This is a genomic window from Desulfovibrio porci (assembly GCF_009696265.1).
Taxonomy (GTDB): domain Bacteria; phylum Desulfobacterota; class Desulfovibrionia; order Desulfovibrionales; family Desulfovibrionaceae; genus Desulfovibrio; species Desulfovibrio porci.
Genome location: NZ_VUMH01000017.1, coordinates 1 through 52399, shown reverse-complemented (window position 1 = coordinate 52399; position 52399 = coordinate 1). Strand labels below are relative to the sequence as shown.

The following is a 52399-nucleotide window of genomic DNA, read 5'->3' as shown; positions in this document are numbered from 1 at the left end:
TCGACCGCGTGCAGTCAATTTGGCATTCTTATGGCTGTTCACCCTGTCCTCGGCTCGGTTTACTGTTGTCTGTCAACTCCAGCTTTACCGGCTTGAGGCAGGGTGAACAACCTATTGGAACATTACACCTAGTGCTGACGTTTGATGACGGCGCGTCCATTCAATTGGAAAATTTTTATACCGTCTATTCCAGAGAAAGCATGCCCACCTTCCAGGTGGACGGCACGGAGATTCCCGGTTCGGAATTCTTTGCCGCCTTGAATGAGGACCTCATGCCTGCCGCGGGTCCCGCCGCAGGCGCGGCGGCCCGCGCGGCCCGCTATAACGAGTTCGGCAACTCCGATCTGATGGACGGCATAAACCACTTGGACGGGCTGGATGCCGGCAGTGACGGCGCTCCCCTGACGACCGCCGCCGTTGCGGCTGTCTCGCCGAACGCCCTCGGCGGTGATGACGCCGCCGTCGTCGGCGCGCCGCTTGAGCACGACACCGTCTCGGTGATCACGGACGATACGGACCTGCGCGACGCGGGCCATACGAGCGTGGCGATGGTGAATGCGGCCGAGCAGCTTGGCGCGGAGTGGAAATTCTCTGGCGAAGGTCTGCCCACAGTTCCCAACGGCGAGCTGAGCGTGGATGCGGACGGTAATCTGATCTATACACAGACGTCCTCTTTCACGGGGCACACCGACAACAGCCTCGCAACAGGTGCTGACGAAACCGCGTTGGCGGGCAGCGTGACAGTGACGGTGGTGAACAGCGTCACCGGCGCAACGGAAGAGATAACCCTGAACATCAATATCAAGGACGACGCGCCCGAACTGACGGTGACGGACGGCACGGCGGACATTGATTCCGGCCAAAAGACGGAAGTGGGCACGTACACACTGGTGCACAGCGCGGACGGCGACACGGTGACGATCAACGGCGTGACGGCGACCGAAGCCAACGGCGCGTACACGGCGACGATTGATGGCGTGGGCACGGTGACGCTGGAAGACGGCAAAGTCTACGTGACCCCGGCTGAGGGCTATATCTCCAAGGGTAACGTGTCGCTGACCATCAATGTGACGGACGCGGACGGCGACAGCCGAAGCGGCAGCGTGACGTTCGACATGAACACGGCGCTCAAAACCGACGCCTTCGAGGTGACCACGCACGACCATGACCTGCTCGGTGCGGCCCACGAGAGCGTGGCGACAGTGAACGCGGCCGATCTTGGCGCGGGCTGGGAGTTCTCGAAAGATCTGCCCGATGTCTCCAACGGCAAGCTGAGCCTGGATGCGAACGGCAACCTGGTCTACACGCAGACGTCCGCTTACACGGGGACGGGGCACAACGTGCACGCGGCCACCAACGAAACCGCGTTGGTGGACAGCGTGACGGTGAAGGTGGTGAACAGCGCCACCGGCCTAACGAAAGAAGTGACCCTGAACATCAATATTGAGGACGACGCGCCCGCACTGACAGTGACGGACGGCACGGCGGACATCAATTCCAGCCAAAAGACGGAAGTGGGCACGTATACACTGGTGCACAGCGCGGACGGCGACACGGTGACGATCAACGGCGTGAAAGCGGACGTAACTGAGAACGGCGCGTACACGGCGAAGATTGCCGACGTGGGCACGGTGACGCTGGAAAACGGCAAGGTCTATGTGGACCCGGTTGCGGGCTATGCCTCCAAGGGTAACGTGTCGCTGACCATCAATGTGACGGACGCGGACGGCGACAGCCGAAGCGGCAGCGTGACGTTCGACATGAACACGGCGCTCAAAACCGACGCCTTCGAGGTGACCACGCACGACCATGACCTGCTCGGTGCGGCCCACGAGAGCGTGGCTACAGTGAACGCGGCCGATCTTGGCGCGGGCTGGGAGTTCTCGAAAGATCTGCCCGATGTCTCCAACGGCAAGCTGAGCCTGGATGCGAACGGCAACCTGGTCTACACGCAGACGTCCGCTTACACGGGGACGGGGCACAACGTGCACGCGGACACTAACGAAACCGCGTTGGTGGACAGCGTGACGGTGACGGTGGTGAACAGCGCCACCGGCCTAACGAAAGAAGTGACCCTGAACATCAATATTGAGGACGACGCGCCCGCACTGACAGTGATAGACGGCACGGCGGACATCAATTCCAGCCAAAAGACGGAAGTGGGCACGTACGACCTGACGCACAGCGGGGACGGCGATCTCGTGACGATCGACCTGACGCACACTGTGAACGGCCGTCTCGTGACGGTCGAAGGTCTGGTCCCATCCGTAGAGCGAGACGGCAGCTACGAGCTGACCATTAAAGGCGTGGGTCTGCTGACGCTGGAAAACGGCAAGGTCTATGTGAAGCCGGAAGCGGGCTATGTCTCCAAGGATGACGTGACGCTGACCATCAATGTGACGGACAGGGACGGCGACAGCGCAAGCGGCACTGTGACGTTCGATATGAACACGGTGCTCAAGACCGACACCTTCGAGGTAACCACGCACGACGCGGACCTGCGCATCGAGGGCCATACGAGTGTGGCGACGGTGAAGGCGGCCGAGCTCGGCGCGGACTGGGAATTCTCGGAGAAGGGTCTGCCCGATGTCCACAATGGCGAGCTGAGCGTGGATGAGCACGGCAACTTGGTCTACACGCAGACGTCCGCGCTGACGGATTCCACCCTGCACAACAAGTACGCCCCCGAAGAGGGCGGTCGTGACGAAACGGCGACGGTGACGCCGCCCGAGGGCGTGAAGGTGACGGTGGTGAACAAAGTCACCCACGAAGAGAAAGAGGTGACCCTGAACATCAAAATCACGGATGACGCGCCCGAACTGACGGTGTCCGATCCCGTCAAGGGAGAAGATCCGGGTACAGCCGGAGACTTCATCGGCGGTGATCCCCTCGTCTTCACCGAGTATACGGAGGCTGGCCGGAAGCTTGGTCCTTCCCTCACGTTTAACGAGGGCGTGAAGGGGCAGGAGGTCACGATTTCCGCCGCGATGGTGCACTACGACGATACATGGAATATCGACTCGATCAGCACCAAGGGCATGACCCTCGGCAATAGCGGCCATACGGTGGAACAGGATCGAGGGCTGACCGTCAACGGTGGTGCGCATAGTCAGGAAATCGGAGCTGAGAAAGGCAGTCACTTCGGCGAAGCGGTAATCATAGATCTGGACGGCCAGGCTTACGGCCTGAACCTCAAGCTCGGCGCGTTCTATTCGGGGAGAGAGCTGGGCAAGCCCAGCCCTGACACCATTTCCGAAAAAGCGCTGATCAGCTTCTACAAGGAAGGCCATTTGGTCCACTCCGAGCTGGTGACCGGCAGAAGTACGGACGGCGAATTCACGTTGAATACGAAGGAGTTTCTGGCCGACGGTTTTGACCGTGTCGTCATCTCCGCCGTCGACAACGGCGAACACAGCGACTTCACCATCCAGTCCGTGGACTTCGTGACCTCCGAACCGGCCATTGCGGTCTATACGGGCACGGTGACGGGCATCAGCGGCGCCGACGGCTTTGCCGAAGGCTATGAGAACGCGACCTTCGACTATAAAGACGGCGAGACTATCAAGGTTTCCGTGAACGGAGGTGAGGCGGTCGAGGCGACGCTGCACATGGAGCAGGGCCGCTCCGGCGGCGGCAGCCTCACGGCCACGGCTCCTGATGGCACGCTGCTTTTCACCGCCATTCTGGACTCCAAGGGCGACTGGACCTTCAAGCAGCACGAAGTGTTCCAGATGGTAGACGCCGATGGCAAGCTTGGCGGCGATTTCCAACTGGAGTTCATCACAAAGGACGGCGACGGCGATATTGCAAACGGTCACGCCACTATTGACCTCGTCGATGAGGTGGTTCTGCCCGAGGTGACAGGCAGCGTGACCTCTTGGGATGGCGACGTGGCTCTGAATACGGATGGCCACTTGCATACGAATGTTCCGCATGACGTGAGTATCAACCTGCCCAACGGCGTGAAGCTGGAGCCCGGGAAGACCTATACAGGCGAATACGGCAAGATCATCGTGGACGCAGACGGCAAGGCCACTTACGAGCAGACCAAAGTTTACAGCCATGATCCGGATCAGAGCCATCAGGAATCTGTCCTGAAACACGGCGCTGAAACCATCACGCTGGAGGCAAAGCTGGGTAACGGGACGTCCGTGCCGGTGGAGGTCACCGTCGATATTAAGGACGACACGCCGCATTTTGACAGCGTGGTTCTGGATGCCGCCGCGGACACAGCCACCCAGATCACCGGCACGCTGCCGAACTTTAGCTTTGGGGCGGATGCGGACGGGTCCCAAGTGCAGGTCACGATCACTCAGAGCAGCACCAGCGGCATGGGTGAGAGCAAGTCCGGTCCGGTGGTAATTCACGGCACGGTTTCCGTTGACGCCCATGGCGACACGCATATTGTTTGGGACGATCCCAGCTTCAGCCTGAAGTCCGACGGCACCTTTGCCTACTTCCGCCCGGCAGAGGATAGGGTCGACGGCAACGCGGACACTTATAAGGTAAGCGTTGCGGTAACTGACGCGGACAACGACACCGTGGAACATTCCGGGACGGTTACCACCACCGTGATCACTGAAACGCAGGTTGGAACGTCCGGTCCCGATGTCCTGTCCGGCCATTCAAACAACGACGTGATCATCGGCGACGAGCCCGGCGGCCTCCAGGTCCATCCCGGGGAAAGCTATAACCTTGCCTTCATCGTGGATACGTCCGGCAGCATGGGGGGGCAGATAAGCGGCGCCCGAAATTCCCTGAACCAGATCGTCCAGCAACTCGCGGATGCCGTGGATCCGGTGAAGCACCCCGGAACTATTCCCGGAACGGTCAATGTCCTGCTGCTCGGTTTTGCAAGCGGAATCACGAAGGAGGTTGCCGTTGATCTGAGCCAGGACCACGCTCTGAACGACTTGCAGAATGCCATCTGGGGCCTGTGGGCATCTGGCGGCACCAACTATGAGCTGGGCCTGAAAACAGCGGGCAACTGGTTCGCTTCCCTGGACAACGACGGCACCAATCAGACGTTCTTCATCACGGACGGGCTGCCGACCTATTATCAGGAAGACTACACCGGCCTGATAGTTGACGATTCGGGGACGGATTCTGATGTCGTCGCAACTGAGATAAACTGGTCCGAGTATAAATGGGGCGAGTCTTTCTCTTTGAGCATCGGTGGGCAGTCCCGTGAGGTCATCGATACAGATGGCAACGTTTACAAATGGACATACAAAGAGGGCAAGCGAGGCGGCCAGTGGCAACATGAGAAGTGCGCCAAAATGACTCCGGATGGGAAGGGCGGCTATGAACCGACCATGCGTGCGGGGAGTGGTGGCTCTACAACCTCCACGACGACGGAAAATAGTCAGCAGGCTTTCGGGGAACTGGTGGAACAGTGCGGTACGGTTACGGCCATCGGCATCGGAGGGAATGTTGACAACCTGGGCGCCTACTCTACCGTGACGCCCATGCAAAATATCAACGGCGCCGATTTGGCCGCCGCCATCCTCGGCGGTAAGGCGGAAGACTACGTTCCCGCTTCGGACACCATTTCCGGCGGGGAAGGCGCGGACATTCTGTTCGGCGACGTGGTCAACTTCCACGGCATCGACGGCAACAACCTGGATGCGCTGCGGGCCTTTGTCACGGCGCAGGCGCTCAAAGACGGGCATCAGATTCCCGCTGAGCTGAGCAACGGCGAGCTTGCCGATCTGATCCGCGAGTATCATGCCGAGATAGCCGGCGCTCTCGACGCCGGGAATAACAAGGGCGGAGATGACGTCATCCACGGCGGCCAGGGCGATGATATCCTGTTCGGCCAGGGCGGCAACGACACGCTGTACGGCGGGGAGGGGAACGATATCCTCCACGGCGGCAGTGGTAACGATCTGCTCTTCGGCGACGGAGACAACGCGCCTGCTGACGCGCATCATCTGCTCAACGACCTGGCCTCGGCGCTGCACACTACTGCCGATCTTCAGAACGTCATGGACGCCATCCATTCTGCGGGTGACACGGAGTTGCAGAATCTCGCCACGACCATGGAAGGTCATGAATCATCTGCCGACGGCAACGACCATCTCTACGGCGGTTCCGGCGACGACGTGCTCTTCGGCATGGGCGGCGACGACCGTCTGTACGGCGGAGATGGTAACGACATACTCTTCGGCGGCTCCGGCGACGACTTCCTCGACGGCGGCGCGGGAGCCGACAAGATCTTCGGCGGTTCCGGCAACGACGTCATCGTCTATGACTCTAGCGACTACCTCGTGGATGGCGGCGAGGGCATTGACTTCCTGGTCGGGGAGGGCGTGAAGGAGATTTTCGACTCCACTGCGGATAAGCCACAGGTAACAGGCATTGAGGTTTACCTTGATACGCACATGGACCTGCGCGGCATGGACGAGTTGTCCGCCAAGCTCGGCATCTCCGTCAATGATGACAACAAGATCAGCGGTCTGGACGCGGCTAACGGCTGGGTACAGGGGGATGACATGGTGTCGCCCGAAGGTGCAGATTATGCGACCTATACGCACTCTTCGGGGGGCGATCATGATGCGACCATTATAGTCGCCAAGGCGGCTATAGAAAACGGAAACGGCTAATCGTCGTGAAACGGGCCGGAGCGGCTTTTGCGGCCGCTCCGGCATTTCCACCCGGAGCGAGCATGCGTATCCTCTTTCTTAACGATGCATTTCCCGGGAGGTTGGGAGCCTTGGCCGCCTGCCTCGCTGCGGATCCGCAACATGAGGTTTTGTTTGCCTCCAGCCACTGTCGGCAGGGATTTTCTTTGCCGGGGGTACGCCGGGTATTACTGAAAAAATCCAAGAACACGAGCACGGGCCAGAACAGGGATGCGTTTGAGCAGGAGTGGAGCTGGGCGTTGAAAGTGGGCAGACTGTCTCTTTCTTCACTGCTCAAACTGCGGGCGATGAACTTTACCCCGGATATGGTTCTGACGGCATCCGCCAAGGGACATGCGTTCTTTGTCAGACAGGTTTTTCCGGAAGCCTTTTACGTTTCCTACCTGGATGACATCTTTTCCCCAACCTGCATTACGGACCGCTATTCGGACAGAGTGTTGCTGCGTCACCTGCTGCAAAGCGGCTGCCTGACGCAAAGCCAGCTTTTTTTTGTCTTCTCACACTGGCAGAAACTTTTTTTCCCCGCATTTGTCAGAAAAGCCATAGAAGTCGTTCCCTTTTTCGCGGATACGGATTTCTTTTGCGCCGAACAGTCCGGACCGTTTTATTGCGGCGAGGTGAATCTTTCCGCCGTGCCGGAGCTGGTGTCCTTCAGCGTAACCGGCGTGAACGCCGAGCGCGGCAAGGTCTTGTGCTTTATGGTCATGGCTCTGCTGCGCCGACGGCCGCACTGCCATGTGTTGTTGAGCGGCGTCGGACCGGAGTTCAAGGCGCGGCTTGATGCGGTTGTTTCCCGTTTGAGCGGCGAAGAGGCCGCCCGCCTGCACTGTGCGGGTTTTTTGCCGTTGCGGGAGTATCGGGATCTGCTCTGCGCGTCCGCCGCGCATATCCGCCTGGATGTCACGGACGGCAGGCTCGGAGAACTGCTTGAAATCATGAGTTGCGAAACGCTGTTGATGACGTTGCCCCACGCCGCTCCCGAGTCCGCCGGGATTCTGCGGCCCGGCGAAAATATGCTCTTCTGCCCGGAAGCCCCGGCGGAAGAGATCTACCGCCGTCTTGAGGAAATGCTGTCAAGGCCGGAGGCGTTCAACACCCTGCGGGCCAATGCCCGCAAAACCGCGCTGGCTTTCCGCCAGCAGGATATTCTGTCACGCCACGCCGTGCGCCTGCTGAAAGCGTACCGGCAGTGGAAGGATGGGGAGCTCTGCAACGTCTCCTGACGCTCTCCGCGTGTGCACCGGGCATGGGGGCCGGCTGTCCCGGCGGCCGGATGATGAATCGGACTGCGTTTGTTGCGGCGACGGGAATATGTTTTTTCGGAAAACTATCTGTCATTTTTATTTTTTCAGTCATGCGCCTTGCTCACATGTTGATGAACGGCATGCTGTTGTGTGCGGAATTGACGGATCCCGCCGGTTCCGGGGCAATGTGGACCATGGTGGTCAGCGTGCTATTAGCATGGAAACCGTCGTAACAAGGCGGTTTCCCGATATTGGAGTGGACCGTGAAACGAGCATCTTTTTTCCTCTCTGTCCTGGCGTGGCTGCTTCCCGTGGTAGCTGTGGCGGCGGAAGCCGCCTACCCCCCCTCCGCCTCCTCCTGGTCAGCCCATTACCATTGAGGATACGGTATACGGCGTTTTACGCATGCACCGCAGCCTGCGGGGCATGCTGGAAAACCGACAGGTGCTGGAACATGAAGTGGATCGGAGCAAGGCCGGTTTCGGTCCGCGCGTCGATGTCACCGGCCGGGCCGGCGGCAGCATTCTGAGCGACTCCACTACCAGGGGGCAGGATCTGGATTCCCAGATGTGGGGCCTGGCCGGGGTCAGCGCCAAGCTGGTGCAACCCATCTGGGACGGCTTCGCCACCCGTTCGCGCGTGCGCAGCGCGCAATCCACCCTGGACTCCGTCAAGCACCGGGTCTTCGATACCGCCACGTCACTTTCCCTGGATGGCGTTATTGCCCATATTGATCTTTTGCGCCGCCGTCGTATCTACGACCTGTCCGAGAAAAATGTGGTCCAGCACAAGGCCATTCTGGGGCAGGCCCAGGACCGCGCCAATCTGGGCGCAGATACGGCGGCCGACGTGAGCCAGGCGCAGTCCCGCCTTGCCCGTGCGCTGTCGAGCCTTTCCGAAGCCAAGGCCGCCCTGCTGGTGGCCGAGGAAACCTATACCCGGCTGACCGGCCTGCCCGCCGTGACCAAGCTCGCGGAGGTGACCATGCCGCCCGAGATATTCAATGGCGCGGAACCGGTCTATGAGCTGGCTCAGAAGCACAATCCGAAGCTGGCCGCCTACATGCAGGACATCCGGGCCGCCAGGGCCGAGCGGGAGCTGGCGGATTCCGCCTTTTATCCCACGTTCAACCTGGAGGCCGGACCGGATTACACTGACCGGGGCGGCAGCAGCGACCGCTGGATTTACAGTTTCGACGTGCTGGGCACCGTGCGGTGGAATATCTTCAACAGCGGGGCCGACCTGGCCGAACGGAAGGCCGCTTCGGCGCGCATTCGGCAGGCGCGGCAGGTAATGTACAACTACAGTGACGACCTGAAGCTGGATATTGAAAGCACCTGGACCAATTATCAGGCCGCTCAGGAACAGTACAAGCACTATTCCAAGGCCATTGAGTACAACAAGTATACCCGCACAGCTTATCTGGAACAGTTTCAGATAGGCAAGCGCAGCCTGTTGGACGTGCTGGACACGGAAAACGAGCTGTACAATTCCTCCACGCAGGCGGAAACCGCACGCGGCAATATCCTGGTGGGCGCATACAGGCTGTGCGCGCTTACCGGCGATTTGCTGCCGCAGATGTCCATCAACACCGGGCCGCTGGGGCAAAACCCTCCGGAAGATAAAGAAGATCCGCGTGAGGCCTTCGCGCCCGGCTGGTTCAACTAAACCGGATGCGATCTTGAGAAAATGCCCAAGGCGCGGCTCCGGGCCGCGCCTTGGGGAGATTGGGGCAACCCTTGATTCCGGTATGGCGGCGCAAGGGGGCGTATAGAGGTGTGCCGACCGCGGACGACACGCCTCTGGCGTCGGTTATGAAATGTGGAATGCGGACTTCGTAATATTGATGCCATACGGTGCGAAGATCGCTAGGAAGTGCATAGACCCGGCGTCCTCAAAACAAGCAGGCGCTCATGACGTATGAAGAATATTCCGCTCTGGCGATGGATGTCAGTGACCGTATCTGCTATATTGCGGATTTCGTCACGCACGACCTTCTATATATCAACCGGAACGGACAGAAACTCTTTGGTCTGCCTGACGGCTCTCCTCAGGGTAAATGTTATCAAATTCTTCATGGCAGGGATTCCGTTTGTCCGTTCTGTACCAACGGGTTCTTATTCCCTGGCCGATTTTATACATGGGAATTCTACAATAGAAAGCTTTCCCGCCATTTCTCCATCCGCGATACCCTGATCGAGCACAATGGTAAAAAATTGCGATTGGAATTATGCGTCGACATAACAGACCACAAGCGTGAGGAGATGAAGCTCAACTCACGCCTGTCTCTGGAAAAAACCCTGACGCATTGCATTTACACCCTGGCTGGAGAAAAAAACGACCGGCACGCTCTGGAGGGCCTGCTCTCCATTGTGGGAGCATATTATAATGCTCAGCGAGTCTACCTCTTTGAATTCCATGAAGCCAAAGGAACCATGGACAATATCTGCGAGTGGTGCAGGGCGGGCGTTCCCCGCGAAATCGATAAGCTGCAAGGCGTTCCCCTGCATTACGCGGCCCGTTGGATCAAGCGTTTCGAAACGGACGGGATCATTGTCATCAACCCGCTTAAGGATGGACGGGCATGGAATTTCATGGCGTATCAGGATGCGGAGCAGCAGGGCATCCATACCCTGATGGCTGTTCCGCTGCTCGCGGGGAAAAAAATCATCGGCTTTCTGGGAGTGGATAATCCCGTTGCCAACGTGGAGGCCACTAGCCTGCTGCGCGCCCTTCCTTTTTTTGTGCAGGACCATCTGGAAAAACTCCGGCTGCTGAGCAACCTGGAGGACATGAGCTATGTGGACAAGCTGACCGGTCTCTATAACCGCAATAAGTACATGGTCGCTCTGGAGGCATTGAAAGACGAACCTTCTTCCCCTGTGGGAATCCTTTTTGCGGATATCAACGGGCTGAAAGCCGCCAACGATACGTACGGCCATGAATTCGGCGACGGGCTCATCAAGCGGGCCGCCGGGATCCTGCACGAACTGTTCCCTTCCGATGTCTTCCGTATCGGCGGCGATGAATTTGTAGTGCTGTCTCGGGGGGCGACCCGCCAGGTTTTTGAAGAAAAAGTCAAGGAATTATACAGACTGAAAAAAAACGAGCCAGATCTCAGCCTGGCCGTGGGCAGCGCGTGGAGTGAAGATAGCCGGGATATTGCCAGGTTGCGTGCGGAGGCTGAAGAGCTGATGTACCAGGAAAAAGAACGCCATCATCTGGCCCGGCGGAGCAATATGCAAGAATATTGCGCGGACAGGGCAATGGCGCTGCAAAAGGATATCACGTCCGGCTGTTTTGTCGTCTATCTGCAGCCGCAGATATCGCTGCGGGACGGGAAACTGATAGGCGCTGAAGCTCTTGTGAGGCGCAAAGACGCCGACGGGAACCTTATTTTTCCCTCGCGCCTTGTTCGTTCCTATGAAAGGCACGGCATTGTCAGGCATCTGGATTTGTTCGTGCTGGAAACCGCCTGTGCCTACCTGGCGCAATTCAAGCAGAAAGGTTGTTCTCTCCCGATCTCGGTGAATCTTTCACATGTGACGCTGAGAGAAGACCAGATTGTGGAAATCATCAAAAAACTCTGTGCAAAGTATGGGGTAAGCCCTTCGTCGCTATGCCTGGAAGTGACGGAAATTATTAAAAATATTGGTGAAAATCAACTTGAAGATCTCGTTTTGCGCTTGCGTGGCGAAGGTTTTTCCATTTCTCTAAGCAATTTTGGTTCCGAATTTTCTTCACTGGCTCTTGTGGGAATAGATTTCAGCGAGATAAAGCTCGCCAAAACCTTGCTCAGACAAATATCAAAATTTTCCGACCAGAGAACCATAGAACGTTTGTTTGATATCTGCCGTCTTGTGAATCATGCAAAAATTCTGGCGGAAGGAATAGAGTCCGAGGAACAAAAAAATCTTTTGATCGAACACCAATGTCTGTATGGTCAAGGCTATCTTTTCTCAAGAGCGATTCCAGTTGATGATTTTTTGCAGATGTATGATGAACATAATAAATCCAGCCGGATTATTTTAACTCCACAGAAGAATTAAAAACATTTCTGCATGCTATAGCTTGAAATGCATCTGACATCTATGAGGAAAGACTTTGTTTATGGGACAGGTAGAATCGTGTTTATATGATTAAATTGCACGCAAGATCCGTGAACGTAGTCGCCTGTGATTGCATTAAAGGAGAAAATAAGAATTTATCAGGTTGAATCGTTGTTTTCAGAAGCGGAACAGAATTGGTACAAAGCCTTCATGGTCAGCCTTGTTGCGGCTGGGCATAATATTTTATTTTTTTCATGACTCATTTCTGCTGCCAGATGGCCTTCACGCTGTAAAAGAAAAAGTGCCGTTCACAGGGTCGCCAAGCCTGAAAATCTTATCAAGCCAGCCATAAAAAAGGAATTGAGCTGGTTGGCTCAATTCCTAAATTTCTGGTGCCGAGGGCGGGACTCGAACCCGCACAGCAATTGCCACTACCCCCTCAAGATAGCGTGTCTACCAGTTCCACCACCTCGGCACGGGTTCCTGATTTATATCAAGGTGGTCTTCTTGGCAAGCATTTTTTACGAGCCGCCCGTTTCCGGCCGAGGGCTTGCGCTCATGCCCGCTTGCGAGTATCAAGGCTGGAGCGGGAGACAGGGCTATGGATGATACGGTACACCATTTTTTGCGCGATGTCGGGCCGGTGCTCTGTCTGGATATCGGCAGCGGCACGCAGGATGCCCTGCTGGCCCGTCCCGGCCTGGAGTATGAGAACTGGCCCCGTTTCGTCCTGCCGTCCCCTGCGCGCATGGTGGCCCAGCGTATCCGCGAGCTGACCCTGCTGCGGCGCGGCCTCTGGCTGCACGGCGGCAATATGGGCGGCGGCTTCAGTCAGGCGTTGCGGGAACATCTGGCCGCAGGTCTGCCGGCGGCGGCCACGCCGGACGCCGCCAGAGCCATTCACGACAATGAAGATGTGGTGCGCGGCATGGGCGTGGAGCTGCGCACGGACTGTCCCCCCAAAAGCGTCCCTGTTTTCCTGACCGACTATGCGCCGGAATTCTGGGCGGGTCTGCTGCATCTTTCCGGTTTGCCGCAGCCGCATCTGGTGTTGGCCGGAGCGCAGGACCACGGCTATCACGCCCACGGCAACCGTCAGGGACGGATGCAGGCCTGGCGCGATCTGCTGGCCGCTTCCGCCGACCCTTCCTCCTGGATGTATCCTGTGCCGCCGCCTTCCCTCACGCGCCTGTGGGCCCTGCATGAGAAAACGGGCGGCCCGGTGGCGGATACCGGAGCCTGCGCCCTGCTGGGCGCGCTCTGCGAGCCGGAGGTGCTGGAGCGCAGCTTCCGGGAGGGCATTACCGTCATCAACGTCGGCAACAGTCATACGGTAGCGGCTCTCGTCTATCAGGGCCAGGTGCGCGGTATTTACGAGCATCATACCGGCATGCGGGATCTGGCTCTTTTGCTGGAGGATTTGAAACAGTTCCGGCTGAGCTGGCTGCCTGCGGAAGAAGTGCGGGCCAGCGGCGGCCACGGCACGGCTTTCGGCCCGTACTGTGAAGAGGCGGGCGGCTACGCGCCCACTTACATCCTCGGACCCCGACGTGCCCTGCTTCAGGGGCAGGGGCGTTTTCTGGCTCCGCACGGCGATATGATGCTGGCCGGTTGTTTTGGTCTGCTCTGGGGCTGGGCGCACGCCAACGCCGCCGCCTGAGTGTGTATTTCCTGCGGCGCTCCACTGTGGGCGCGGCTATCAATTGAGGAGAAGGGTATGGAAGTTTTTGACGCTGCGGAATTGTGGAGCCGAGAACGTATCGCGGAAACCCAGTTGACGCGCCTGAAGGCCACGCTGGCCCAGTCGCGCAAATGCTCTTTTTATCGCGAGCGCCTGGACGAAGCGGGCATCGGCCCGGATTCCATCCGCAGCCTGGACGATTTGCGGCGCATACCCTTTACCACCAAACAGGATCTCCGCTCCCAATATCCCACGGGTCTGCTCTGCGTGCCGCCTTCTGAAATCGTCCGCATGCACTGTTCGAGCGGCACCACGGGCACGCCCGTGGCCATCTGCCATACCCAGAACGACATCAATGCCTGGGCCGATCTCATGGCCCGCTGCATGCATATGGTAGGGGTGCGCCGCGAGGACGTCTTCCAGAACATGTCGGGCTACGGTCTCTTCACGGGCGGGCTGGGCATCCACTTCGGCGCGGAACGCCTGGGCTGCATGACCATCCCCGCCGGACCGGGCAACTCGCGCCGCCAGATCAAGCTGGCCAAGGATTTTCGCACCACAGTGGCCCATATCCTGCCGTCCTACGCCCTGATTCTGGGTGAGCATCTGCGCAATATGGGCGAAGACCCGCGCGATTTCCCCCTGCGCATCGCCCTGGTGGGCGCGGAGCCCTATACCGAGGAGTTCCGCAAGCGCATTGAAGAGCTTTTCGACATGAAGGCCTACAATTCCTACGGCCTTTCGGAAATGAACGGGCCTGGCGTGGGCTTTGAATGCCTGGAGCAGAACGGCCTGCATATCTGGGAAGACGCCTATATTCCCGAAATCGTGGACCCGGACACCGGCGAACCCGTGCCGGACGGCGAGGTGGGGGAACTGGTCATGACCAGCCTCTGCCGCCAGGGCATGCCCATTCTGCGTTACCGCACGCGCGACCTGACCCGCTTTCTGCCGGGTCCATGCGTCTGCGGCCGCGCCCACCGGCGTATGGACCGTATTCTGGGCCGGGCCGACGACATGTTCATCATCAAGGGCGTCAACGTCTACCCCATGCAGATCGAGCAGGTCATTATGACCTTCAAGGAAGTGGGGCAGAGTTATCTGATCCTGCTGGAGAACGACGGCATCGGCGACGTGATGCGGGTGCAGGTGGAAATCCGCGACGAATACTTTGTGGAAGACATGCGCGCGCTACAGAGCCTGCAAAAGGTCATTGCCCAGCGCCTGCGCGATGAAATCCTGGTCACGCCCAGAGTGGAGCTGGTGGAAAGCAACAGCCTGCCCCGCACCGAGGGCAAGGCCGTGCGCGTGCAGGATCTGCGGGCCAAGAAATAGGAATTGACTGGCATGGATTTTCTGCCGTTTCCCATTGCCTATCTTTTGGCAGGCGCGTTCGTCACGCTGCTCTGTTTCGTGCTGCTGCTGAACGTGTTCGGCCTGCCCGCCAACTGGATCGTGCTGGGGCTGGTGGCCTTGTGGAAAATGGCCCATCCCGGCGCGTCCAATCTGGATGTCTGGTTCTGGGTGATGATGGTGGGGCTGGCTCTCATCGGTGAAGCTCTGGAACTGGGCATGCAGATACTCAAGGCCAAGCGGTACGGCTCCAGTTCGTCGGGCACGTTCGCAGGCATGATCGGGGCCATTGCCGGGGCCATTCTGTTGGCGCCGCTCTTTTTCGGCCTGGGCGCGCTGATCGGCGCGCTGGCCGGAGCATGGATCGGCTGCTTTTTTATGGAGCTTGTCAAGGGCAGGCCCATGAAGGAGGCGTTGGACGCGGCCTTCGGGGCCATGATGGGACGCTTTCTGGGTACAGTCTGCAAGTGCGGCGCGGGCGGCGCCATGCTGGCGCTTACCGCCCACCGGATCTGGCCGGAGCCGATGGCCGTGCCTGTCTCGCCGGACAGCCTGGACGGTCCGGCCAAACTGGTGCTGAGCGTGCTGCACCATTTCTGCTGAGGCCTTCATGTTGCTTGACGGCGTGCAAGTTGTTCTGGTCAAGACCCGTTTCCCGGAAAATATCGGTATGGCCGCGCGGGCCTGCGCCAATATGGGCTGCCCCGGCATCCGCCTGGTGGACCCTGAACGCTGGGACCGGGAAAAAGCCGCCCCCTTGGCCACGCCGAAAGGCCAGAACTTGCTGGACAACGTGCTGGTGAGCCCGGATTTGGCCAAAGCCGTGGCTGCAAGCAGCCTGGTGCTGGGCACCACGGCCCGCACCGGCGGCTGGCGGCAGGCGTTGCTCGCGCCCGGTCAGGCCGCGCGGGAAGTGGCGGCGGCCCTGGTGCGCGGCGAAAACGTCTCGCTGGTGTTCGGTCCGGAAGACCGGGGGCTGAATAATGAAGAAATCACCCACTGCCAGCGCCTTGTGACCATTCCCACAGATGCGGCGGCCAGTTCCCTTAATCTGGCTCAGGCTGTTCTGCTGATGCTCTATGAATGCGCCAACGCCGTGCGCGCGACCCGGCTTCCCGATGCGGAAAAAAAGGGCGCGTCAGGCAGCGGCCGCGCCGTCAACGCCGAAGAACAGGAACGGCTGATGGCCGCGCTTAAAGAGATGTTGCTCAGCCTGGATTATCTGCACGGCGACAATCCCGACTACTTTCTGATGCCCTGGCGGCGCATGTTCAGCCGTGCCGGACTCAGACGACACGAGTACGATGCCCTGATGGGTCTGTGCCGACAGGTGCGCCATAAGCTGGGTTAATTTCCCCTTCTTTTCCTCATCCTCCTTTTTCCTCTCTCTATATTACGGTATATCGCTATACGCTTGCGTTGCAGCGATTGAAAAACCGTCGATTCGCTGCATTGCCTTGCTATATTGCTTTATTTCGCATAGATTTGTCATTAAAATAGCATGGTAATGTCATTTTTATTGTGTTATCTAAAGTAATAAATATCACAAACTCTATAAATATCTTTTTAAACTTGCCGATAAAGACTCTGTTGGCGCCTGATTGCGGGCAAGGGCTTTCCTGATACATGAAACATGCGGGAAGCCGCGGGCGGCATTGTCGGCGTAATTCAGAAAAGTTCCAGAAAATTCAGGGAGATGCGATATGAAATCCGCGTTATTGCACTCTTGTCCGCCGAGCATGGAACCGCCGTGGCGTGAAGGTTGAACCGCGCCGTCCGCCGCGCGAAAAGCCGTGCTTGCGGATGGCGGAGAGGCATCGTTCTTTAGAAGTATTCCATTTGCAGAGGGGGACCTATGCGTTTGACCTTGACGCATAAATATGTGGGCTCCTTGTTCGGAGCGTTGATTACATGTTGTGCTGTTGTGCTCTTTGTTTCCATCCATTTTATGAAGGAACCCATAGAAGAAGAACTGGACGGCAACATCCGGCGGATGCAGAACGTCATCCATACCGCCAATGATCTTACGGCCACGCGTTTTGCGCAGAGCGCCATGCTCATGGCCCATGAACAAAATCTGGCGCGCGCCGTGCTTGCCCGTGATCATCAGCAGGTCATGCTTCTGTCGGAACAGGCCATGAAAGAGGCCGGTTCCGATTTTATGACCGTCACGGACGAGAAGGGCACGGTCGTCGGCCGGGGACATTCGAAAAAATGGCAGGACAGTGTCCTGAACCAGGAAACCGTGGTCAAGGCCCTGCAAGGCACGCCCTCGGTGGCCATTGTGGCCGGAACGGTGGTGCCGTTCACCATCCGCGCCAGCCAGCCCATTATTTATGAAGGCAAGCTGGTGGGTACGCTGTCTATCGGCACCTCCCTGGTGACGCCGCCGTATCTGGACTGGCTCAAAAAGCTGAGCGGCATGGATGTGACCATTTTCAAGGGCGATACCCGCGCCATGACCACCATCATGAAGGACGGCAAAAGGGCCGTGGGCACCAAGCTGCAATCCCCGGAGATTGTGGAGGCCGTCTTGCAGCGCGGTGAACTGGTTTTTGCGCAGAACAACATCCTCGGCGTTGCATACAAATCCGCGTACTGGCCGGTCAAGGCGGCGGATGGGACCATTGCGGGCATGTGGTTTGTGGGTATGCCGCTGAACAAGCTGATGGCGCTTGAAAACAAGGCCGTAACAACGGCCTCGTGGGTTGCCGTGGCCCTGCTGGCCGTGCAACTGCTTATTTCCGTGGCGATCGGCCTGCGGGTCAGCGCCCCGGTACGGAAAATCACCCGTTATGTGCGGGATGTGGCGGGCGGCAAGAAAGACGCTGTGCTTGATGTTCACAGCCGCGACGACATGGGCGAGCTGGCCGGATCCTTGCGGGGTATGGTGGAAAAACAGGATCAATTGATGCGGGAATCCGTTGAAAAGGCCGACGAGGCCCGCAAAAAGGCCGAAGAAGCCGCCAATGCCATGGAAGAGGCCCGCCGCGCCCAGCAGCAGGCGGAACAGGCCAAGCGTGACGGCATGATCAGTGCCGCGGGGCAGATTGAAGGCGTGGTGGACAAGCTGAACGTGGCCATCAATGATATCGGCGCGCAGGTGGAGCGGTCCGACGAGGCCCTGAGCCACGCCGCGTCCCGCCTGGCCGAGACGGCCACGGCCATGGAGGAAATGAATTCCAGCGTACTGGAAGTCGCCAAAAATGCCGGGCTTGCGGCGGACGTCTCCACTTCCACCCGGCAAAAGGCCACGGACGGCGCCGCCGTGGTCAGCCAGTCCGTGGCCGGCATTCAGGAAGTGCAAAGCCAATCCCTGGCGCTCAAGGATGATATGGTCCAACTGGATGAACATGCCAAAGCCATCAATCAGATTATGAGTGTTATTTCCGATATCGCGGATCAGACCAATCTGCTGGCGCTCAATGCGGCCATTGAGGCGGCGCGCGCGGGCGAGGGCCGGGCGCGGCTTTGCCGTGGTAGCCGACGAGGTGCGCAAGCTGGCGGAAAAAACCATGACCTCCACCATTGAGGTCAGTAACGCCATCAAGGCCATTCAGGCGAGCACGGACCAAAGCACGCAACAGGTGGAACAAGCCGTGCGGAATATTGCCCAGGCCACGGAATTCTCCAACAAATCCGGTGAATCGCTTCAGGAAATCCTGCAAATGGTGGAGCATACCGCCGATGAGGTGCGCGCCATCGCCACGGCCAGCGAGGAGCAGTCCGCCGCCAGTGAGGAGATCACCAGATCCATTGCCGAGGTCAACAGCATCACCTCATCCACATCCGAGGCCATGCGGGAGGCGGCCAAGGGGCTGGAATCCCTGCGTCGTCGCTCTCAGGATTTGATCCGGCTCATTGATGAGATGAAAAACGCCTGATTGCGTGTTTGTAACATGACCATGAAAAAACCGGCCTCAGAGCCGGTTTTTTCATGCGCGCATCACATGCTTCAGCGGATCTGGAGCGGCAGCAGATTGAACAGCCAGCCCGTCAAGGTGAAGATGACCAGCAATATGCCCAGAAACAGGGCCAGCAATTGCCAGCGCATGACCTGTTTGAGCATGAGCGCTTCCGGCAGGCTGGCCGCCACGGTGCTCATGCAGAAGGCCAGGGTGGTGCCCAGGGGCAGGCCCTTGAGCAGCAGGCTTTCCATCACCGGCACAATGCCCGTGACATTGGTGTACAAGGGGATGCCCAAAGTCACGGCCAAGGGCACGGACCACCACTGGCCCGCGCCCAGATGCGCGGCAAACCAGTCCTGCGGCACATAACCATGCAGCAACGCGCCCAGACCCACACCGATCAGCACCCACAACCAGACCTTGCGGAATATCTTTATGGTTTCAGCCCGGGCAAAGGCGTGGCGCTCCAAAAGGCCGGGCCGGGGCGCATGTCGTGCCCGCAGGCTTGTCAGGCTTCCGCCGGGTTGCCGGGCATCCAGCAGAAAAGGTTGCAGCCAACGCTCCGCGCGCAGGGTATCCATGATGATGCCGCCTAGTATGCCCGCGCCCAGACCCACCAGCACATACAGCAGCGTGAATTTCCAGCCCAGCAGTCCCCAGAGCAGAATCACGGCGATTTCATTGATCAGCGGCGAGGTAATCAGAAATGCCATGGTGATGCCCAGAGGGATATGGGCTGTCGCAAAGCCCAGAAACAGGGGAATACTGGAGCAGGAGCAGAACGGCGTCACCGCGCCGAAGCCCGCGCCCAGCACATAACCCACACCGCGCCCCTTGCCTGTCAGGTAATCCCGTACCTTGTCCGCATGCAGACCGGCCCGCAGCCAGCCGATGCCGTAGACCATCAAAACGAGCAGCAGCAGAATTTTCCCTGTGTCGTAGAAGAAGAATTCCAGCGCCGCGCCGAGTCGCGCGTTGCCTGCGGAGAGCAGCCCGGCCAATTCGCGCGCCAGCGGCAAAGCCGCCGCGTAGGCGGCGCACCAGATGAGCAGTGCCGCCAAGCCGGTGCCGAAATAGCGAAATTTGTTCACCACCTGCGGCGCAGCTTCCCGCACCTTGGAATTGGCGTTTCGGCAGGCGCAGGGGGGAGGCGTGAACAGATCGCGTTTTTTCTCCGAACCGTCAGCGTCAAGCGTCATACCCACTCCCTTATTTTCTTTATTGGCAAATTAGCCAAATAAAATCCCAAAAAATTTTGCTTCGCAACGTTTACTTTTTTTCCAACAGCGGCAATTGTTCGAGAATGCGCCGCCGCACCAGATCGCCGGTGCAGGCCAGAAAGGTTTCCAGACAGCGTAGAGCCAGGCTGTAGTAAATATTGGTTCCCCGCTTTTCCGACGTGACCACACCCGCTTCGCGCAGCACGGCAAGGTGCTTGGAAACAGTGGATACATCGTCGCCCACCAGAGTCTGCAAATCGCAGACGCATTTTTCACCGCCACGCAGGGCATCCACCATCAGCAGGCGGCTGGGATGGCCCAGAGCTTTAAATATTGTGGCCTGTGCCGCGATATAGCGTTTGTGGTGATCCATGTTTTTCTTTGGTTTTTTGGCAAAATATACATACTGTGCCGCGTCGTCAAGGTTCGGCATATAAACTGCGGCCAGTCACCAAAAAGAGGGCCGTGATAGAGTAGGGGAAAAAGAGAGAAGAAAAGCGTGCGGCTACGACGCCAAGCGCCACATAAGCCAGGCCAGATTTTCGCCGAGGTTGCGCATATTGCGCATGCCTTCGTCATCCCGGCGCACGTCGCCGGGGTCCTTGCCGTAGACCATATTCCAGTAGGTGGAACCGGCGAGCGCCACTTCCTTGTTCAGCAGAAAGTGATTCATGCCGTCCACGGCGGTCAGGCCGCCGGCGCGGCGCACAGCGGCCACGGCCGCGCCGGCCTTGTGCCGGAGCAGGCCGGGATTGGTGGCGCAGACCACCCCGGCCCGTTCCAGAAAAGCCTTCATCAGCGCGGAGACGTCCGCCGAATAAACCGGCGAGCCCAGCAGAATACCGTCGGCTTCAAGCATGTCGGTAAAGCACTCGTTGAAGCCGTCGTCAATGGCCACGCAGCGCGCTTTTCCCCTGCAGGCGAAACACCCCAGGCAGCCGCGCAACGGAGCGTCGGCCAGTGAGATGATTTTGCAGTCAATATCCGCCTTGCGCACTTCTTCGCAGACTGTTTCCAGCAGAATGCGCGTATTGCCCTGCTTGCGGGAGCTTCCGTTGAATGCCGCCAGACGCATTTTGTGCCTCGGCCGTTAGACGTTGAACAGGAAGTGCATTACGTCGCCGTCCCGCACCACATAGTCCTTGCCCTCTACCCGCAGCACGCCGTCGGCGCGGCAGGCGGCTTCGCTTTCATGGCTCATGTAGTCCTCGAAGGAAATGACTTCGGCGCGGATGAAGCCGCGTTCGAAATCCGTATGGATCACCCCGGCGGCCTGCGGGGCTTTCCAGCCCTGATGAATGGTCCAGGCGCGCACTTCGTCGGGCCCGGCCGTGAAATAGCTGCACAGACCCAGCGTGGCGTAGCCGGTGCGGATGATCCGTACCAGGCCGCTTTCCTCAATGCCATAGGAAGTCAGCATTTCGGCCTGTTCCTCTTCGGGCAATCCTTGAAGTTCTTCTTCAAGTTTGGCGCAGATGCAGGCAAAGCCCGCCTTGCGTCCGGCGGCCAGAGCACGCAGATCATCCACAAAAGCGTTGCCGTCGGCCACGGCGGCTTCGTCCACATTGGCGCAGTAAATCACGGGCTTGGCCGTGATCAGGCCCAGCTCGCGCCAGGAGGCCAGAAAGGTTTCATTGTCTGGCAGGGCGAAACCGGCGGCGGGCTTGCCGTCGTTCAAATGGGCCAGCAGGCCCTGCATCAACTCGGCGGCGGCTTTGGCGTCCTTGCTGCCCTTGGCCATTTTTTGCAGTTTTTCCAGGCGCTTTTCCACGCTCTGCAAGTCGGCCAGCAAAAGTTCCGTCTCAATGGTTTCCACATCGCGCAGAGGATTCACGCCGCCGTCCACATGGGTGATGTTCTCGTCCTCAAAACAGCGCACTACCTGCACAATGGCCGCGCATTCCCGGATGGTGGCCAGAAACTGGTTGCCCAGTCCCTCGCCCTTGCTGGCGCCGCGCACCAGACCGGCGATATCGATAAAGTCCACGCTGGCGTGGATGGTCTTCTGCGGTTTTGCCTTGGCCGTGAGCGCGTCCACGCGTTTGTCCGGCACGGCTACGGTGGCCTTGTTGGGCTCAATGGTGCAGAAGGGATAATTGGCGGCCTGAGCGTTCTGGGCCTTGGTCAGGGCGTTGAACAGGGTGGATTTGCCCACATTGGGCAGGCCCACGATGCCGATGCTGAGCGACATGGCGACTCCTTGCGTTGTGCTGGGGCGTGCGGCGTAGATGACGAAACCCCGCTTCCGGACGGGCCGGAGGCGGGGTTTATATAGTCGTAAAGCGCGCCGGAAGCAAGCCGACGCGCTTTCGTTTACTGCAAGCGGGTGTAAACGGTGGGCACTTTGCCGCTGCCCGCGGGCATATCCTCCAGCAAGGGCAGCAGGTCGTCGGTGATGGGCACGGTGGCCGTGCCCTTGGCAAGCACTTCGTTGCTGGTGGCGTGAATCAGGCTCATGCTGAAGCGCACCTGTTTGCCGCTGACCACATAGGTGCCCGCCAGAACGGCCTGACCGGTGGCCAGCGTGCTGGCCAGCTTGCGCACCTCGCGGGTCAGGATCAGCTCGCCCGTGCGCCTGTCGAAACGGATATAGCTGCCCTTGCGCAGTTCCTGATAGCGGTAGCCCGCATTGATCAGCCAGCGCGAAATTTCCTCGGTCATCTGGCGGGCCAGAGGCGAGGCCGCTTCCAGATTATTGATATCGGCCGGCGTGGTGCCCAGGATCATGATCCGGGCGCGGGCCAGAGCCTGACGCTGTTTTTTGGTCATGCCGGGGTCGTCGCCCGCATAGCGCATCATCAACTGCTCGTCCAACTGCTCGGCGATGCTGTCGGCGGCGTTGGGCACGGTGCCCGCCGCCGCCGTCAAGGGAAAGAGCAGGGCCGCGAGCACCAGAATGACCACAAGAAAACGGCTCATGGCAAACCTCAACGCATGGTGCGCAATAAAAGTTCAACACCGGCCAGTTCGCGCTTGATGATGTCCAACTTGGCGTTGCTCCGGCAGGTGGACAAGGCTTGGGCGTAAGACTGGCGGGCCAGCTCATAGCGGCCTTGTTCGCGGTATTTGCGGGCTTCCTTAAGGTAGGAAGCGCTGATGTCCGGCCCCTGGCCGAAGGAAGACGCGCCCCGGGACGGGGTGTCATAGGCTGAAAGCCCCTGGCTCATGGCGGGAGGGCAGAGCGCCAGCCAGAAAGCGAAGGAAAAAAGAATCAGATATCGCATGGCGGCTCCGGCATTATTTGCCTTGTTTGATGGGGATGCTGCCGCTGCTGATGGCGTCGGCCGGGGTATACAGCGAGGGGTACAGGCTGCGGCGTCCGTTTTGCGCCGTCGCGGCGGCGGGCTTGACCGTCGGGGCTGTGGCCGGTGCGGGGTCGGTCTTGCCCAGGCGCGCGATGATCGGCGTGTTGACCAGTACAAGCTGTCCGGTACGCAGCACCAGACCGTCACTGGCCCGCACCAGGCGGGCGTTGACGAAGGTGGCGTCCTTATCCACATAATAAGTGCCCACCACCAGAGCGGCCCATTTCTGGCCCTTGGTGGGAACGATCTGATTGGCGGCCAGCGCCAGGTCGTCGCGGCCGCCTTCCACGGAAATATGGCCGGTCAGGCGGTATTCGCGCGTGGGAAAACCACGCTGGTTGAATTCGTAAAACAGGGATTCAGCCATAAGCCTGCCCAACGGCGAGGAGCGCGACGTGTTGTTCTGATCCACAAACGAAGCGGGCATGGCCACAAAGCCCTGCAAGGCGTCGTTGGGCACGGTGGCCAGCATCTGGTCCGCCAGTTCGCGGCATTTGAGCTTTACTTCCACCGCGTCCACGTAGGCGGGATCATTGGGCGTGGGCGTGGATTTGCAGCCGGGCAGAAGCGGCAGCAGCAGCGCGCAGAACAGGAAAAAGCGCAACAGATTGTGCATGGCAACCTCAATCATGGTGGTATAATTCTTATCGTCGGCCCGGCCGGGAACTTGAGTGCGCTTTTGGGGAAAAGTCTAATAAATGTTCCCGGCCGACCCGCAAAAAAATATGCAAAACACGTTCCAGCCCGAGACTTGGCTTGCGTCCGGAAATAGCATACAAGAACGCCTCAGTATTAAGGATGGGCGACGGCCCGCGCCGTGCCCGCAATTTTCGCGGTGGGGGAGAGCATGCGCAACACAAAAACCCGCGCCATCCGGCTGGGCGGGCTGGTTGTCGGCGGCGGCGCGCCGGTCATGGTCCAGAGCATGACCAATACGGACACCCGCGACGTGGACGCCACCCTGGCCCAGATCGGACGTCTGGCGGCCCGGGGCTGCGAGGCCGTGCGTCTGGCCGTGCCGGACGAGGCCGCCGCCAAAGCCCTGCGCGCCATCCGCGCGGGTACGGATCTGCCGCTTATCGCGGACATCCATTTTGACTACCGCCTGGCCGTCGCCGCGCTGGAGGCGGGTCTGGAAGGGCTGCGCATCAACCCCGGCAATATCGGCCCCAGCGAACATGTGGACAAGGTGGTGGACGCGGCCAAAGCCCACAGGGCCGTGATCCGCATCGGCGTCAATTCCGGTTCTCTGGAAAAACCTCTGCTCAAGCGGTTCGGCGGTCCCTGTCCCGAGGCTCTGGTGCAAAGCGCGCTGGGCCATGTGCGGCTGCTGGAGCGGCGCGGCTTTTACGACACAAAAATTTCACTCAAGTCCTCGTCCGTGCTGGATACCATCGCCTCCTACCGCCTACTCAGCGCGGCCTGCGACTATCCTCTGCACATCGGCGTCACCGAGGCGGGCGGCCTGTTGCGCGGCACGGTAAAGTCTTCCGTGGGGTTGGGCATTTTGTTGCATGAGGGCATCGGCGACACCCTGCGGGTTTCGCTCACCGCCGACCCGGTCGAGGAAGTCACCGTAGCCTGGGAAATTCTGCGCGCTCTGGGCCTGCGTTCGCGCGGACCGGAAATCATTTCCTGCCCCACCTGCGGCCGCACGGAAATTGATCTCTTCGCCCTGGCCCGCGCCGTTGAGGACCGTCTGGCCCAGTCCACGGCAGCCATCAAGGTGGCGGTCATGGGCTGCGTGGTCAACGGCCCCGGCGAAGCCCGCGAGGCGGACCTGGGGCTGGCCGGCGGCCGTGACAAGGGCATAATTTTCCGCAAGGGCGAGGTGATCCGCTCGGTCAAGGGGCAGGAAGCTCTGCTCGCGGCTTTTATGGAAGAACTGCAAACGCTGCTCAATGAAAAAGGGCAGCCCGCCTGACGCCCGGCGCGGCGGCAAACCTCATAGCAAGGAAGCAAGATTCATGCGCTTCAGCTCCTGTTACATTCCCACCCTCAAGGAATCTCCGGCTGATGCCGAGGTGGTCAGCCACAAGCTTTTGCTGCGCGCGGGCATGGTGCGCAGGCTCACCTCCGGCCTGTATATCTATCTGCCGCTGGGCCTGAAGATCATTGACAAAATCGCCAACGTGGTGCGCGAGGAAGTCAATGCCTCCGGCTTCCAGGAACTGCTCATGCCCATGGTCCAGCCCGCCGACCTCTGGAAGGAAACGGGCCGCTGGGAGCACTACGGCAAGGAACTGCTGCGCTTCAAGGACCGTAACGAGCGCGAATATTGCCTCGGTCCCACCCATGAGGAAGTCATTACTGACTTGGTGCGCGGCGAAGTGCGTTCCTACCGCCAGTTGCCCGTGCGGCTCTATCAGATCCAGAGCAAGTTCCGCGATGAAATCCGCCCCCGCTTCGGCCTGATGCGCGGGCGCGAATTCATGATGAAAGACGGTTACTCCTTTGACGCGGACAGCGCCGGGGCCGAGCAGAGCTACAAGCTGATGTACGACGCCTATACGCGCATTTTCAGACGCCTGGGCCTCAAGTTCCGGGCCGTGGAAGCGGACACCGGCTCCATCGGCGGCAATTTTTCCCATGAATTCATGGTATTGGCCGACACCGGCGAGGATACCATCGCCTTCTGCCATGACTGCGATTACGCGGCCAATGTGGAGCGGGCCGAAGTGGTCTGGAAGGGCGCACCCTGTGCGGTCGCCTGTCCGGAACATGAAAAGGTCGCCACCCCCGGCGCGCACAGCGTGGAGGAAGTGGCGGCCATGCTGCGCGTGCCCGCCGCGGCCATTGTCAAAACCATGCTCTTCAACGTGGACGGCAAGACCGTGGCCGTGCTGGTGCGCGGCGACCGCGAAGTCAACGACATCAAGCTCAAAAACCTGCTCAAGGCCCAGGATGTGGACCTGGCCGGGGCCGCCACGGTGGAAGCCCTGACCCATGCGCCGGTGGGCTTTGCCGGGCCGGTGGGTCTGGATGTGCCCATCTATGCCGATCTGGAGCTGCAGGGCGCGACGGATTACGTCACCGGGGCCAATGCGGCGGATGCGCATTTCAAACATGTGGACCTGCGCCGTGACGCCGTTATCACTGCCTGGGCGGATCTGCGCGCCATCACGGCGGAGGACGTCTGCCCGCGTTGCGGCGGCCGCATCGAGTTGACCAAGGGCATTGAGGTGGGGCATATCTTCATGCTGGGCCTCAAGTACAGCGAAGCCATGCATGCGGCCTTCCTGGACGAGAACGGCAAGGAACAGCTGATGATCATGGGTTGCTACGGCATCGGCGTGTCCCGCGTGGCCGCCTCCGCCATTGAGCAGAACCATGACGAGAACGGCATCGTCTTTCCGCCGCCGGTGGCCCCCTTTGAATGCATCCTGCTCAATCTCGACCCGCGCAACGCCGACGTCACGGCCAAAGCCGAGGAAATCTACGCCATGCTGCAAGGCTTGGGCGTGGACGTGCTGCTGGACGACCGGGAAGAGCGGCCGGGCGTCAAATTCAAGGACGCGGACCTTTTGGGCGCGCCCATGCAACTGGTGGTGGGCGGCAAAGGCCTTGCGCGCGGCATTGTGGAATGCAAGGACCGCCGCAGCGGCGAAAAGGGTGAGCTTTCCGTGGAGGACATTGAGGAGGGCTTCTCCCAATGGGCCGTTGCGGTGCGGCGCGGCTGGGAGGCTCAGCAGGCCTGATCCCCGTGGGGACGGGCTGCTCCGGAGGCCTATGCAGGACGGCATACTGACGGTCCGCGCTCTTACGGAGCAACTGCGCAGAAGTCTGGAAGGGCGTTTTCCCTTTGTCTGGGTGCGCGGCGAGGTGAGCAACCTCTCGCGTCCCGGTTCCGGGCATATTTACTTCAGTCTCAAGGATCAGAACGCCCAATTGCAGTGCGTCTGGTTCAGGGGCCAGCAGCGTCAGGCGGAGCAGGGCCAGTCCTTTGACCCGCTCACCGGTGAGGTTTTCGACAGTCCTCGTCCCTCGCCGCTGGAACTGCTGCGCAACGGGCTGGATATGCTCTGCGCCGGGCGGATCAGCGTGTACGCGCCGCGCGGCCAGTACCAAATGCTGGTGGAACTGGTGCAGCCTGCCGGCCAGGGCCTGCTGGCCCAGGCTTTTGAGGAGCGCAAGCGCAGACTGGCGGAGGCCGGGTATTTCGCGCAGGAGCGCAAGCGCCTGCCGCCCTGGAATCCGCAACGCGTGGCCCTGATCACCTCGCCCAGCGGCGCGGCCGTCCATGATTTTCTGGAACTGGCCCGCGACCGGGGCAGCGGGGCGCAGATCCGCCTTTTCCCGGCTTCGGTGCAGGGGGAGGAAGCCGCGCCCGAGATCGTCCGGGCTCTGGAAACGGCCAATGAACAGAATTGGGCGCAGGTCATCGTGCTGATCCGGGGCGGCGGTTCGCTGGAAGATCTCTGGGCCTTCAACGAAGAGTCCGTGGCCGAGGCGGTTTTCCATTCACGCCTGCCTGTGGTGGCGGGCATCGGCCACGAGGTGGACGTGACCCTGGCGGATATGACCGCCGATCTGCGCGCGGCCACACCCTCGCACGCAGCTCAATTGCTCTGGCCCCTGCGGGCCGAACTCCGGCAGCGTCTGGATGAAAGCGAGGCCGCTCTGCGGCGGGCTTTTGCCGCGCGTCTTGAGCGTGAGGAACTGGCGTTGCGGGAACGGGAAAACGCCCTGCGCTGGTTTTCGCCCCAGCGCCATCAGGCCCGGCTGGCCGAGCAATTGGCGCGCCTGTCCCTGACGTTGCGACGCGCGGCCCGGCAATGGCTTGCAGACAAAAGCCGCGTTCTGGAAGGGCTGGAGCGGTCCCGGCGGGCCGCGCTGACCCTGGGGCGGCTGGACACGCGTCAGGCGCGTTTGAGCTTGTTGCGGGCCGCTCTGGATGCGGCTCTGCCGCGCCGTCTGAGCGATGCGGAACACACGCTGGCTCTGGCGCGGAACCGTTTGCGGACAGCGGGCGGCAGCTGGCTGGAAAGCCGTTCCCGGCGTCTGGAAAGTCTCGAAACCGCGTTGGCGGCCAGTGATCCGCTGTCCCCGCTGCGCCGGGGCTACGCCTTGGTGCGCACTGCGCAGGGCGGCATCCTGCGCTCGGTCGGGCAGACGGCTCCGGGCCGTGAGATTGAGGTGCGTCTGGCCGACGGCCGCTTGGCCGCCGTGGTCGGAAGCGTCAGCCCGGATGCCGCGCAATCCGGAGAGGAAAATACATGACACGTTTGCTTGTTCGTACCATGCGCCGCCTGGCGTTGTCGGCGGCCTGCCTTATGCTCAGTGTTCCGGTTCTGGCGGGCGTGCGCCTGGAAGCGCCGGAAAAAGCCGCCAGGGGTGACGCTTTTCTGGCCCTGGCGGTTTCCGATCAGCCGGTGGAGCGTTTTGTCTTTCAGTGGCGGGGCAAAGCCTTTACGGCCAGGGCCGGGCTTTCTGGAGAGGCCGCCAGTCAGAACTGCGGCCCGTGGCAGGCGATGATTCTGCTGCCCGTGCCCTTGGACGAAAAAGCCGACAGCCTGGAGCTGAGCGTGGCTGCCGAGGCCACCGGGAAGAAGCTCAAAAGCGCCGCGGCGGTAGCGCGGACCCGTCTGGCGCTGTATGACAAGGACCGCCCGGTGCAGAAGCTCACGGTGGACAAAAAATACGTCAATCCTCCGGCTTCGCAGCAGGCGCGGATCAAGGAAGACCGTGAAAAGGTGCGTCGGGCCTTGGCCCAGCCCCTGCCGGAACGCTGCTGGAGTGTGCCCTTCGCGCGTCCCGTGCCGGGCGGCGTTTCCAGCCTGTTCGGCATGAAGCGCGTGTTCAACGGCCAGCCGCGCAGCGTGCATCGGGGCCTGGACCTGCGCGGAGCTCAGGGTACTCCCATCCAGGTCTGCGCCGACGGCCAGGTGGCCCTGGTGGACAATTTGTATTTTTCCGGCAATGTGGTGTACATCAATCACGGAGAGGGCGTTTTCAGCGCCTATCTACATATGTCCGAAACCAGGGTCAGGCCCGGCGAGCGCGTGCGCAAGGGCCAGGTCATCGGCCTTGTGGGCGCCACGGGCCGGGTGACCGGACCGCATCTGCACCTTTCGCTCATCGTGCAGGGCCAGTCTGTGGATCCGCAGCCTTTTCTCGCGGCGGACTTCATTCCCGCCGCCGGTTCCGCCACATCCGCCCAAGCAGGGGGTCAGGCTCAGTGAGCGCCAAAAAGGAAAATTTGTTCGAGAAAAAAATGGCCCGCCTGCAGGAAATCGTCAACGCCCTGGAGTCCGGCGATCTGCCGCTGGAAGAGGGCATGGCCCTGTACAAGGAAGGCGCGGAATGTTCGCGCTTTTGCCGTGAACAGTTGGAAAAGGCCCGTCATGAGCTTTCCCTCTGGCAGGACGGCGAACTGAAACCCCTGAATCCGGATGAGGTCGGGGGCGCAGCGCGCGGCCGGGAGCCGCAGGAGACGGAATAAGCCATGATGTCCGTGGAAGAAATGAAAACCCTGCTCAAAAGCCGGGGCCGGGACGTGGAAGCCTATCTGGCTGGCTGCCTGGATGGCCGCGCCATACCGTCGCGTCTCAAGGAATCCATGCTCTACAGCCTTCAGGCCGGGGGCAAGCGGCTGCGCCCTGTGCTCTGTCTGAGTTGCGCGGCCCTCTGCGGCCTGGAGCCGCACAAGGCCCTGCCCTTTGCCTCGGCCATTGAGATGATCCACACCTATTCCCTGATCCACGACGATCTGCCCGCCATGGATGACGACGATCTGAGGCGCGGCAAGCCTTCCAATCACAAGGCTTTTGACGAGGCCACGGCCATTCTGGCCGGGGACGGTCTGCTGACGGACGCCTTTGTGATCATGTGCCGCGCGCCGCTGGCCGCGGACGTGCTGCTCCGGGCCGTAGCCGAATTAGCCTTGGCTGCGGGCGCGTCCGGTATGGTGGGCGGGCAGGAATGGGACATGATTTACACCGGCCGCTCCCAGGTCAGCCTTGAGGAACTGCGTGGCATGCACGCCATGAAGACCGGGGCGCTGCTGCGGGCCTCCTGCGTATGCGGCGGCCTGCTGGCCGGGGCTGAGGAGGTTGCGCTGCGCGCCCTCGGCGATTTCGGCTCGGCCTTGGGCGTGGCATTTCAGATTGCCGACGACATTCTGGACGTGGTGGCTGACACGGCCACTCTGGGCAAACCCGCCGGCAGCGACGCGGAGCAGGGCAAGAATACCTATCCTTCCCTGGTGGGCCTTGAAAAAAGCCGTGAACTCGCCCGCGCCCAGGCCGATGCGGCCCGGGCGGCCCTGGCGGATTTTGCCGGGCAAGAGGCTGAGTTCCTGCGGGCTCTGGCAGATTACACCGTGACCCGGGCGGCCTGAGATGACACAGAAGGCGGCGACGCCCATTCTGGACGGCATTACCAGTCCGGGGCAGGTGGCGGACCTTTCCGACCCGGAACTGGCCCAACTGGCGGAAGAGTTGCGTCGGCGCATCATTGAGGTGGTGGCGCACAACGGCGGCCATCTGGCCCCTTCGCTGGGCGTGGTGGAGCTGACGCTGGCCCTGTTTTCCACCTTTGATCTGGACAAGGACAAGCTGATCTGGGACGTGGGGCATCAGGCCTACGCCCACAAGCTGCTCACGGGCCGGGCCGATCGCTTCCACACCCTCCGCCTTCTGGACGGTTTGTCCGGTTTTCCGCGCATGGCTGAAAGCCCCTATGACCATTTCGGTGTCGGACATTCCTCTACCTCCATTTCAGCGGCGCTGGGCATGGCTCTGGCGCGGGATCTTTCCGGCCTGCACCACCATGTGCTGGCCGTTATCGGCGACGGCTCGCTGACCGCCGGTGAGGCCTTCGAAGGGCTCAATCTGGCCGGGCACATGGGGCGGCGGCTTATTGTGGTGCTCAACGACAATGAAATGTCCATTTCGTCCAATGTGGGCGCGTTGTCCCTGTTTCTCAGCCGCACGCTGTCGCGGCGCTGGGTGCGCCAGACCCGCCGGGAAGTGCTCAAGTTTCTGCGCTCCATCCCGCGCATCGGGCAAAAGCTGGCTCTTTACGCCATGCGCGGCGAATGGAGCTTCAAATCCTTCTTCACGCCGGGTATGCTCTTCGAGGCCTTCCGCTTCACCTATATCGGCCCGGTGGACGGGCATGACCTTCCGGCACTGCGGCGGCATCTGCAGATGGCCGCCGCAGTGGAAGACGGGCCCGTGCTGCTGCACGTGCGCACCCGCAAAGGCAAAGGCTATGCCCCGGCGGAAAAGAATCCCACCCAGTATCACGGCGTGGGGCTGTTCACGCCGGAAACCGGCCTGCCCGTGGCCTCGGCCTCGCTGCCCACTTTTACCCGCGTTTTCAGCGATACCCTGCTGGAACTGGCGGAAAAAGACGAGCGGATCATCGCCATCACGGCGGCCATGCCCGAGGGCACGGGCACCAACCGCTTCCGGGAGCGCTTTCCGGACCGTTTCGTGGATACGGGCATCTGTGAGCAACATGCGGTGACCTTTGCCGCAGGTCTGGCCAGTCAGGGTTACCGGCCCGCGCTGGCCATCTATTCCACTTTTTTGCAGCGCGGCTATGACCAGGTGGTCCACGACGTCTGTCTTCAGAATCTGCCGGTGACCTTCTGCGTGGACCGCGCCGGTCTGGTGGGCGAAGACGGCGCCACCCACCACGGAGCCTTTGACATAGCCTTTCTGCGGCATATCCCGCAGATACGCATGCTGGCGCCGCGCGACGAGGATATGTTGCGCCATTGCCTGAAAACCGCCCTGAGCGGCGACGGGCCCCACGCCCTGCGCTATCCGCGCGGCGCGGGCTTCGGCGTGCCGCTGGCCGGGGAACCGCGCCTGCTTGCGCCGGGCGTGGGCGAGGTGTTGCGCCAGGGCGAGAAGATCGCCGTCATCGCCGTGGGCAACCGCGCGCATCCGGCCCTGGAGGCCGCCGCGCTGGTGGAAAAGGAACTGGGCTTCAGCCCGCTGGTTTTTGATCCCGTCTGGATCAAGCCCCTGCCGGAAGAACAACTGGCGGATCTGGCCCGGCGTTTTGACCGCCTGCTGATCGTGGAGGAAGGCGTGCTGGCCGGGGGCTTTTCCTCGGCGGTGCTGGAATTTCTTAATGACCACGGCTTGCTGCGCGGTCAGCGCATCCGGCGTCTGGGCCTGCCGGACAGCTTTGTGGAGCACGGCAAGCAATTGCAGTTGCGCGAGATGCTGGGCCTGCGCAGTCAGGGCATCGCCCGCGCGATTCTGGAACTGGCCCGTGAGGCCTGAAGGTTTCCGAAAGGAGAGTCGCTTCAAGTGGCGGGGGACCGGGGCGCGGTCAACAGTCTCCTTAGAAAACGGTAGTTTTCCAGATGCCCTAGAGCTGAAGGAAAGAGCGGTTCGCACCAGGGCTTATGCCCGCAAAAGTGGAGCACTTTGCCCTCAAGCAGGTCCGGCGGCTGCAGCCAACGCCCGGCCACATGCAACTGGTAATTGAAGCGCTCATCCAGCCAGTGCAGGGGAAGACGTCGGAATATGACGTTCAGCGCGTCCTGATCCGGAAAAAGCAGGGGGCGGGGCAGTTCGGGCAAAAGGCGCAGCACGGCCGCCATCAGATCCGGGAACACTGCGCGCAGTCGTCGCGGACGGAAGACCAGTACGCCGCTGTTGAAATACCATGCTGGGTTCAGGCCTTTTTTCTCCACGGCTCGACCGTCCGTCATGTTGCGCACACAGGAAAGCAGCGGAGCTTCCCCGGACGGGGCGCAGCCTTGAGCCGCTTGCTCCCACAATTCCCTGATATCCAGCGTACAGCAGATATCGCAATCCAGGTAAATAACCTGCTCCTCGTCCACCAAGGCGGGCAGATGGAGGCGGTAGAGCGAACCCGGCCCGAACTGCGGCGGCAGGTCGGCGGCCGATGCCGGAGGGAGTTCCGGGACCGCATGAAGACGCAGGCCTTGGCCGAAGTGTTCTGCCACGGCCGCCAGCCGTGCCCGGCCCGTGTCGTTCAGGCCGGCGTCATGCAGGATATGGGCCGTGATCGGGCTTGCCGTGCGTCTGAACAGGGAAACCAGAGTGGCGGCTGCGTGCAGCGCGTAATTGCCGTCATTATCATGGAAGGCCAGGGCTATGTGAATCATGCGCTCTTCCTCTGTCCGACGGATGATTTTCCATTGGCTTGTATGCTTCGCCGCACCCGGCGGAGCGCATTACGGCATGGCTGAAGGCCGCTCGGGGTAAGCGGCAAATTCCCGCTCTGTTCCGGCGAACACGTTCACATCAATATATTCTTCTCTTCCCTGATACCCGGCCAGTTTTTCCCTGTTCGTATACTGCCAGAATTTCCAGCGGCGCTTGTCGGTCAGCGCCGGCTCGGTAAAAACGCTACGTATCCAGATGTCGTTGTCGTAGAAATCATCAGCAATATAGAGCCGATATGCTTTGTCTGTGGTGTAGATGAGTGCTTTGGTCCCGTAGTGCCCCTCCAGTCGCCGCAGCAGGATTCGCAATTCCTTTTTTGTTTGTTGCCTGTCCGGCGGATGTTCCTTTTTGGCGCCATAAAATTCAATATCGACCACAGGCGGCAGCATTCCTTGCTGTAGCGGCACAACTGAAATAAAATTCATATATTGTGACTCGCCGCTGCTGTCATAACTGAAAAAGTGGTACGCGCCAACGCGAAGGCCTGCCCTGGAAGCGCTGAAAAAGTTTTCCTGAAAATTTTTATCCTTGAAATTGCTGCCTTCCGTTGCCTTGATATACGCAAATTGTATATCCTGCCGCGCAAGAGTATCCCAGTCGATTTTACCCTGATGATGCGATACGTCAACGCCCCGCACGGGATATATCTCCCGTGACGGATTGTTAAAGAGAATTACGCCGGTATAGAGAAGAAAAGCCATAAGCAACGCGGCAGCGGCAAGAAAAACTGAAAAAAGCCTGATGCGTTTTTTATGTATGACGTTCATGGGGTTTGCCCACCGGATGTCTGCCCGCGCGCAGCTGTTACAGTCCGTTTCTCCAAGCCCATTGTCCGGACAAAGCGCACCGCGCCGCTTTTGAGGCGGGCCTCAATGCCGCCGGGCAATTGAAAGCGGGTATTGCCGCGCCCTTCGCGTAATGCCGCGTCCAGTTCCAGCAGCGTGTGCGCCCGGGCCTGACTGCGTTCGCCTGTTTGACCCGTGTTCTGCCGGACCAGAAGGCGCACGGCCTTGAGATACAGTCGCAGCCGGGCCGCCGGGTGCAGTCCGGCCAGCAACTCACGCGGCAGAAGCAGAGCGGGAAGCCCGTCTTGGCTTTCCTCATGCCAGGGATGCGCGGCCAGCGCTTCGGCCAGAAGCGTTTCCCAGTAGTCCGCGTCGCACTGGGCCAACTGCCAGAGCGCGGCCATGCCTCTGTCCAGAGCCGGATTTTCCCTGCGCAGCAGAGGCAGCACCGTGTGGCGCAGGCGGTTGCGCATGAAGTTCAGGCTGGCGTTACTGGCGTCCTCCCGCCAGGAGACGCCGCATTCAGTCAGCAGATCCCTGAGATCCTGAGGTTTGGTGAAGAGCAGGGGGCGCAACAGGCGACGGGCGTCGTCGCGGGCCGCCATGCCGCCCAGAGCGGGCCAGCCCGTGCCGCGCGCCAGGCGCAGCAGCACGTCCTCGCTCAAGTCCCCGGCATGGTGCCCCAGAACCACAAAATTCGCCTTTTGCGCCCGGCGCTCCTCTTCCAGCAAGGCGTAACGCGTGTGGCGTCCGGCTTCTTCCAGTCCCCAGCCTTTGGCGGCGGCCAGTCCGGTCACATCAACGCGGCGGCGCGCGCAGGGTATGCCCAGCCACGCGCAGAACGCCTGCGTCCAACGGGCATCCGCTTCGGCTTCGGGCCGCAGCCCGTGATCTAGGGTCAGAGCAAAGAGTTCGAGCTCCAGACGGGGAGAAAGAATATGCAGAATGCAGGCCAGCGCCGTGGAGTCGGCCCCGCCGGAAAGCGCCAGCACCAGCCGCATGCCATGCGGCAAGGCCAGACGGTGCAGGCAGAAACGTTCCACCGCAAGGCACATCCGGGCCGAGACCGGAGACAGGCTGCGCAGATCCGGCAAAGAGTTCATGTGAAGGATGAAGGCTAACCGGCAATCTGCAGGTCAGTCAGCAGCTGATCCAGATAGGCGATCATATGGGCGCGCAGTTCCGGTCCTGCGTAGCGCACGCAATCGCAGCGCAGACGCCCCCGCGCCCTTACCAGCAGTTCCAGGCGCAGACTGTGTTCTTCCAGTTCCAGCCCCAGCGCATAGGGACCGCAGTCGGCCGCGTGCTCGCGCTGCACCGGCGAGAGCATGGCTTCGGGCACGGGCAGCCAGTAGAGGCCGTTCATGCCGGAGCTGAATTCCATATCCCGCAGGGCCTGAGCCAGTCGCGCCGTCTCCTCGGCGCTGAGATCGTCAACGGCATACCAGCGCATCAGTTTTTCCCGCTACAGCTACAGATGGTTTTGTCCAGGTTGAATATCCGCCGCACCATGCTGATGCGCGCCGCGCCGCCCTCACGGGACATGCCGCCGCCCTTGAGAAACATGATGGGGTCATGGTTCAGCTTGCGCACCAACGCGCTGACCATGGTTTCCAGCGCCGCGCGGCTCTGTTCGTCCAGGGGCCCCAGATGCTTCAGGGTCCGGGCCAGTTCCTCCTGAGCCGCGCGCTCGCCGCGCTGGATCAGTTCCACAATGGTGGGCTGGGCGTCGAGGCTGCTGAGCCAGTGGGCGAAAAATTCCACTTCCTCGTCGACGATTTCCGCGGCTTTGGCGGCCTCGTCCCGGCGGTTGGCCAGATTTTCTTCAACTACTTCTTTAAGATCGTCAATGTCGTAAAGATAGACATTGTCCAGGCCGTTGACGTCCGGGTCGATATCACGGGGCACGGCGATGTCGATGAAGAACATGGGGCGGTTCTTGCGCGCCTTGAGTACGGTCCGGATGTCCCGAGCGCGGATGATGGGTTCCGGCGAACCGGTGGAGGTGATGATAATGTCCACTTCCGTGAGGTGCCCGGCCAGCTGTTCAAAGGGGATTGCCCGGCCGTGGAACTGCTCGGCCAGTTCCTGACCCCGCACCAGGGTGCGGTTGGCCACCAGAATTTCGTCGATGCCGGCCTGTAAAAGATGCGTGGCAGCCAGTTCCGCCATTTCACCCGCGCCCACCAGCAGGGCCTTGTGGGAGTGCATGTCCCCAAAGATTCGTTTGGCCAGCTCCACCGCCGCGTAACTGATGGAAACCGCGCTGGAGGCCACGGCCGTTTCGGTACGGACCCGTTTGGCTACGGAAAAGGCCTTGTGTAGCAGGCGGTTGAGAATCACGCCCGTGGCGTGACTGTCCACGGCCTTACGGTAGGCGGTCTTCAACTGGCCCAGGATCTGGGGTTCGCCCAGCACCATGGAATCCAGGCTGGAGGCCACGGAAAAGAGATGTCGCACGGCTTCCAGATTTTTGTGGATGTAGACGTAGGGCCTGAGTTCGTCGGCCTGCGCCCCGCGCGCCTTCGCCCAGCAGTCCAGCACCTGGCCGGACACGTCGCCCGTACCGGCGGCCAGCAGTTCCACGCGATTACAGGTGGAAAGAATCATGGCCTCGCTCACCGCGCCGACACAGGGCAGCGCCCAGTGTTCCTCGTCGCAGTGGTTGACCAGGGCGAAACGTTCGCGCACGTCCACACCCGCCGTGCGGTGATTGAGGCCGACAAGAAAGATATCACAGTCCATGGCAATCCCAGGTCAGCTCCGGATGAAAGCGTGGTGCGTCTCCATGAAGGTGTTCACCACAAGGATTGAAAACAGACAGAGAAGAAAAATGAAAACAGCCAATTGTGCCGGTTTGCGGCCTTTCCAGCCGTTCGCCAGCCGGTTGTGGAAGAGCACGGCGAACAGCAGCCAGACCACAATGCTGATGACTTCCTTGGGGTCGCCGGTGACCGTGGCGCCGAACACGGGTTTGGCCCAGATCAACCCGGCCACGATACCCAGCGTGTAGAGCGGAAAAGCCGTCAGGGTGGTGAAGGCATTGATTCTATCCAGCATGGAAAGGGCGGGCATGTCCTGCCAGAAGCCTTTCATGCGCTGCTTGCTCTTGATCCGTCCTTCCAGAAAAAGAAAAAGCGCGCCCGCCGCAAACGAGAGGGTCAGCAAGCCCAGGCTCAGGAACAACGCGCCGATGTGCAGGGCGTAGAAGGGCGCTTTGAGCGAGGGCGGCACCTGTACCAGAGCGCTGAGATAGGGGGCGGACATGGCGAAAAGCATCAAAGCCAGCGGCGCGGCGAACAGCAGGGCCGCCTCCTGCCGCAGCTTGAGCCACACGGCCAGGCCGCAGAGCAGCACGAACCAGGCCAGCATTTGCAGATACGCGCCCAGGCTCAGGCCGCCGGGCAGGGCTTTGTGAAAGCCCAGCGCCAGCATCAGGGTCTGGCAGGCAAAACCCGCCAGGGCCAGCCAGCAGCCCATACGGCGCCAGAGCGGGCTGCGCATTGTCATCCCCGCCAGTCCGGCCACGCTGGCCAGGGCATACAAACTCAATGTCATCAGCGTTGAGGCTTCAGGCGAGATCATCAAGCAACTCCGCTATGTGAACGTGCAAAACCGAGGGCAGCTCCGCCAGAAGCCACTGGCGGCAACTCTCAAGATCGCCCTCGGCCAGCCAGGACTGCAGGGGCGACGCCGCCAATGAGCGGAACAGTTGTGTATTCTGCCCTGTCTCGGCGTGCAAGGCAAGAACCAGGGGACGCAGGCGGCCCATCAGCCGGGCCATGCGGGCGCGAGGGGCCAGCCAGTCCTCCAGTTCGCGCCGCCAGCGCCGGGCCAGAGCTGGACTGGCTCCGCCGGTGGACAAGGCCGCCGCGAGTCCGTCCCGCCGGGTCACGGCGGGCACGCTGAACGCGCCCAGCTCGGGCGCGCTGGCGCAATTGCACAAGACGCCCGCCTCACGGCACAGAGCGGCGATACGGGCGTTTTCCTCGGCGCTGCCGGTGGCCGCGAAAACCAGGGCGCGGTCCCGCACGTCAGCGGGGGCGCAGGAGCGGCATTCAAAACAAACGCGCGGATCCGCGAGCAGCGCGGCGGCCTCGGCGGGTAAATCCTCCGCCCGCAACGTATCCAGCGCCAGCACCGAGGCCGGACCACAGGCCAGCAAACCGGCCAGCTTGCGTCGGCCAACGCCTCCCAGGCCCGCTACCAGACAGCGGCGTCCTTCCAGCGAAAGGAAGAGGGGATATAAGGGGGGGCGCAGCGCGGCGGATGACATCTGTTTCGACTTTTGTTGCAAGGTTGGACGCGGCGGGTGCGTCGGCTTTCAGCCTACAGGACCGGGCCTGTTTTTGCAAAGGCCTTTGCTTGCCTCAGGCGGGTGAATGGGCTAAATCCAGATTGGTACAGTAGATTTCAAGGACAGGTGATGGCGGCATTTCTGGTCTTACAGGCGGCCCGCTTCGGCGATCTGGTGCAGAGCAAGCGCCTGATCCGGACATTGCAGGAGCGGGGCCGGGTGCACTTGGGCGTGGACGTTGGCCTTGCGGCTCTGGCGCGCCTGCTCTATCCCGGCGCGGAGGTCCACGGACTGCGCCTGCACGGTCAGCCGGGGGCCGCCGCTCTGGCTGAAAACAGAGCTGTCTTCCGCCAATGGCGGGAGATGGACTTCCAGGCCGTCTACAACTGCAATTTTTCCCCTGTCACCGCTGCCGTCTGCCGCCTGTTCGAGCCGGAGATCGTCATGGGCTACCGCCCCGCGCGAACCCCGCAGGGCGGTATCACGCGTTCGGCCTGGGCGCGGCTGACTTTCCGTCTGAGCGAGAGGCGGGTTTTCTCTCCGCTGAATCTGGTGGATTTCTGGGGACATTTCGCCTCGTCGCCGCTGGCGGCGGAACGGGTCAATCCATCGGCCCGGCCCGGCGGCCAGGGCTTGGGCGTGGTGCTGGCGGGGCGTGAATCCCGCCGTTCCCTGCCCCTGCCTTTGCTGGCCTCAATACTGCAAACACTTTTCGGCCTGTTGGACGGCCCCAAGGTGCGCTTGCTGGGTTCCGGGGCGGAGCAGCCCGTCGCGCACAAACTGCAACGTCTTTTGCCCGCCAAAGTTCAGGGAAAGGTTGAAGATCTCAGCGGCAAAACGGACTGGCCCGGCTTGATTCACGCGGTGGAGGGCCTTGACGCGCTGCTCACGCCGGACACGGGCATCATGCATCTGGCCGCCCATCTGGGCGTGCCGGTGCTGGCTTTTTTTCTTTCCTCGGCCTGGTGCCATGAAACCGGCCCGTATGGCCGGGGGCACGCGGTCTGGCAGGCTTCGCGCTCCTGCGCGCCCTGTCTGGAATCCGCTCCCTGTCCTCATCGGGTCGCCTGCCTGGAAGCCCTGCAAGGCAAGGAACTGCTGCGCTCATTGGCGTCGGCCGTGCGGCCCGAAGCGCGGATCAGGGCCGAATTGCCGGACGGTCTGCAATTCTGGCGCAGCGATCTGGACGCCCTGGGCGGCGTGCTTCGCCTGGACGGCGGCCGCGATGCCCACGCCCCGCAACGGGCTTTTACACGCGCGCTGCTGGCGGAATTTCTGCATCTGCCGGAAAACGGCGAGGCGGACGCCGCCGGACGGACGGGATCGCCGGAACCGACTGATCCGGCGGAACAGGCCGCCTTGCGCGAATGGTTGTGTCATGACGCGGATTGGATGCTGCCGCCCGGGAGGTATTGCTGATGCCCGCCACGCCCCTGCGTATTCTGGTGATTCTGCCCATGTACGGCGGTTCGCTGCCCATAGGCCGATATTGCGCCGCGGCCCTGCGCGCGTTGGGGCATACGGTGCGGCTTTTTGAAGCCCCCATGCTCTATCCGGCCTTTACCGGCCTCAAGGGACTGGGGCTGACGCCCGCGCAGACCATACCGTTGGAAAACGCCTTTTTCCAGGTGGTGTCTCAGGCTGTCTGGGCCCATGTCCAGTCGCTGGAGCCTCACCTTGTGCTGGCGCTGGCCCAGGCTCCCATGAGCCGGAGCCTCCTGCAGCGCTTGCGGCGCGCCGGGGTGCGCACGGCCATGTGGTTTGTGGAGGACTACCGGATATTCAGCTACTGGCGGACCTACGCGCCGTTGTATGACGCATTCGCGGTCATCCAGAAAGAGCCCTTTCTGTCGGAACTGGCTCAAATCGGCCAGACACGCGCTCTGTATCTGCCCTTGGCGGCCCTGCCGGAATTTCACAAAGCCCTGGAACTGAGTCCGACCGAGCAAAAGGAATACGGATCGGACATTGCCTTTCTGGGCGCGGGCTATCCCAACCGGCGTCTGGCCTTTCGGCCTCTGGCCGGACGGGATTTCAAGATATGGGGTTCGGACTGGGAAGGCGAGAGCCTGCTGAGCGGGAACATTCAGCGTCAGGGGGCGCGCATCAGCGAAGAGGAAAGCGTCAAAATCTACAATGCCGCCAAGGTGAATCTCAATCTGCACTCCAGTTTGCAGAGGGGGGATCTGGTCAGCCACGGGGATTTCGTCAATCCGCGCACCTTTGAACTGGCCGCCATGGGGGCCTTTCAACTGGTGGACCAGCGCGGTTTGCTGGGTGAGCTTTTCGCGCCTGATGAACTGGCTACCTTCACATCCATGAATGAATTTTACGCCGGGATCGACTATTTTCTGGCCCATCCCGAGGAACGCGAGGCCTTCGCCCGGCGTGCCCGGGAACGCACGTTGCGCGACCACACCTATGAGCGGCGCATGGCCGCCTTGCTGAACTACCTGGAGACGGAACTGGGGTCCTGGCCGCACAAGGACGAGGCCGCGCGGGACGCGCCGCCGGAGCTTGATCCGCAGTTGCGGGAAGAGCTGGCGCAGCTGACGCAAAAGCTGGGATTGGGGCCGCACGCCTCGTTTGACGACGTGCTGGCCCATTTGCGGGAACAGAGTGGCGCGCTGAGCGAACTGGAAACCAGTCTGCTTTTTCTGGACGAATGGCGCGGCCAGTATCTGAAAAAATAATTCCGGCAGAGCGTGGGACGGCCGCCCCTATATGCTCGTGGCCTCCAAATAGTAGGGCAGCATGAAGCCCACGGCGATGAGCAGCGCGGCCAGCAGGGTCAGCTTGTGGCGCAGGGCGATGGCGCTGCGGCGCACCATGGTCCAGAGCAGCACGGGAATCAGCCAGAGCAGCAGGCGTGAGCTTTCGACAATGGCGTCCTGCGCGCTGAAAACGCCGTCCTGCCAGTGCAGCCAGATTTGCAGGCCGCTGGAAACGAGCAGCAGCAGCCAGAGCAGGCACCAGGCGTTGCGGGCCCAGCCCGCGCACCAGGGAATCATGGTATTGTAGTGGTCCCGGCCGAAATCGTCGTGCTTGCGCCGCAGGAGCAGCCAGAGCGCGCCGAACGCGGCGGGCATGGCCAGGATCAGCGGCAGGGTGTAGCAGAGGGCGCTCCAGAGCGGCGCGCTCCAGGCGGCGGGAAAGATATCGGCAAGCGTCATGGCGGCCGCGTCGGGATGGGCGAAGGCGGCGAGAAAACGCGCGGCGGCCAGTGTGGCCACAACGGCCACGCAGCCTTGCACGCCGCTGAGCATGCCCAGGGTCACGTGCAGGACGGGCATGTTCTTCAATGCTTTCCAGAGCGTGTAGTAGAGGCTGCTGATCAGCACGGCCAAGCTCAGCAGTATCCAGCTCATCTCCACCAGAAAGCTGGGCAGGGAATCGGGCGTGTAGCCGGCCTGGGTAAAGAAAATCCAGACCCGTCCGCCGATCAGCAGCAGCCAGCCCAGAATCAGGCCGAGCAGGGCAAGCTGGCGGGCGCACTTGTCGTATGAGGAACGCCGGCGCGTGAGGGACAGGATGCGGGCCGTGCCGGACATGAAGCCCATACCGGCGAAGGCCAGCAACGCGGCCAGCGGGATAGTCACGCTGATGATATCAAGACCCGTCTGCAACAGCGGATTGACGAGCAGAAATTCATGGATGGCGTTCATAGCGCGCCGCCTTGTGTCTGAGAAAGGGCCGGATCGGGCGTGTTCATGCTGACTCCTTGCAATCTTGCGCTGTCCGGGGAGCATGCGCTATGCTCACCGGGCGTTGTACAGGCCTGTACTTGCCTGAAAAACGCGGCAGCCGCAAGACTTCTTGAAATGTAAAGCGGCTTGGGGCAGAAAAAGGGCGGGAGAACGGTATGAAAAAAGTTTTTGTGATTCCGGCGACCTGCCTTGTTCTGGCGGTCGGCGGCTGCGCGTCCACCGGACAGATGCGGAAGGTGGAAGCCACCGCCGAGACAAATCAGCGGGTTCTGCGCGAAACGGACCAGCGCCTGCGCAATCTGGAAAACAGCGTGACCGCGCTGAACAGCCAGGTAGCGCTGCTTAACAACCGCGTCTATGAAGTGCGCACCCGCAACGGCCATAAAACCGGAATGACCGTTGTGCCCATCATCCCCCCGCAACCCGCGCCGACGGCAGTTCAGAGCGCGAATCAGCCGGTTCCTTCGCCTCCGGCGCAAGCCGCCGCTGCGCCGGGCAACGGCCGGGGCGGCGAGAAAATGCCGCCCGTCGCACAAGGCGCTCCGGCGGTGGCTTCGGCCAAAATGATTGATCCCGCCGCGCCGCCCGCGTCTTTTCCCGTGGGCACGCCCGCTTCCAACGCAGAAAAAAGCAAGGAAAAACCCGCTGGTCCCTCCGGCCAGGTGGGGCGTCCCGAAACCGTGGCCGGACCTTCCGGCCAGTTGACGGCCGCCGCTCCCGCCACGGGCGGTCTGGCCCTGCCACCCGCCGACATTCCGTCAGCTTCGGCGGCCAACCCTGTTCCGGCGGCGTCTTCCGGCGACAAGGGCGTTGTTGAATCGACGCCGTCCGGCACCGCATCCGTGCCGGTGCCCGCGCTGCCGCCTTCCGGCCTGGCCTTGCCGCCGGAACACCCCGGCTTGCCGCCCGTGGGCGCTCCCGCAACTCCAGCCACTTCGACTACGCCGTCGGCAAATGCCGCGCCTGCTCCGGCGGCAACGCAAAATCAGTCCGCCGCCCCCTCCAGGCCCGTTGCGGGAACCAAGGGAGAGGAATCCGCATACAAGGCGGCCCTCAAAGTTGCGCTTTCAGGACGGTCCGCTGAGGGCGTCAGTCGCTTTAGAGAGTTTTTGCAGCAGTATCCGCAGGGCCGTTACGCGGCCAACGCAGAATACTGGATCGGCGAATGTTTCTACGCCCAGGGCAACTACAAGGAGGCGCTGACGCATTTTCAGGCCGTCAATGCCTCCTATCCGCGTCATCATAAGAATGCCGACGCCCTGCTCAAGGCCGGGATGTGCTTGAGCCGTCTGGGCGACAAGCCGGGCGCGGCCCAGAAATACAAAACCTTGCTGGCCGATTTCCCCAATTCCGAGGCGGCGCGTCTGGCCCGTTCGCGGGGGCTGGCCCGCTGACTATGCGGACAGGGGAAAACATGCCCGCCGGAGCAGACGTTACTTCAGCCGCACCGAAAACGGACGGCATCCCCACATGGGCGGACATGGATGAGGCCGCCCGCACGGAATACTGGGCCGCTCTGGCCCTGCGGCACTGCCGTGGGCTGGGAGCACGCTCCTGCGCCCGTCTGTTGCGCGCCTTCGGTTCCGCCTATCAGGCCTTGCAGGCCCGGCAGCACTGGTCTGATGCCGGTTTGAACCGGCGTCAGGCTGCGGAAATGTCCACCGGTTCCTGGAGGGTCACCGCGCGGACGGAATGGGATCAGGCCCGCCGTCTGAATGCGGGGATTCTGCTCTGGACAAGCCCTTGTTATCCTCAACGTCTGCGCGAACTGTCCGATGCTCCTGTACTGCTGTACTGCCGGGGCGATCTTTCTCTGCTGCATTCGCCTGCCTTCGCTATCGTGGGGTCACGCCGGGCCACGAACCAGGGGCTGGCCGTGGCCGCCTATATGGCGCGCTGCCTCGCAGCCTGCGGCATTGCCGTTGTTTCCGGCATGGCTCAGGGCATCGACAGAGTGGCGCACGAGGCCGCGTTGGCCCGCGTGGGGCGCAGCATCGGCGTTCTGGGCACGGGCATCGACCAGATTTACCCCCGTTCCGGGGAAAAGCTTTTCCACGCCATGGCGGAGCGAGGCCTGCTGCTTTCGGAATTTCCGCCCGGCGCGCCGCCACTGGCAGAACATTTTCCCATCCGCAACCGGATCATCAGCGGCCTTGCCTTGGGTGTCCTCGTGGTGGAGGCGGCCAGCCGTTCCGGCAGCCTGATCACCGCCCGTCTGGCCCTGGAGCAGAATCGCGATGTCTACGCCGTGCCCGGCCCCGCTTTGGATTCCCATTGTCTGGGCTGTCAGGAACTGGTGCGCCAGGGCGCGCGTCCCGTGTTCAGCGCCGAGGATGTGTTGCGCGATCTGGCCGAACAGTTGCGGCCTTTCGGCATCAGTGAGGCCAGTCTGCCGGAGGCGGAAAAAGCCTTGAGCCTGCCTGTGCCGACGACGCGGGAAGAACAAGCGGAACAGCCAAAAGTTTCCGGGCAATGCCTTAAGGAAAATTCCGCCGTATTGCCGCTCCCCGCCGAACGTGCGTGCGCCGAAGCCGAATCCCTGGCCCCGGCTGATCGCAGGGAGCGATTGTTGCATTGCCTGCGCGCGCAGGGGCCCATGCAGGCCGACGCTCTGGCGTCCGCGCTGGATATGCCGGTGTATGAGCTCAACGCCCTGCTCATCGGCCTGGAAATGCTGGCGCAGGTCAGGCGTCTGCCCGGCGCGCGGTATGAGGTTCCGGCATGAGCGGCGGCAGGAAAGGGGATGCGCCCAAAGTGAGAGAGACGGAACAGCCGGGCATCGCGCGTGGCGCAAGCGGCGCGGACAACATAAGTAACGCGGGTAAAGCGGATAAGGCCGGGCTGTTGATCGGCGCTTTTCTGGCTTGGCTGGCGGTGCAGAAAGGAGCCTCGGAAGCCACCCAAAAGGCCTACGGCACGGATCTGGCCCAACTGGCCGCCTTTTTGCGTGAACAGGGCGTTGATCTGGCACGGCCGCGCGAGGTGAGCCGCAGGCATATTCAAGCCTTTTTGGCCTGGCTCTTCCGTCGGGGCGAGGCGAAAAGTTCCATGGCCCGCAAGTTGGCCGCCGTGCGTTCTTTTTTCCGTTTTCTGCTGCGCGGCGGCAGGATCAGCGAAAACGTGGCGGCGCAGGTGCGCAACCCACGCCAGGAAAAACACCACCCGCGCGCTCTCAATGTGGATGAAACCTTTGCCCTGCTGGACGCGCCCAAAGCCGCGCCGCCGTCCGAGGCCCACGCCGCGCGCCTGCTCTGCCGGGATCTGGCCCTGGCCGAACTGCTGTACGGTTCGGGGCTGCGCATTTCCGAAGCCCTGGGGCTGGATCTGGATGACGTGCAGGTGCATTCACGGGTGCTGCGGGTCATGGGCAAAGGTTCGCGCGAACGCCTGGCTCCGCTGTCCGACACCTCCTGTGCGGCCTTGTCCGCCTGGCTGGATGAGCGTTCCTATGTGGCCTTGCCCGAGGAACAGGCGCTCTTTGTGGGCGCGCGCGGCGCGCGGCTGAACCGGCGCGAGGCGGCCCGGATTATAGCCGGGCTCTGCCGCCGGGCCGGTCTGGATTTTACGGTGTCGCCGCACAGTCTTCGTCACTCCTTCGCCACTCACTTGCTGGCCGCGGGAGCGGACCTGCGCAGCGTACAGGAATTGCTGGGCCACCGGCGGCTGACCACCACCCAGCGCTATACCCAGGTCAGCCTGGAGCATCTGATCCGCGCCTATGATCAGGCCCATCCGCGCTCCGGAAAAAAGTAAAAAAATCACAAGAGATTTTTTTCCGTATTTTTTTCAGGCGATTCCGGCCTCAGTGCGGTTTTCACCCTGGCGGGGCCGGGAAATTTACGGTAAAGGCCTTGGCATGGTCCGGACTTTGTGCTAAAGAGTACAAAGCGGTGCATCTGGGGCCGCATCATACAAAAGAACCTACCGGAAGGAGAGACTGTCATGTCCGCATTAGTTCTTGGTCACATGAATCCCGATACCGACAGCATCGTTGCCGCCATCGCCGCCGCTGATCTGTACAGCAAACGCGGTTTTGACGTCACCCCGGCCGCCCAGGGCGCGCCGACCCCTGAAACCGAATTCGTGCTGAAAAAGTTCGGTCTCAGCGCTCCTCAGGTCGTCAGCGATGTGGCCGGGAAGAGCCTGTATCTGGTGGACTACTCCGATCTGGCCCAGGCCCCTCAGGGCATGGATTCCGCCACGGTGCTGGGCATCGTTGACCACCACAAGCTGGGCGACGTGACCACCTCCTCCCCGCTGGAAGCCTGGATCTGGCCCGTGGGCTGCACCGGCACCGTGCTCAAGAACATGTATGACTTCTACGGCGTGGAGATCCCCAAGAACATCGCCGGCGGCCTGCTCTGCGCCATTCTTTCCGACACGGTCATCTTCAAATCCCCGACCTGTACTGAAGCCGACAAAAAAGCCGTGGAAGCCCTGGCGAAAATCGCCGGTGTGAGCGATGTGACGGCGTTGGGCATGGAAATGTTCAAGGTCAAGAGTGCTGTGGAAGGCACTTCCATGCACGATCTGGTCTTCCGCGATTACAAAGATTTCGACATGAACGGCAACAAGGTGGGCATCGGCCAGCTGGAAGTGGTGGACCTTTCCATTCTGGACAAGGTCAAGGCCGGTCTGCAGGATGAAATCGCCAAGGTGAAGGGCGAAGGCCGTCACAGCGTGTTCCTGCTGCTCACGGACATCATGAAGGAAGGTTCGGAAATGCTGATCGTTTCCGACGATCCCGGCGTGGTGGAAAAAGCCTTTGGCGTGAAGGCCGAAGGCAGTTCCGTGTGGTTGCCCGGCGTCATGAGCCGCAAAAAGCAGGTTGTGCCCAATTTTGAAAAAGCCTTCAAGTAAGCTGATCTGTTGAGAACGCAAAAACCCCGGCATCATGCCGGGGTTTTTGCGTTCTGGCGCGAGATGCGGGGCAAGGCGTCAGGATTTTCGCCTGCCGTACAATAACAGCCCGATGAAGGCCAGCGTTTGTCCCACAGCCAGGGTGAGGTCCCTGTCCACCGCGGCCGCGGCCAGCACAAGGCCCGCGCCCGCCGCCAGCCACAGGCGGCGATGCAGAAAAAGCGCCACCGCCTGCAACAGCAGGCCGCCCAGAAAAAGCGCGGGGAAGAGCCAGAGCGGCAGAGGATCGGTCAGCAAAATCGTTGCGGCCCGGCTTGCCTCTTCCCCGGCCGGCCCGGCGGACTGAGCCGCGTCCTGAATGGTGTGCGCAATGCGCATAATGGGACTTGCATCCATTGCAGCAGCTTATGCGCAAAATTTTGTCTGGGCAATCGGCCGCCGCGCCATTGTCAGATCGCGGGGAATGCCTATATTTTGCCAATACGCATATTTTCAGCAGGAGCACTTGATGAGCACCTTGACACCCCGTGAGATCGTGGCGGAACTGGACAAATTCGTGGTGGGCCAGGAACAGGCCAAGCGCATGGTGGCCGTGGCCGTGCGCAACCGCTGGCGGCGGCAACACCTTTCGCCGGAGCTGCGTGACGAAGTGGCCCCCAAGAACATCATTATGATGGGTCCCACCGGCGTGGGAAAAACTGAAATCGCCCGCCGTCTGGCCAAGCTGTCCGGCGCGCCCTTCATCAAGGTGGAGGCCACCAAGTTCACGGAGGTGGGCTATGTGGGCCGCGATGTGGAGTCCATGGTGCGCGACCTTATGGAAATCGGCATCAATCTCGTGCGAGAGGAGGAAAACGCCCGTGTGCGCAAGGCCGCAGAGGCCGCAGCCGAGTCGCGTCTGATGGACTTGTTGCTGCCCCATTCCTTTGGTCAGGAAGAGCGCAACTCCACGCGTGAAAAGCTGCTTCAGCAGTTCCGCCTGGGCTTTCTTGACCAGCGGGAAGTGGAAATGGAAGTGACCGAACAGGGGGGTCAGGGCATCGACATTTTCGCCATCCCCGGCATGGAGCAGATGGGCGGCCAAGTCAAGGACATGTTCAGCAAAGCCTTCCCGCCGCGCCGCAGCCGCCGCAAGATGAAAATCCGCGACGCCTTCAATGTGCTGGTGCAGGAGGAGTCGGGCAAACTGGTGGATCAGGAGGCTCTGACCGAGCGGGCCAAGGAGCGGGTGGAGCAGAGCGGCATCATCTTTATTGACGAGATCGACAAGATCGCCAGCAGTTCGCAGAACCGCACCTCGGACATTTCCCGCGAAGGCGTGCAGCGGGATCTGCTGCCCATTGTGGAAGGCAGCTCGGTGAATACCAAGTACGGCATGGTCCGCACGGACCATATTCTGTTCATCGCCGCAGGCGCGTTCCACTTCAGCAAGCCCTCGGATATGATTCCCGAATTGCAGGGGCGCTTCCCCCTGCGGGTGGAATTGCAGCCCCTGGGCAAGGAGGAATTTCTGCGTATCCTCACCGAACCGGACAACGCCCTGACCAAGCAGTATGAAGCCTTGCTGGGCACGGAGCAGATACGCCTCAGCTTCACCAGGGATGGCCTGGAGGAAGTGGCGGCTTTTGCCGAGGACACCAATTCCCGCACGGAAAATATCGGCGCGCGCCGTCTGTATACCATCATGGAAAAAATCCTGGCCGACATTTCCTTTGACGCGCCGGACATGCCCGGCGCGCAGATCGTCGTCAACAGGGAGTACGTCTGCGAACATTTGCAGGATGTGCGCAAGGATCAGGATCTGAGTCAGTATATTCTGTAGCGGCGGCGCGGTCAGGTGTTCAGGCGGCAGCCACTATCCCGTTTTCAACCATAACCCGGCCCTCAACAGGCCGGGTTTTTCTGTGCCTGTCCGGGAAATGGCGGTGTCTGGACTTGGCGTCGGCGAACGGATAGAGTATTGCGCGACATGCGCCGTTCGCCTCCGGAACAGCCCAACGCCGGAAAAGAAAAAGGGTTTACGGCGTAAACCGTAAACCCGTATTTTCTCTGGTGGGCCATCAGGGACTCGAACCCCGAACCAACTGATTAAGAGTCAGCTGCTCTACCAATTGAGCTAATGACCCGTGGCGTGAAAAAGAGTTTACGCGTATGTGCCCTGTTTGTCAAACATTTTTGCAAAATTTTTGCAAAAAGCGGGTGCTGGCTTTGAATGATAAACTAATATATAAAAAAATCATCATGTTATACAAAAAATTTATACTGATCTGCGTGCTGTGCCTGGCTGTCGCGGCAGGAAGCTTTTCTTTGTCCGCTGTCCGGGCCTGGGCTGAGGATGTGCCCGTACAGCTGGACTTCGCCCGTGACGGCGACAACATTGTCGCGGCCGTGCGCCTGAGCCTCCCCCCGGACTATCATGCCTATGCGCATGAAGCGGGGGACGCCGGTCGGCCCACAGTGCTGGATTTCGCCCTGGAGGGCGGACAGATGCTGCCGGTCTGGTATCCCGCCGGGGCCATGCAGCGCGATTTTTATGACCCTGAGGCCACGGTCTTCGTCTATGAAGGCGAGGTGGTGCTGTTCACGGCCCTGCCGGAGCAGGCTGCGGGCAAACCCTTTACCGCGGCTCTGAGCCTGCTGCTTTGCTCCAACCGCAATTGTCTGCCCGTCAATCAGAGTTTTACCGGCGTGGTGCCGGAAGCTCCCTCCCCGGTGGGGCAGACCCCTTGGTCCGGGCAGTGGCGCAAGCTGCAAAATACGCAACCCGTCTTGGCTGGCGTACAGGAAGCCCCCGCCGCCTCTCCGCTTACGCTTTCCAAGGAGGCAGGGCGTCTGGCCCCGTCATTGGGCGCGCCCGCGTCCGGCGCTCAGACGGGCGTCCCCACCGCTCGGCTCGCCGGTCAGGGACGAAGCGGGATTCTGCCGCCGCCGGAGGAATTTGAGGTACAACTGACCCCGCGCTATGCCGATGCCTCACTGGAAATTTCCAGTCTGGGCAAGGCGCTGCTGGTGGGCATTCTGGCCGGGCTGCTGCTCAACGCCATGCCCTGCGTGCTGCCGGTGCTCACCTTCAAGATCAGCGGTCTGCTGCTGATGGGCGGCAGCGACGGCAAAAATAACCTCCGGCGTTTCCGCGAACACAATCTCTGTTTCGCGGGCGGCGTTATGACCCTGTTCACCGGCCTTGCGCTTGTGCTGGGTCTGGCGGACCTGATGTGGGGGCAGCTCTACCAGAATCAGGGCGTTTTGCTGGTCATGCTGTTGATTGTCTTTCTCATGGGCCTGTCCATGCTGGGGGTCTTCACCTTGCCGGTGATTGACCTGAAGCCCGGCGAAAACACCAAGAATCCCCGATTACAATCTTACCTGACCGGGCTTGTTTCCACCTTTCTGGCCACGCCGTGCAGCGGGCCGCTGCTGGGCGGCGTGCTGGGCTGGGCATTCACCCAGCCCCTGCTGATCCTTATGGTGGTGTTCTGGGCAGTGGGGCTGGGTATGGCCCTGCCGTACCTGCTGTTCTGCATCTGGCCGGATATGGCGCGGATTTTGCCCCGGCCCGGGCCTTGGATGCACGTCTTTGAACGCGTGGTGGGCTTCTTTCTGCTGGGCACGGCGCTCTATCTGCTCTCCATCCTGCCGGTGGAAAAACACATGCATGTCCTCAGTGTGCTGCTGCTGGTTTCGCTGTGCGCCTGGCTCTGGGGGCGGTTCTGCGACATCTCCGCCCCGCTGTTGCGCCGCAGGGTGGCAGGCGTCGCGGGTTGCGTGCTCTTGCTGGCGGCCATTGTCTGGGTGCTGCGTCCCGTGGCGCCGCTGCCGCAGTGGCGCGACTTCAGTCCGGAGTATTTCACGGCTCAGCTGGGCAAGAAGCCCATGCTGCTGGAATTCACCGCCGACTGGTGCCCCAACTGCAAATTTATGGAAGCCACGGTGCTCACCGACGAACGCCTGCGCGCCTGGCAGGCCCGCTACGGCATGGACCTCGTGCGCGTGGATCTGACCAATGCCAATGCCTACGCCGTGCGTCTGCTGGAAGCCCTGGGCAGTAAAAGCATTCCGCTGACGGCGCTGTTCCCGGCGGGCGACAATGCCTCCTCGCCCCTGGTGCTGCGTGATGTCTACGGCGTGCAGAGCCTGACAAAAGCCATGAATGAAGTCTTTGCGGGCGGTTAATCCTCCCGGACGGGGGCAAGCGGGATGCGGCTGGACTGCCGCGCCGCATTTTTTTACATTCTGCCCTAGTGAGCTTTACGGAAGTGACGATAAGGCATAATGTGCAATAAATAAGTCTGTCCGGACATGACTCGCAGGCCGTGCGGCACCTCTTGCCGTCGCCGGGCCGGAGAGCGGGCGCAGAGGAGCAGAGCGTCGTGCTGTTCCGGTGGGGTTGTTAACCAGCTTGACGATACTTGCGACAAGGGAGCGGATATGGATCCAAGTCAGAAAAAACAGGATGATGAACTCCTGCAGCTGGTGACGTTCAGCATCGGTGAAGAGGAATTCGGGGTAAATATCCTGAAGGTGCAGGAAATCATCCGCACCATGGAGATTACCAAGGTTCCCCGCGCGCCGGAATTTGTGGAAGGCGTCATCAATCTGCGCGGCAAGGTGATCCCGATCATTGATCTGCGGCGTCGTTTCGGCCTTGTGCCCAAGGCTCATGATAAAAACACCCGCATCATCGTGATTGAGATCAACAATATTATTGTGGGTTTTGTGGTGGACGCCGTTTCGGAGGTTCTGCGCATACCCGCCAGCACGGTGGAACCGCCGCCGCCCGTCGTGGCCGGAGTGGATTCCGATTATATCAGCGGCGTCGGCAAATTGCAGGACCGTCTGCTGATCATGTTGGATCTGGACAAGCTGCTTTCCAGCGAAGACATGGACATGCTGAGCACCATGTAACAACATTTACCGTGCGCCGCTTTTTGCTGTGCGCGCATGATAAGACAGGCGGACAGACTTCGGGTCTGTCCGCCTGTCGCGTGTTGGCGCGGCGGATTCCGCCAGGGAGGGATATGCGCATTGAAAAAATCACAGAGCGCAAAAAACGCTTTCTAGATGTAATGTTCCAATAGGTTGTTCACCCTGCCTCAAGCCGGTAAAGCTGGAGTTGACAGACAACAGTAAACCGAGCCGAGGACAGGGTGAACAGCCATAAGAATGCCAAATTGACTGCACGCGGTCGA

42 protein-coding genes and 2 tRNA genes are annotated in these 52399 nt (G+C 61.1%); 26 read left to right on the top strand and 18 right to left on the bottom strand.

What is annotated here, in order from left to right; translation table 11 throughout:
* Positions 1 to 131: 131 nt before the first annotated feature.
* The 4 genes from FYJ44_RS14970 to FYJ44_RS13120 all read left to right on the top strand — a co-directional run bounded on the left by FYJ44_RS14970 (position 132) and on the right by FYJ44_RS13120 (position 11937).
* Positions 132 to 6605 carry a VWA domain-containing protein gene (locus tag FYJ44_RS14970; protein ID WP_326833690.1) on the top strand — a complete coding sequence of 2158 codons (6474 nt, stop codon included), beginning with the start codon at positions 132 to 134 and terminating at the stop codon, positions 6603 to 6605.
* A gap of 62 nt (positions 6606 to 6667) precedes the next feature.
* Positions 6668 to 7867 carry a glycosyltransferase family protein gene (locus tag FYJ44_RS13130; RefSeq protein WP_154512895.1) on the top strand — a complete coding sequence of 400 codons (1200 nt, stop codon included), beginning with the start codon at positions 6668 to 6670 and terminating at the stop codon, positions 7865 to 7867.
* 426 nt (positions 7868 to 8293) lie between these two features.
* Positions 8294 to 9556, top strand: a complete 1263-nt coding sequence (locus tag FYJ44_RS13125; RefSeq protein ID WP_229772711.1) for a TolC family protein — start codon at positions 8294 to 8296, stop codon at positions 9554 to 9556.
* Between the two features lie 245 nt (positions 9557 to 9801).
* Positions 9802 to 11937, top strand: coding sequence for a sensor domain-containing diguanylate cyclase (locus tag FYJ44_RS13120; protein WP_154512893.1), 2136 nt, complete (start codon positions 9802 to 9804; stop codon positions 11935 to 11937).
* A gap of 390 nt (positions 11938 to 12327) precedes the next feature.
* On the opposite strand, the gene FYJ44_RS13115 is transcribed toward FYJ44_RS13120, so the two are convergent.
* A tRNA-Leu gene (locus tag FYJ44_RS13115) sits at positions 12328 to 12412 on the bottom strand.
* Positions 12413 to 12538: 126 nt separating this feature from the next.
* On the opposite strand from FYJ44_RS13115, the gene FYJ44_RS13110 reads away from it, so the two are divergent.
* From FYJ44_RS13110 to FYJ44_RS14765, 6 genes are all read left to right on the top strand, one after another.
* Entirely contained in the window at positions 12539 to 13597 is a 1059-nt protein-coding gene (locus FYJ44_RS13110) for a DUF1786 domain-containing protein (protein ID WP_154512891.1), read from the top strand.
* A gap of 57 nt (positions 13598 to 13654) precedes the next feature.
* Complete coding sequence (locus tag FYJ44_RS13105; RefSeq protein WP_154512889.1) at positions 13655 to 14953, top strand: phenylacetate--CoA ligase family protein; 1299 nt, start codon at positions 13655 to 13657, stop codon at positions 14951 to 14953.
* A gap of 12 nt (positions 14954 to 14965) precedes the next feature.
* Complete coding sequence (locus FYJ44_RS13100) at positions 14966 to 15574, top strand: DUF456 domain-containing protein (RefSeq protein WP_154512887.1); 609 nt, start codon at positions 14966 to 14968, stop codon at positions 15572 to 15574.
* Between the two features lie 7 nt (positions 15575 to 15581).
* Positions 15582 to 16322, top strand: a complete 741-nt coding sequence (locus FYJ44_RS13095) for an RNA methyltransferase (RefSeq protein WP_154512885.1) — start codon at positions 15582 to 15584, stop codon at positions 16320 to 16322.
* Positions 16323 to 16826: 504 nt separating this feature from the next.
* Complete coding sequence (locus tag FYJ44_RS13090; protein WP_229772710.1) at positions 16827 to 18503, top strand: methyl-accepting chemotaxis protein; 1677 nt, start codon at positions 16827 to 16829, stop codon at positions 18501 to 18503.
* Positions 18448 to 18855, top strand: a complete 408-nt coding sequence (locus tag FYJ44_RS14765) for a methyl-accepting chemotaxis protein (RefSeq protein ID WP_326833689.1) — start codon at positions 18448 to 18450, stop codon at positions 18853 to 18855. Before FYJ44_RS13090 ends, FYJ44_RS14765 begins: the two co-directional genes overlap by 56 nt.
* A gap of 71 nt (positions 18856 to 18926) precedes the next feature.
* Here the strand turns inward: FYJ44_RS14765 and FYJ44_RS13085 are convergent, their stop codons facing one another.
* The 7 genes from FYJ44_RS13085 to FYJ44_RS13055 all read right to left on the bottom strand — a co-directional run bounded on the left by FYJ44_RS13085 (position 18927) and on the right by FYJ44_RS13055 (position 24020).
* The gene (locus tag FYJ44_RS13085; RefSeq protein ID WP_154512883.1) at positions 18927 to 20078 is read right to left on the bottom strand and encodes a permease; all 1152 of its coding nucleotides are present in this window, start codon (positions 20076 to 20078) and stop codon (positions 18927 to 18929) included.
* Positions 20079 to 20148: 70 nt separating this feature from the next.
* Positions 20149 to 20472, bottom strand: a complete 324-nt coding sequence (locus FYJ44_RS13080; RefSeq protein WP_154512881.1) for an ArsR/SmtB family transcription factor — start codon at positions 20470 to 20472, stop codon at positions 20149 to 20151.
* A 132-nt stretch (positions 20473 to 20604) separates the two neighbouring features.
* Positions 20605 to 21174, bottom strand: a complete 570-nt coding sequence (locus tag FYJ44_RS13075; protein WP_154512879.1) for a flavodoxin family protein — start codon at positions 21172 to 21174, stop codon at positions 20605 to 20607.
* A gap of 15 nt (positions 21175 to 21189) precedes the next feature.
* Positions 21190 to 22290 (bottom strand): redox-regulated ATPase YchF, encoded by a 1101-nt coding sequence (gene ychF, locus FYJ44_RS13070; protein ID WP_154512877.1) that lies wholly within the window; start codon positions 22288 to 22290, stop codon positions 21190 to 21192.
* A 122-nt stretch (positions 22291 to 22412) separates the two neighbouring features.
* The gene (locus FYJ44_RS13065) at positions 22413 to 23018 is read right to left on the bottom strand and encodes a FlgO family outer membrane protein (RefSeq protein WP_154512875.1); all 606 of its coding nucleotides are present in this window, start codon (positions 23016 to 23018) and stop codon (positions 22413 to 22415) included.
* A gap of 8 nt (positions 23019 to 23026) precedes the next feature.
* Positions 23027 to 23323: a hypothetical protein gene (locus FYJ44_RS13060; protein WP_154512873.1), complete on the bottom strand. Its 297-nt coding sequence runs from the start codon at positions 23321 to 23323 to the stop codon at positions 23027 to 23029.
* A 13-nt stretch (positions 23324 to 23336) separates the two neighbouring features.
* Positions 23337 to 24020: a FlgO family outer membrane protein gene (locus FYJ44_RS13055; RefSeq protein ID WP_154512899.1), complete on the bottom strand. Its 684-nt coding sequence runs from the start codon at positions 24018 to 24020 to the stop codon at positions 23337 to 23339.
* Positions 24021 to 24251: 231 nt separating this feature from the next.
* Here FYJ44_RS13055 and ispG point away from each other — a divergent pair, with 231 nt between their 5' ends.
* From ispG to dxs, 7 genes are read left to right on the top strand one after another with little or no spacing between them, the layout of a single operon-like run.
* Positions 24252 to 25328, top strand: a complete 1077-nt coding sequence (gene ispG, locus FYJ44_RS13050) for a flavodoxin-dependent (E)-4-hydroxy-3-methylbut-2-enyl-diphosphate synthase (RefSeq protein ID WP_154512871.1) — start codon at positions 24252 to 24254, stop codon at positions 25326 to 25328.
* A 43-nt stretch (positions 25329 to 25371) separates the two neighbouring features.
* Positions 25372 to 27102 (top strand): proline--tRNA ligase, encoded by a 1731-nt coding sequence (locus FYJ44_RS13045; protein WP_154512869.1) that lies wholly within the window; start codon positions 25372 to 25374, stop codon positions 27100 to 27102.
* Between the two features lie 31 nt (positions 27103 to 27133).
* A complete protein-coding gene (gene xseA, locus FYJ44_RS13040) occupies positions 27134 to 28624 on the top strand; it encodes an exodeoxyribonuclease VII large subunit (RefSeq protein ID WP_154512867.1) in 1491 nt (496 codons plus the stop codon).
* A complete protein-coding gene (locus FYJ44_RS13035; RefSeq protein WP_154512865.1) occupies positions 28621 to 29586 on the top strand; it encodes a M23 family metallopeptidase in 966 nt (321 codons plus the stop codon). The genes xseA and FYJ44_RS13035 overlap by 4 nt, the downstream gene beginning before the upstream one ends.
* A gap of 32 nt (positions 29587 to 29618) precedes the next feature.
* Positions 29619 to 29846 (top strand): exodeoxyribonuclease VII small subunit, encoded by a 228-nt coding sequence (xseB, locus tag FYJ44_RS13030; protein WP_154512897.1) that lies wholly within the window; start codon positions 29619 to 29621, stop codon positions 29844 to 29846.
* 3 nt (positions 29847 to 29849) lie between these two features.
* Positions 29850 to 30743, top strand: coding sequence for a polyprenyl synthetase family protein (locus FYJ44_RS13025; protein ID WP_154512863.1), 894 nt, complete (start codon positions 29850 to 29852; stop codon positions 30741 to 30743).
* A 1-nt stretch (position 30744) separates the two neighbouring features.
* Complete coding sequence (dxs, locus tag FYJ44_RS13020) at positions 30745 to 32646, top strand: 1-deoxy-D-xylulose-5-phosphate synthase (RefSeq protein ID WP_154512861.1); 1902 nt, start codon at positions 30745 to 30747, stop codon at positions 32644 to 32646.
* Between the two features lie 23 nt (positions 32647 to 32669).
* Here dxs and FYJ44_RS13015 read toward each other — a convergent pair whose 3' ends face one another.
* The 7 genes from FYJ44_RS13015 to FYJ44_RS12985 all read right to left on the bottom strand — a co-directional run bounded on the left by FYJ44_RS13015 (position 32670) and on the right by FYJ44_RS12985 (position 38622).
* Positions 32670 to 33500, bottom strand: a complete 831-nt coding sequence (locus FYJ44_RS13015) for a glycosyltransferase family 8 protein (RefSeq protein WP_154512859.1) — start codon at positions 33498 to 33500, stop codon at positions 32670 to 32672.
* A gap of 69 nt (positions 33501 to 33569) precedes the next feature.
* A complete protein-coding gene (locus tag FYJ44_RS13010) occupies positions 33570 to 34328 on the bottom strand; it encodes a glycoside hydrolase family 25 protein (RefSeq protein ID WP_154512857.1) in 759 nt (252 codons plus the stop codon).
* Complete coding sequence (tilS, locus tag FYJ44_RS13005) at positions 34325 to 35449, bottom strand: tRNA lysidine(34) synthetase TilS (protein WP_154512855.1); 1125 nt, start codon at positions 35447 to 35449, stop codon at positions 34325 to 34327. The genes FYJ44_RS13010 and tilS overlap by 4 nt, the downstream gene beginning before the upstream one ends.
* A 14-nt stretch (positions 35450 to 35463) precedes the next feature.
* The gene (locus FYJ44_RS13000; RefSeq protein WP_154512853.1) at positions 35464 to 35799 is read right to left on the bottom strand and encodes a hypothetical protein; all 336 of its coding nucleotides are present in this window, start codon (positions 35797 to 35799) and stop codon (positions 35464 to 35466) included.
* The gene (gene hemA / locus FYJ44_RS12995) at positions 35799 to 37091 is read right to left on the bottom strand and encodes a glutamyl-tRNA reductase (protein WP_154512851.1); all 1293 of its coding nucleotides are present in this window, start codon (positions 37089 to 37091) and stop codon (positions 35799 to 35801) included. The genes FYJ44_RS13000 and hemA overlap by 1 nt, the downstream gene beginning before the upstream one ends.
* A 12-nt stretch (positions 37092 to 37103) precedes the next feature.
* Positions 37104 to 37931: a cytochrome c biogenesis protein CcsA gene (ccsA, locus tag FYJ44_RS12990; protein WP_154512849.1), complete on the bottom strand. Its 828-nt coding sequence runs from the start codon at positions 37929 to 37931 to the stop codon at positions 37104 to 37106.
* Positions 37918 to 38622, bottom strand: a complete 705-nt coding sequence (locus tag FYJ44_RS12985) for a precorrin-2 dehydrogenase/sirohydrochlorin ferrochelatase family protein (RefSeq protein WP_154512847.1) — start codon at positions 38620 to 38622, stop codon at positions 37918 to 37920. The genes ccsA and FYJ44_RS12985 overlap by 14 nt, the downstream gene beginning before the upstream one ends.
* 150 nt (positions 38623 to 38772) lie before the next feature.
* Between FYJ44_RS12985 and FYJ44_RS12980 the strand changes: the two genes are divergently transcribed.
* Together FYJ44_RS12980 and FYJ44_RS12975 are read left to right on the top strand one after the other, a co-directional pair.
* Positions 38773 to 40062, top strand: coding sequence for a glycosyltransferase family 9 protein (locus FYJ44_RS12980; protein ID WP_154512845.1), 1290 nt, complete (start codon positions 38773 to 38775; stop codon positions 40060 to 40062).
* Positions 40062 to 41336, top strand: a complete 1275-nt coding sequence (locus tag FYJ44_RS12975) for a CgeB family protein (RefSeq protein ID WP_154512843.1) — start codon at positions 40062 to 40064, stop codon at positions 41334 to 41336. The genes FYJ44_RS12980 and FYJ44_RS12975 overlap by 1 nt, the downstream gene beginning before the upstream one ends.
* A gap of 27 nt (positions 41337 to 41363) precedes the next feature.
* On the opposite strand, the gene FYJ44_RS12970 is transcribed toward FYJ44_RS12975, so the two are convergent.
* The gene (locus tag FYJ44_RS12970; RefSeq protein ID WP_154512841.1) at positions 41364 to 42308 is read right to left on the bottom strand and encodes a hypothetical protein; all 945 of its coding nucleotides are present in this window, start codon (positions 42306 to 42308) and stop codon (positions 41364 to 41366) included.
* Positions 42309 to 42505: 197 nt separating this feature from the next.
* Between FYJ44_RS12970 and ybgF the strand changes: the two genes are divergently transcribed.
* The 4 genes from ybgF (at position 42506) to FYJ44_RS12950 (ending at position 47210) form a co-directional block, all read left to right on the top strand.
* Positions 42506 to 43744, top strand: coding sequence for a tol-pal system protein YbgF (gene ybgF, locus FYJ44_RS12965; protein ID WP_154512839.1), 1239 nt, complete (start codon positions 42506 to 42508; stop codon positions 43742 to 43744).
* 20 nt (positions 43745 to 43764) lie between these two features.
* A complete protein-coding gene (gene dprA / locus FYJ44_RS12960; protein WP_154512836.1) occupies positions 43765 to 45075 on the top strand; it encodes a DNA-processing protein DprA in 1311 nt (436 codons plus the stop codon).
* Positions 45072 to 46103 carry a tyrosine recombinase XerC gene (locus FYJ44_RS12955; protein WP_154512833.1) on the top strand — a complete coding sequence of 344 codons (1032 nt, stop codon included), beginning with the start codon at positions 45072 to 45074 and terminating at the stop codon, positions 46101 to 46103. Before dprA ends, FYJ44_RS12955 begins: the two co-directional genes overlap by 4 nt.
* A 189-nt stretch (positions 46104 to 46292) precedes the next feature.
* The gene (locus tag FYJ44_RS12950; protein WP_154512830.1) at positions 46293 to 47210 is read left to right on the top strand and encodes a manganese-dependent inorganic pyrophosphatase; all 918 of its coding nucleotides are present in this window, start codon (positions 46293 to 46295) and stop codon (positions 47208 to 47210) included.
* 78 nt (positions 47211 to 47288) lie between these two features.
* Here the strand turns inward: FYJ44_RS12950 and FYJ44_RS12945 are convergent, their stop codons facing one another.
* Positions 47289 to 47588 (bottom strand): hypothetical protein, encoded by a 300-nt coding sequence (locus FYJ44_RS12945; RefSeq protein ID WP_229772708.1) that lies wholly within the window; start codon positions 47586 to 47588, stop codon positions 47289 to 47291.
* Positions 47589 to 47718: 130 nt separating this feature from the next.
* On the opposite strand from FYJ44_RS12945, the gene hslU reads away from it, so the two are divergent.
* Complete coding sequence (hslU, locus tag FYJ44_RS12940; protein ID WP_154512824.1) at positions 47719 to 49032, top strand: ATP-dependent protease ATPase subunit HslU; 1314 nt, start codon at positions 47719 to 47721, stop codon at positions 49030 to 49032.
* A 228-nt stretch (positions 49033 to 49260) separates the two neighbouring features.
* Here hslU and FYJ44_RS12935 read toward each other — a convergent pair.
* A tRNA-Lys gene (locus FYJ44_RS12935) sits at positions 49261 to 49336 on the bottom strand.
* Between the two features lie 181 nt (positions 49337 to 49517).
* Here FYJ44_RS12935 and FYJ44_RS12930 point away from each other — a divergent pair.
* Together FYJ44_RS12930 and FYJ44_RS12925 are read left to right on the top strand one after the other, a co-directional pair.
* Positions 49518 to 51383, top strand: a complete 1866-nt coding sequence (locus FYJ44_RS12930) for a protein-disulfide reductase DsbD family protein (protein WP_229772707.1) — start codon at positions 49518 to 49520, stop codon at positions 51381 to 51383.
* 255 nt (positions 51384 to 51638) lie between these two features.
* Positions 51639 to 52115 carry a chemotaxis protein CheW gene (locus FYJ44_RS12925; RefSeq protein WP_154512818.1) on the top strand — a complete coding sequence of 159 codons (477 nt, stop codon included), beginning with the start codon at positions 51639 to 51641 and terminating at the stop codon, positions 52113 to 52115.
* Positions 52116 to 52399 lie beyond the last annotated feature (284 nt).

Excerpts from the sequence above, each read along its gene's own strand:
- FYJ44_RS13000 (WP_154512853.1), bottom strand. The coding sequence starts at position 35,799 with ATGCGCTGGTATGCCGTTGACGATCTCAGCGCCGAGGAGACGGCGCGA.
- ccsA (WP_154512849.1), bottom strand. The coding sequence starts at position 37,931 with ATGATCTCGCCTGAAGCCTCAACGCTGATGACATTGAGTTTGTATGCC.
- FYJ44_RS13045 (WP_154512869.1), top strand. The coding sequence starts at position 25,372 with ATGCGCTTCAGCTCCTGTTACATTCCCACCCTCAAGGAATCTCCGGCT.
- ispG (WP_154512871.1), top strand. The coding sequence starts at position 24,252 with ATGCGCAACACAAAAACCCGCGCCATCCGGCTGGGCGGGCTGGTTGTC.
- hslU (WP_154512824.1), top strand. The coding sequence starts at position 47,719 with ATGAGCACCTTGACACCCCGTGAGATCGTGGCGGAACTGGACAAATTC.
- FYJ44_RS13075 (WP_154512879.1), bottom strand. The coding sequence starts at position 21,174 with ATGCGTCTGGCGGCATTCAACGGAAGCTCCCGCAAGCAGGGCAATACG.
- tilS (WP_154512855.1), bottom strand. The coding sequence starts at position 35,449 with ATGAACTCTTTGCCGGATCTGCGCAGCCTGTCTCCGGTCTCGGCCCGG.
- FYJ44_RS13080 (WP_154512881.1), bottom strand. The coding sequence starts at position 20,472 with ATGGATCACCACAAACGCTATATCGCGGCACAGGCCACAATATTTAAA.
- FYJ44_RS12980 (WP_154512845.1), top strand. The coding sequence starts at position 38,773 with ATGGCGGCATTTCTGGTCTTACAGGCGGCCCGCTTCGGCGATCTGGTG.
- FYJ44_RS12955 (WP_154512833.1), top strand. The coding sequence starts at position 45,072 with ATGAGCGGCGGCAGGAAAGGGGATGCGCCCAAAGTGAGAGAGACGGAA.
- FYJ44_RS13100 (WP_154512887.1), top strand. The coding sequence starts at position 14,966 with ATGGATTTTCTGCCGTTTCCCATTGCCTATCTTTTGGCAGGCGCGTTC.
- dxs (WP_154512861.1), top strand. The coding sequence starts at position 30,745 with ATGACACAGAAGGCGGCGACGCCCATTCTGGACGGCATTACCAGTCCG.
- ychF (WP_154512877.1), bottom strand. The coding sequence starts at position 22,290 with ATGTCGCTCAGCATCGGCATCGTGGGCCTGCCCAATGTGGGCAAATCC.
- FYJ44_RS13110 (WP_154512891.1), top strand. The coding sequence starts at position 12,539 with ATGGATGATACGGTACACCATTTTTTGCGCGATGTCGGGCCGGTGCTC.
- FYJ44_RS13105 (WP_154512889.1), top strand. The coding sequence starts at position 13,655 with ATGGAAGTTTTTGACGCTGCGGAATTGTGGAGCCGAGAACGTATCGCG.
- FYJ44_RS13025 (WP_154512863.1), top strand. The coding sequence starts at position 29,850 with ATGATGTCCGTGGAAGAAATGAAAACCCTGCTCAAAAGCCGGGGCCGG.
- FYJ44_RS13015 (WP_154512859.1), bottom strand. The coding sequence starts at position 33,500 with ATGATTCACATAGCCCTGGCCTTCCATGATAATGACGGCAATTACGCG.
- FYJ44_RS13010 (WP_154512857.1), bottom strand. The coding sequence starts at position 34,328 with ATGAACGTCATACATAAAAAACGCATCAGGCTTTTTTCAGTTTTTCTT.
- FYJ44_RS13125 (WP_229772711.1), top strand. The coding sequence starts at position 8,294 with ATGCACCGCAGCCTGCGGGGCATGCTGGAAAACCGACAGGTGCTGGAA.
- FYJ44_RS12985 (WP_154512847.1), bottom strand. The coding sequence starts at position 38,622 with ATGTCATCCGCCGCGCTGCGCCCCCCCTTATATCCCCTCTTCCTTTCG.
- FYJ44_RS12950 (WP_154512830.1), top strand. The coding sequence starts at position 46,293 with ATGTCCGCATTAGTTCTTGGTCACATGAATCCCGATACCGACAGCATC.
- FYJ44_RS12945 (WP_229772708.1), bottom strand. The coding sequence starts at position 47,588 with ATGCGCATTGCGCACACCATTCAGGACGCGGCTCAGTCCGCCGGGCCG.
- FYJ44_RS12970 (WP_154512841.1), bottom strand. The coding sequence starts at position 42,308 with ATGAACGCCATCCATGAATTTCTGCTCGTCAATCCGCTGTTGCAGACG.
- FYJ44_RS12925 (WP_154512818.1), top strand. The coding sequence starts at position 51,639 with ATGGATCCAAGTCAGAAAAAACAGGATGATGAACTCCTGCAGCTGGTG.
- FYJ44_RS13085 (WP_154512883.1), bottom strand. The coding sequence starts at position 20,078 with ATGACGCTTGACGCTGACGGTTCGGAGAAAAAACGCGATCTGTTCACG.
- FYJ44_RS13120 (WP_154512893.1), top strand. The coding sequence starts at position 9,802 with ATGACGTATGAAGAATATTCCGCTCTGGCGATGGATGTCAGTGACCGT.
- FYJ44_RS13060 (WP_154512873.1), bottom strand. The coding sequence starts at position 23,323 with ATGCGATATCTGATTCTTTTTTCCTTCGCTTTCTGGCTGGCGCTCTGC.
- ybgF (WP_154512839.1), top strand. The coding sequence starts at position 42,506 with ATGAAAAAAGTTTTTGTGATTCCGGCGACCTGCCTTGTTCTGGCGGTC.
- xseA (WP_154512867.1), top strand. The coding sequence starts at position 27,134 with ATGCAGGACGGCATACTGACGGTCCGCGCTCTTACGGAGCAACTGCGC.
- FYJ44_RS13130 (WP_154512895.1), top strand. The coding sequence starts at position 6,668 with ATGCGTATCCTCTTTCTTAACGATGCATTTCCCGGGAGGTTGGGAGCC.
- hemA (WP_154512851.1), bottom strand. The coding sequence starts at position 37,091 with ATGGACTGTGATATCTTTCTTGTCGGCCTCAATCACCGCACGGCGGGT.
- xseB (WP_154512897.1), top strand. The coding sequence starts at position 29,619 with ATGGCCCGCCTGCAGGAAATCGTCAACGCCCTGGAGTCCGGCGATCTG.
- FYJ44_RS13035 (WP_154512865.1), top strand. The coding sequence starts at position 28,621 with ATGACACGTTTGCTTGTTCGTACCATGCGCCGCCTGGCGTTGTCGGCG.
- FYJ44_RS13065 (WP_154512875.1), bottom strand. The coding sequence starts at position 23,018 with ATGAGCCGTTTTCTTGTGGTCATTCTGGTGCTCGCGGCCCTGCTCTTT.
- dprA (WP_154512836.1), top strand. The coding sequence starts at position 43,765 with ATGCCCGCCGGAGCAGACGTTACTTCAGCCGCACCGAAAACGGACGGC.
- FYJ44_RS13090 (WP_229772710.1), top strand. The coding sequence starts at position 16,827 with ATGCGTTTGACCTTGACGCATAAATATGTGGGCTCCTTGTTCGGAGCG.
- FYJ44_RS13095 (WP_154512885.1), top strand. The coding sequence starts at position 15,582 with ATGTTGCTTGACGGCGTGCAAGTTGTTCTGGTCAAGACCCGTTTCCCG.
- FYJ44_RS13055 (WP_154512899.1), bottom strand. The coding sequence starts at position 24,020 with ATGCACAATCTGTTGCGCTTTTTCCTGTTCTGCGCGCTGCTGCTGCCG.
- FYJ44_RS12975 (WP_154512843.1), top strand. The coding sequence starts at position 40,062 with ATGCCCGCCACGCCCCTGCGTATTCTGGTGATTCTGCCCATGTACGGC.